Annotated in this window: 65 protein-coding genes, 3 pseudogenes and 1 other annotated feature; of the genes and pseudogenes, 9 read left to right on the top strand and 59 right to left on the bottom strand. The window is 34.8% G+C overall.

Going from position 1 to position 57,671, the window contains the following annotated elements:
• Positions 1-277 precede the first annotated feature (277 nt).
• Positions 278-622 carry a hypothetical protein gene (locus ABH968_RS06535; RefSeq protein WP_370043208.1) on the bottom strand — a complete coding sequence of 115 codons (345 nt, stop codon included), beginning with the start codon at positions 620-622 and terminating at the stop codon, positions 278-280.
• Positions 623-633: 11 nt separating this feature from the next.
• Positions 634-1,803: a c-type cytochrome biogenesis protein CcsB gene (ccsB, locus tag ABH968_RS06530; RefSeq protein ID WP_370043207.1), complete on the bottom strand. Its 1,170-nt coding sequence runs from the start codon at positions 1,801-1,803 to the stop codon at positions 634-636.
• A 350-nt stretch (positions 1,804-2,153) separates the two neighbouring features.
• Here ccsB and ABH968_RS06525 point away from each other — a divergent pair, with 350 nt between their 5' ends.
• Positions 2,154-2,891 (top strand): class I SAM-dependent methyltransferase, encoded by a 738-nt coding sequence (locus ABH968_RS06525; RefSeq protein WP_370043206.1) that lies wholly within the window; start codon positions 2,154-2,156, stop codon positions 2,889-2,891.
• Between the two features lie 55 nt (positions 2,892-2,946).
• Here ABH968_RS06525 and ABH968_RS06520 read toward each other — a convergent pair whose 3' ends face one another.
• Positions 2,947-3,366 carry a GNAT family N-acetyltransferase gene (locus ABH968_RS06520; protein WP_370043205.1) on the bottom strand — a complete coding sequence of 140 codons (420 nt, stop codon included), beginning with the start codon at positions 3,364-3,366 and terminating at the stop codon, positions 2,947-2,949.
• 96 nt (positions 3,367-3,462) lie between these two features.
• The gene (locus ABH968_RS06515) at positions 3,463-3,957 is read right to left on the bottom strand and encodes a GNAT family N-acetyltransferase (protein WP_370043204.1); all 495 of its coding nucleotides are present in this window, start codon (positions 3,955-3,957) and stop codon (positions 3,463-3,465) included.
• 420 nt (positions 3,958-4,377) lie between these two features.
• Here ABH968_RS06515 and ABH968_RS06510 point away from each other — a divergent pair, with 420 nt between their 5' ends.
• A complete protein-coding gene (locus tag ABH968_RS06510; protein ID WP_370043203.1) occupies positions 4,378-4,932 on the top strand; it encodes a GNAT family N-acetyltransferase in 555 nt (184 codons plus the stop codon).
• Positions 4,933-5,096: 164 nt separating this feature from the next.
• On the opposite strand, the pseudogene ABH968_RS06505 reads toward ABH968_RS06510, so the two are convergent.
• Both ABH968_RS06505 and ABH968_RS06500 read right to left on the bottom strand, forming a co-directional pair.
• Positions 5,097-5,651, bottom strand: a pseudogene (locus ABH968_RS06505) (histidine phosphatase family protein).
• Between the two features lie 11 nt (positions 5,652-5,662).
• Positions 5,663-6,292 (bottom strand): hypothetical protein, encoded by a 630-nt coding sequence (locus ABH968_RS06500; protein WP_370043202.1) that lies wholly within the window; start codon positions 6,290-6,292, stop codon positions 5,663-5,665.
• A gap of 612 nt (positions 6,293-6,904) precedes the next feature.
• Between ABH968_RS06500 and ABH968_RS06495 the strand changes: the two genes are divergently transcribed.
• Positions 6,905-7,045, top strand: coding sequence for an aspartyl-phosphate phosphatase Spo0E family protein (locus tag ABH968_RS06495; protein WP_370043419.1), 141 nt, complete (start codon positions 6,905-6,907; stop codon positions 7,043-7,045).
• A gap of 148 nt (positions 7,046-7,193) precedes the next feature.
• A complete protein-coding gene (locus ABH968_RS06490; RefSeq protein WP_370043201.1) occupies positions 7,194-7,655 on the top strand; it encodes a hypothetical protein in 462 nt (153 codons plus the stop codon).
• A gap of 406 nt (positions 7,656-8,061) precedes the next feature.
• Here the strand turns inward: ABH968_RS06490 and thrS are convergent, their stop codons facing one another.
• The 4 genes from thrS to ABH968_RS06470 form a co-directional block, all read right to left on the bottom strand.
• Positions 8,062-9,978: a threonine--tRNA ligase gene (gene thrS, locus ABH968_RS06485; RefSeq protein ID WP_370043200.1), complete on the bottom strand. Its 1,917-nt coding sequence runs from the start codon at positions 9,976-9,978 to the stop codon at positions 8,062-8,064.
• 65 nt (positions 9,979-10,043) lie between these two features.
• Positions 10,044-10,264 (bottom strand) — a binding site (T-box leader).
• 229 nt (positions 10,265-10,493) lie between these two features.
• Entirely contained in the window at positions 10,494-10,853 is a 360-nt protein-coding gene (locus ABH968_RS06480) for a hypothetical protein (protein WP_370043199.1), read from the bottom strand.
• Between the two features lie 121 nt (positions 10,854-10,974).
• On the bottom strand, positions 10,975-11,763 hold the full coding sequence (locus ABH968_RS06475) for a lipid II flippase Amj family protein (RefSeq protein ID WP_370043418.1): 789 nt from the start codon (positions 11,761-11,763) through the stop codon (positions 10,975-10,977).
• Between the two features lie 396 nt (positions 11,764-12,159).
• Positions 12,160-12,669: a hypothetical protein gene (locus ABH968_RS06470; RefSeq protein WP_370043198.1), complete on the bottom strand. Its 510-nt coding sequence runs from the start codon at positions 12,667-12,669 to the stop codon at positions 12,160-12,162.
• A gap of 393 nt (positions 12,670-13,062) precedes the next feature.
• On the opposite strand from ABH968_RS06470, the gene ABH968_RS06465 reads away from it, so the two are divergent.
• Entirely contained in the window at positions 13,063-13,410 is a 348-nt protein-coding gene (locus ABH968_RS06465; protein ID WP_370043197.1) for a hypothetical protein, read from the top strand.
• A 128-nt stretch (positions 13,411-13,538) separates the two neighbouring features.
• On the opposite strand, the gene ABH968_RS06460 is transcribed toward ABH968_RS06465, so the two are convergent.
• The 7 genes and pseudogenes from ABH968_RS06460 to ABH968_RS06430 all read right to left on the bottom strand — a co-directional run bounded on the left by ABH968_RS06460 (position 13,539) and on the right by ABH968_RS06430 (position 19,141).
• On the bottom strand, positions 13,539-14,003 hold the full coding sequence (locus tag ABH968_RS06460; protein WP_370043196.1) for a hypothetical protein: 465 nt from the start codon (positions 14,001-14,003) through the stop codon (positions 13,539-13,541).
• Between the two features lie 143 nt (positions 14,004-14,146).
• Positions 14,147-14,628, bottom strand: a pseudogene (locus ABH968_RS06455) (GNAT family N-acetyltransferase).
• Between the two features lie 11 nt (positions 14,629-14,639).
• Positions 14,640-14,987: a DUF3147 family protein gene (locus ABH968_RS06450; protein WP_370043195.1), complete on the bottom strand. Its 348-nt coding sequence runs from the start codon at positions 14,985-14,987 to the stop codon at positions 14,640-14,642.
• Entirely contained in the window at positions 14,987-15,385 is a 399-nt protein-coding gene (locus ABH968_RS06445; protein ID WP_370043194.1) for a MarR family winged helix-turn-helix transcriptional regulator, read from the bottom strand. Before ABH968_RS06445 ends, ABH968_RS06450 begins: the two co-directional genes overlap by 1 nt.
• 246 nt (positions 15,386-15,631) lie before the next feature.
• The gene (locus ABH968_RS06440) at positions 15,632-16,597 is read right to left on the bottom strand and encodes an HD domain-containing protein (RefSeq protein WP_370043193.1); all 966 of its coding nucleotides are present in this window, start codon (positions 16,595-16,597) and stop codon (positions 15,632-15,634) included.
• Positions 16,598-16,609: 12 nt separating this feature from the next.
• Complete coding sequence (locus ABH968_RS06435; protein ID WP_370043192.1) at positions 16,610-17,245, bottom strand: class I SAM-dependent methyltransferase; 636 nt, start codon at positions 17,243-17,245, stop codon at positions 16,610-16,612.
• A gap of 102 nt (positions 17,246-17,347) precedes the next feature.
• Positions 17,348-19,141 carry a S9 family peptidase gene (locus tag ABH968_RS06430; RefSeq protein ID WP_370043191.1) on the bottom strand — a complete coding sequence of 598 codons (1,794 nt, stop codon included), beginning with the start codon at positions 19,139-19,141 and terminating at the stop codon, positions 17,348-17,350.
• 893 nt (positions 19,142-20,034) lie between these two features.
• Here ABH968_RS06430 and ABH968_RS06425 point away from each other — a divergent pair.
• Entirely contained in the window at positions 20,035-20,685 is a 651-nt protein-coding gene (locus ABH968_RS06425) for a FusB/FusC family EF-G-binding protein (protein ID WP_370043190.1), read from the top strand.
• Positions 20,686-20,951: 266 nt separating this feature from the next.
• Here the strand turns inward: ABH968_RS06425 and ABH968_RS06420 are convergent, their stop codons facing one another.
• The 19 genes from ABH968_RS06420 to ABH968_RS06330 form a co-directional block, all read right to left on the bottom strand.
• Positions 20,952-22,223 (bottom strand): oligosaccharide repeat unit polymerase, encoded by a 1,272-nt coding sequence (locus ABH968_RS06420; RefSeq protein WP_370043189.1) that lies wholly within the window; start codon positions 22,221-22,223, stop codon positions 20,952-20,954.
• Between the two features lie 261 nt (positions 22,224-22,484).
• On the bottom strand, positions 22,485-22,979 hold the full coding sequence (locus ABH968_RS06415; RefSeq protein ID WP_370043188.1) for a hypothetical protein: 495 nt from the start codon (positions 22,977-22,979) through the stop codon (positions 22,485-22,487).
• Positions 22,980-23,218: 239 nt separating this feature from the next.
• The gene (locus ABH968_RS06410) at positions 23,219-23,959 is read right to left on the bottom strand and encodes a hypothetical protein (protein WP_370043187.1); all 741 of its coding nucleotides are present in this window, start codon (positions 23,957-23,959) and stop codon (positions 23,219-23,221) included.
• 441 nt (positions 23,960-24,400) lie between these two features.
• Positions 24,401-24,901 carry a hypothetical protein gene (locus ABH968_RS06405; RefSeq protein WP_370043186.1) on the bottom strand — a complete coding sequence of 167 codons (501 nt, stop codon included), beginning with the start codon at positions 24,899-24,901 and terminating at the stop codon, positions 24,401-24,403.
• Between the two features lie 571 nt (positions 24,902-25,472).
• Positions 25,473-26,264, bottom strand: a complete 792-nt coding sequence (locus tag ABH968_RS06400) for a helix-turn-helix domain-containing protein (protein ID WP_370043185.1) — start codon at positions 26,262-26,264, stop codon at positions 25,473-25,475.
• 406 nt (positions 26,265-26,670) lie between these two features.
• Positions 26,671-26,931, bottom strand: coding sequence for a YfzA family protein (locus ABH968_RS06395; protein WP_370043184.1), 261 nt, complete (start codon positions 26,929-26,931; stop codon positions 26,671-26,673).
• A 72-nt stretch (positions 26,932-27,003) separates the two neighbouring features.
• Positions 27,004-27,498: a small multi-drug export protein gene (locus ABH968_RS06390; protein ID WP_370043183.1), complete on the bottom strand. Its 495-nt coding sequence runs from the start codon at positions 27,496-27,498 to the stop codon at positions 27,004-27,006.
• Between the two features lie 1,159 nt (positions 27,499-28,657).
• Positions 28,658-29,254, bottom strand: a complete 597-nt coding sequence (locus tag ABH968_RS06385; RefSeq protein WP_370043182.1) for a YpjP family protein — start codon at positions 29,252-29,254, stop codon at positions 28,658-28,660.
• Positions 29,255-29,878: 624 nt separating this feature from the next.
• On the bottom strand, positions 29,879-30,217 hold the full coding sequence (locus tag ABH968_RS06380; protein ID WP_370043181.1) for a hypothetical protein: 339 nt from the start codon (positions 30,215-30,217) through the stop codon (positions 29,879-29,881).
• Positions 30,218-30,422: 205 nt separating this feature from the next.
• Positions 30,423-31,160 carry a hypothetical protein gene (locus ABH968_RS06375; protein WP_370043180.1) on the bottom strand — a complete coding sequence of 246 codons (738 nt, stop codon included), beginning with the start codon at positions 31,158-31,160 and terminating at the stop codon, positions 30,423-30,425.
• Positions 31,161-31,635: 475 nt separating this feature from the next.
• Entirely contained in the window at positions 31,636-32,130 is a 495-nt protein-coding gene (locus tag ABH968_RS06370) for a DUF3267 domain-containing protein (protein ID WP_370043417.1), read from the bottom strand.
• 397 nt (positions 32,131-32,527) lie between these two features.
• Entirely contained in the window at positions 32,528-33,187 is a 660-nt protein-coding gene (locus ABH968_RS06365; RefSeq protein WP_370043179.1) for an AroM family protein, read from the bottom strand.
• Positions 33,180-33,482, bottom strand: coding sequence for a DUF1177 family protein (locus tag ABH968_RS06360; protein WP_370043178.1), 303 nt, complete (start codon positions 33,480-33,482; stop codon positions 33,180-33,182). Before ABH968_RS06360 ends, ABH968_RS06365 begins: the two co-directional genes overlap by 8 nt.
• A 921-nt stretch (positions 33,483-34,403) precedes the next feature.
• Positions 34,404-35,165: an ANT(4')-I family aminoglycoside nucleotidyltransferase gene (locus ABH968_RS06355; protein ID WP_370043177.1), complete on the bottom strand. Its 762-nt coding sequence runs from the start codon at positions 35,163-35,165 to the stop codon at positions 34,404-34,406.
• 244 nt (positions 35,166-35,409) lie between these two features.
• Positions 35,410-35,931: a hypothetical protein gene (locus ABH968_RS06350; RefSeq protein WP_370043176.1), complete on the bottom strand. Its 522-nt coding sequence runs from the start codon at positions 35,929-35,931 to the stop codon at positions 35,410-35,412.
• 17 nt (positions 35,932-35,948) lie between these two features.
• Complete coding sequence (locus tag ABH968_RS06345) at positions 35,949-36,080, bottom strand: ATP-grasp domain-containing protein (RefSeq protein ID WP_370043416.1); 132 nt, start codon at positions 36,078-36,080, stop codon at positions 35,949-35,951.
• 295 nt (positions 36,081-36,375) lie between these two features.
• Entirely contained in the window at positions 36,376-37,200 is an 825-nt protein-coding gene (locus ABH968_RS06340; RefSeq protein ID WP_370043175.1) for a TIGR02452 family protein, read from the bottom strand.
• A gap of 192 nt (positions 37,201-37,392) precedes the next feature.
• Positions 37,393-38,184, bottom strand: a complete 792-nt coding sequence (locus tag ABH968_RS06335; protein ID WP_370043174.1) for a class I SAM-dependent methyltransferase — start codon at positions 38,182-38,184, stop codon at positions 37,393-37,395.
• Positions 38,172-38,603 carry a BrxA/BrxB family bacilliredoxin gene (locus tag ABH968_RS06330; protein ID WP_370043173.1) on the bottom strand — a complete coding sequence of 144 codons (432 nt, stop codon included), beginning with the start codon at positions 38,601-38,603 and terminating at the stop codon, positions 38,172-38,174. Before ABH968_RS06330 ends, ABH968_RS06335 begins: the two co-directional genes overlap by 13 nt.
• Before the next feature lie 390 nt (positions 38,604-38,993).
• Here ABH968_RS06330 and ABH968_RS06325 point away from each other — a divergent pair, with 390 nt between their 5' ends.
• Entirely contained in the window at positions 38,994-39,398 is a 405-nt protein-coding gene (locus ABH968_RS06325) for a hypothetical protein (RefSeq protein WP_370043172.1), read from the top strand.
• 20 nt (positions 39,399-39,418) lie between these two features.
• Here the strand turns inward: ABH968_RS06325 and ABH968_RS06320 are convergent, their stop codons facing one another.
• The 12 genes and pseudogenes from ABH968_RS06320 to ABH968_RS06265 form a co-directional block, all read right to left on the bottom strand.
• On the bottom strand, positions 39,419-40,159 hold the full coding sequence (locus tag ABH968_RS06320; RefSeq protein WP_370043171.1) for a peptidoglycan recognition protein family protein: 741 nt from the start codon (positions 40,157-40,159) through the stop codon (positions 39,419-39,421).
• Entirely contained in the window at positions 40,159-40,650 is a 492-nt protein-coding gene (locus ABH968_RS06315) for a phage holin family protein (protein ID WP_370043170.1), read from the bottom strand. The genes ABH968_RS06320 and ABH968_RS06315 overlap by 1 nt, the downstream gene beginning before the upstream one ends.
• A gap of 202 nt (positions 40,651-40,852) precedes the next feature.
• Complete coding sequence (locus ABH968_RS06310; RefSeq protein WP_370043169.1) at positions 40,853-41,488, bottom strand: CatB-related O-acetyltransferase; 636 nt, start codon at positions 41,486-41,488, stop codon at positions 40,853-40,855.
• Positions 41,489-41,675: 187 nt separating this feature from the next.
• On the bottom strand, positions 41,676-41,825 hold the full coding sequence (locus tag ABH968_RS06305) for a hypothetical protein (protein ID WP_370043168.1): 150 nt from the start codon (positions 41,823-41,825) through the stop codon (positions 41,676-41,678).
• 25 nt (positions 41,826-41,850) lie between these two features.
• Positions 41,851-42,369 (bottom strand): annotated as a pseudogene (locus tag ABH968_RS06300) (terminase large subunit domain-containing protein); the annotation flags it as partial.
• A gap of 71 nt (positions 42,370-42,440) precedes the next feature.
• Positions 42,441-42,989, bottom strand: coding sequence for a P27 family phage terminase small subunit (locus tag ABH968_RS06295; protein WP_483308117.1), 549 nt, complete (start codon positions 42,987-42,989; stop codon positions 42,441-42,443).
• A 149-nt stretch (positions 42,990-43,138) separates the two neighbouring features.
• Positions 43,139-43,447: a hypothetical protein gene (locus tag ABH968_RS06290; RefSeq protein WP_370043167.1), complete on the bottom strand. Its 309-nt coding sequence runs from the start codon at positions 43,445-43,447 to the stop codon at positions 43,139-43,141.
• Between the two features lies 1 nt (position 43,448).
• The gene (locus tag ABH968_RS06285; RefSeq protein ID WP_370043166.1) at positions 43,449-43,769 is read right to left on the bottom strand and encodes an HNH endonuclease; all 321 of its coding nucleotides are present in this window, start codon (positions 43,767-43,769) and stop codon (positions 43,449-43,451) included.
• A 61-nt stretch (positions 43,770-43,830) separates the two neighbouring features.
• Complete coding sequence (locus ABH968_RS06280) at positions 43,831-44,202, bottom strand: hypothetical protein (RefSeq protein ID WP_370043165.1); 372 nt, start codon at positions 44,200-44,202, stop codon at positions 43,831-43,833.
• 157 nt (positions 44,203-44,359) lie between these two features.
• Entirely contained in the window at positions 44,360-44,536 is a 177-nt protein-coding gene (locus tag ABH968_RS06275) for a sigma factor-like helix-turn-helix DNA-binding protein (RefSeq protein WP_370043164.1), read from the bottom strand.
• A gap of 14 nt (positions 44,537-44,550) precedes the next feature.
• The gene (locus ABH968_RS06270; protein WP_370043163.1) at positions 44,551-45,201 is read right to left on the bottom strand and encodes an AAA family ATPase; all 651 of its coding nucleotides are present in this window, start codon (positions 45,199-45,201) and stop codon (positions 44,551-44,553) included.
• Positions 45,202-45,472: 271 nt separating this feature from the next.
• Positions 45,473-46,084 (bottom strand): Type 1 glutamine amidotransferase-like domain-containing protein, encoded by a 612-nt coding sequence (locus ABH968_RS06265; RefSeq protein WP_370043162.1) that lies wholly within the window; start codon positions 46,082-46,084, stop codon positions 45,473-45,475.
• A 232-nt stretch (positions 46,085-46,316) separates the two neighbouring features.
• Here ABH968_RS06265 and ABH968_RS06260 point away from each other — a divergent pair, with 232 nt between their 5' ends.
• Positions 46,317-46,871 carry a hypothetical protein gene (locus ABH968_RS06260; protein WP_370043161.1) on the top strand — a complete coding sequence of 185 codons (555 nt, stop codon included), beginning with the start codon at positions 46,317-46,319 and terminating at the stop codon, positions 46,869-46,871.
• Between the two features lie 644 nt (positions 46,872-47,515).
• On the opposite strand, the gene ABH968_RS06255 is transcribed toward ABH968_RS06260, so the two are convergent.
• The 5 genes from ABH968_RS06255 to ABH968_RS06235 all read right to left on the bottom strand — a co-directional run bounded on the left by ABH968_RS06255 (position 47,516) and on the right by ABH968_RS06235 (position 50,963).
• On the bottom strand, positions 47,516-47,749 hold the full coding sequence (locus ABH968_RS06255; RefSeq protein ID WP_370043160.1) for a helix-turn-helix domain-containing protein: 234 nt from the start codon (positions 47,747-47,749) through the stop codon (positions 47,516-47,518).
• A 213-nt stretch (positions 47,750-47,962) separates the two neighbouring features.
• On the bottom strand, positions 47,963-48,502 hold the full coding sequence (locus tag ABH968_RS06250) for a hypothetical protein (protein ID WP_370043159.1): 540 nt from the start codon (positions 48,500-48,502) through the stop codon (positions 47,963-47,965).
• Between the two features lie 987 nt (positions 48,503-49,489).
• Entirely contained in the window at positions 49,490-49,852 is a 363-nt protein-coding gene (locus tag ABH968_RS06245) for a hypothetical protein (protein ID WP_370043158.1), read from the bottom strand.
• A 92-nt stretch (positions 49,853-49,944) separates the two neighbouring features.
• Positions 49,945-50,859: a helix-turn-helix transcriptional regulator gene (locus ABH968_RS06240; RefSeq protein WP_370043157.1), complete on the bottom strand. Its 915-nt coding sequence runs from the start codon at positions 50,857-50,859 to the stop codon at positions 49,945-49,947.
• Positions 50,856-50,963, bottom strand: a complete 108-nt coding sequence (locus ABH968_RS06235; protein WP_370043156.1) for a helix-turn-helix domain-containing protein — start codon at positions 50,961-50,963, stop codon at positions 50,856-50,858. Before ABH968_RS06235 ends, ABH968_RS06240 begins: the two co-directional genes overlap by 4 nt.
• Positions 50,964-52,064: 1,101 nt before the next feature.
• On the opposite strand from ABH968_RS06235, the gene ABH968_RS06230 reads away from it, so the two are divergent.
• Positions 52,065-52,274: an excalibur calcium-binding domain-containing protein gene (locus tag ABH968_RS06230; RefSeq protein ID WP_370043414.1), complete on the top strand. Its 210-nt coding sequence runs from the start codon at positions 52,065-52,067 to the stop codon at positions 52,272-52,274.
• Between the two features lie 264 nt (positions 52,275-52,538).
• Here the strand turns inward: ABH968_RS06230 and ABH968_RS06225 are convergent, their stop codons facing one another.
• The 6 genes from ABH968_RS06225 to ABH968_RS06200 form a co-directional block, all read right to left on the bottom strand.
• On the bottom strand, positions 52,539-53,090 hold the full coding sequence (locus ABH968_RS06225) for a hypothetical protein (protein WP_370043155.1): 552 nt from the start codon (positions 53,088-53,090) through the stop codon (positions 52,539-52,541).
• A 20-nt stretch (positions 53,091-53,110) separates the two neighbouring features.
• Positions 53,111-53,356, bottom strand: coding sequence for a tyrosine-type recombinase/integrase (locus ABH968_RS06220; RefSeq protein WP_483308120.1), 246 nt, complete (start codon positions 53,354-53,356; stop codon positions 53,111-53,113).
• Positions 53,357-53,750: 394 nt separating this feature from the next.
• Positions 53,751-54,428: a class I SAM-dependent methyltransferase gene (locus ABH968_RS06215; RefSeq protein ID WP_370043154.1), complete on the bottom strand. Its 678-nt coding sequence runs from the start codon at positions 54,426-54,428 to the stop codon at positions 53,751-53,753.
• Positions 54,429-54,850: 422 nt separating this feature from the next.
• A complete protein-coding gene (locus ABH968_RS06210) occupies positions 54,851-55,573 on the bottom strand; it encodes a DUF2278 family protein (RefSeq protein WP_370043153.1) in 723 nt (240 codons plus the stop codon).
• Positions 55,574-55,662: 89 nt separating this feature from the next.
• Complete coding sequence (locus ABH968_RS06205; RefSeq protein WP_370043413.1) at positions 55,663-56,805, bottom strand: retropepsin-like aspartic protease; 1,143 nt, start codon at positions 56,803-56,805, stop codon at positions 55,663-55,665.
• Between the two features lie 376 nt (positions 56,806-57,181).
• Positions 57,182-57,307 carry a hypothetical protein gene (locus tag ABH968_RS06200; RefSeq protein WP_370043152.1) on the bottom strand — a complete coding sequence of 42 codons (126 nt, stop codon included), beginning with the start codon at positions 57,305-57,307 and terminating at the stop codon, positions 57,182-57,184.
• Positions 57,308-57,671: the final 364 nt, after the last annotated feature.

The following is a 57,671-nucleotide window of genomic DNA, read 5'->3' as shown; positions in this document are numbered from 1 at the left end:
AATATAAAACGGATAAAACAAGAGCATTGCAAAAAGAACTAACCCTTGTACGGGCGCCGGCATATCTCCCTGATAAGTGATTGGATACACACTTACGAATATAAAAATAAATAACGCTGTATAGGGCAACCAAAAAATCGTTGTCCAATAAACCAATCGACGATGCGCTATCCATTTCAATTATGCCTCGGCATAATTGCGTCCGGAATCGGCTTTGTGCTTGCACAAAGCCGATTCCGTGACATCCGCCGGAGGCTTTAGGCCAACACGAAGTTGGTCACTCAGTCGTTGCCACAGGACGTGGCGCTCTTAGACTGAGTTCCTCTATTTCAGCGGATGTTTGGACACCCGCTGAAAAGTGGCTTAAAACCGCATTCATCTCACCAACTATAGAGGTGGGAGACTTCTGTAGCTGAAAGAAGTTAAATGTTAGCTTATATAGCACAATAGTTGCTACAACAAAACCAACTCCATGCACAAGTAATGCTATAATATCGAAATATTGACCTTCCCACCCCGTGAGTCTCACGATGCGATAATAATTTACTTGCATTTCAAGAGAAATAAAGAACATTAACCCATATAACATACTCACTACATTCAGCTTAAGAAAATAATTCATTCACAACAACCTTATGCGTAAGAATGTAAACCTGCAATGACAAGATTCACAAATACTTGATTAAACACGATAATGCCAAAGCCAATAATCGCTAACCAAGCTGTCTTTTCCCCTTCCCAACCTTTAGAAAGACGGAAATGAAGGAACGCGGCATAAAATAAAAATGTGATAAGTGCCCACACTTCCTTAGGATCCCAGCCCCAATACCTGCTCCAAGCAATCTGTGCCCAAATCATGGCAAACAACAGACCTCCTAAAGCGAACAACGGGAAACCTATAACAACTGCTCGATATGTAATTTCATCCATTAATGCTGGTTGTACACGGTTTGTTAATGGTTTTAATAAAACAATTAATCGTCTTCTCGTAATGAGTACAATCACCCCATATAAAATTGTTCCAACGATAAATGACCATACAATAGAATTCAATTTCTTCGCATCTAACTTATTAGTTATCTGCAAAACGCCCACCTGATCCCCACTAGTTGTGACTGCATCTTTATTGACAATCAGCGGCGTCATCGTATAAACGGCTGTTTCTTTCTTCTCTAGCTTATTTTCAAATCGAACCTCGATTTTATCTCCTGCTAAATTAAAATAAGTGCCCACCCCGATAAAGCCAATCACGACAATTAAACAATACATAACAAATTCCAAGGCAACTGTACTCATCGAAAATTTAGAAACATCTAATGTTCTTAACAAATAAATAATACCTGTTGCAAATGAGATCGATAAAACAGCACTTGAAAATGCAACTGTCATCACATGAATCGTTAACCAATTGCTTTGCAGTGATGGAACAAGTGGTGAAACCGTTTTTGTAAAAACGCTTCCATAACCGAGAATAATTAATGACACAGGGATCGCAAACAAGCCTACAACAATTTGCTTATATAAAAAATTAATGATCAAATAGCTACCAGTAAGCATGATGCCAAAGAACGTCATAAACTCATACATATTACTTACAGGTGCATGATCAACAGCAATCCATCTTAAAATGAAATAAACTAGCTGTAAAGCAAATGCAATATATGTAAGTAGAAGACCGACTTTTCCAAACATCTTCCCTTTTGATTTCACGGCAAGCCCAATCGGTATAATGGCGATTAGTAGTAAAATAAATGCCACGAACAATGAATTACTACTTAAACTTAATAATGTTTCTTTACTCAATGTAACATCCTCCAATGTATTTTTTGGGAAACCGCATAATTACTCCCAATAAAAATAACGTCATTCATTAAAATAAGTGCCATCATTTACCTCTAAATAATTTTATCTTTTTGAATTGTTACAAATTTATGGCGTAAAAAACGTACAGTAAAGAAGAAAACTCTAAAAGACGTCCTCATGTCAAAAAACCATCTATACAATTAAATAGATGGGAATTACAAAAGTCGGCATGACTCTACCTACATTTTACTAAAGATTGAAATAAAAGTCTATTTCTTTTGAGGTGGCTATGTGACAATAAGTATGCGCAAATGTTACATAACGTTATGTTAGACAAGTGGAGGTTTACTATGAAACAAAATATTTATGATCATCCGGAATTTTTCCGTCAATATCAAAAGTTACGTCAAGGACCATACAATTTCAATAATTTGCTTGAACAACCTGCGTTAAAATCCTTACTTCCTAAATTATCTAATTTACAAATACTTGATATCGGCTGTGGAATGGGAGAATTTGCGTACTATTGTATAGAAAATAACGCACAGCACGTAACCGCTATTGATGTTTCAGAAAATATGCTGGCAATTGCTCAACGTGAACATGCCCATCCGCATATAGACTACTATTTGCAAGCAATAGAAGATTATCATGCAGCTCCTAACAGCTTTGACTGTATAACAAGCTCGCTGTCCTTGCATTATATAAAGGATTTTAGTGCAGTGATTTGTAGAATTGCGAAAATACTTCGTCCGGGTAGCGTTTTTGTTTTTTCTGTAGAGCATCCGATCGTTACAGCTCGTAAAACAATGGAGGATAATTGGATGTATGATGACAACGGCAATAGGAGCCATTACGCGATTGACAATTACCAAGATGAGGGATTACGTGAGCGAACTTGGTTTGTGGATGGTGTTGTTAAATACCATCGTAGCATTTCTACAATCATCAATACATTAATCGCACATGGCTTAACGATAGAAAAAATGCTCGAGCCGCTTCCTGATTCAGAAGCCATTCAAAAACTGCATTCCCTAGAAAACGAGCACCGTCGCCCCTCCTTTTTATTAATACGAGCAAAGAAATAACTTTTAATAGTGGCAGTCTTGCAGCAGTAACTCTACTGCGAGACTTGCCTTGCTACTACTTAAATTTCACATATATAATTTCTGGATCTCCTTCGTCTAAGTTTTCAATAAATCCACTTTTTATAAATCCCGCCGTTTCAAATACTTTATGCATACTAGTATTTGATTGGTTAGTAGAAGAAAAGATTTTTGGAGTGGTCGCCATTTCTACATAAAATTCCAATAATGCTGTGGCGACTCCCTTTCTTCTCTCGGATGGCTTAACAATAACTAATGAGATGAAGCTATTTTCAAAAAAGTCATTCGTAAAAATAAGGAAACCAGCAATCCCTTTTTTAGTTTGTTGAATGATACATCGTTTTTCGTTAATTGCTGTTCGCAAATGTTTGCTTCTCGAAAAATCTCCAATTACTTCTTGATCAATCGCACATATTTCATCGAAATGCTCCATACGTGCTTCCAGCAAATCTATCAATTTTGTTCACCTCTTTAAATCAATATTCATAGGTTGTGCGGCGAAAATATTTTTCTGCAAAGTGACGTAGCTCCCTTCAGTAATAGACAAGTATTTCTAATCAAGTATTTCTCTGTCTATTCTACTTATATAATAACTCATCACCTTAATCTCACCTCTGAACCCTGTTGCCAGCCTTCTTTCATCGACAAAGCCACATTTTTTATAAAGTGACTGTGCGGCAGTATTCGGTGGATTAACCCCTAAAACAAGCTCATCGATATTTGGAAAATGTTCCAAAACAAAGTCCGACAAAAGCTGTAATGCCGCTTTCACATAGCCTTTACCTTGTTCATAAAAGTCTGTCGAAAAGGCACGGATTAAAATCGCGTTTTCATTTGAGGAATATGACTGAACACCCTCTTTTTCATGTAACACAAAGAAGGTCACGAGCTTGTCTTCATCTAATACAAGAATGGCATGACGATTTTTATCCTGTTTTACTAGTTCAATACTCGCTTTCGGAGACATCGTATAGCGAAGCTGCTCCTCTGTGATCGTATATCGTTCAATTAATTGATCATCATTTTCTTCATAAAATTTTAATCTCATCGAAGCTCTCCCTTCAGCTTTAGTCCTCGTAATCTTCTCCAAATCAATAAGCTGCTGTAGATATGCTTCACAGGATAGTGCCATCACTTTATAGATTTCTGGGTCATGAACATTGCGAAACATTTGTCCTACTCGCCCAGCTTATTTAAATTATCCTCCGCTACAATTAGCAAAAAAGGGCATACATTAGCAAAATATAAAAAATTTCTTTCAATCAATAATAACCCAATATTTCCCTATTCGACAGGACTAATTAAAATATTTGTTTCTACTAATTACCAAAAATGCTACTATAAAGATATCTAAACTAAAGGAGTTGTGCATATGAGCGCAGAAATTGCAGTAGATATTTTGTTTATACAACAAATATTCCAAGGGATGTAAACTCTAACTGCAGCCCTTGAACAAGGGAGAAAACAAATGGAAAATTATTTTAAAGAATTTCTTACAGGTCAATCTATTACCTTACAGCAAATGACTTCCTCCGACTTAGAAGCATTTGTAAAAATCGAAAGTGAAAAGAATACATTGCTACTTGCCAATGACGATATTCCCTTTCCAAACACCTTTGAGGATCATGCTTCATTCTTTCAAAGTATTAGTGGAAAAAAAGAGGAGTTTATCTTCGGTATATTCGAAAAGTCGTCAAATGAGCTTATCGGCTCCTGTGGTGTCTATGGAATCAACTGGAAAAACAGTACTTGCTTTGTAGGCATCTCAATTGGCGAACAATGGCACGGCAAAGGGCTTGGAACAGATGCCATGAAAACTCTTATTCATTTTATTTTTAATTATATTTCCATTAATAAAATTAAGCTTCAGGTTTTCAGCTTTAATAAAGGAGCTATTCGTTCCTATGAAAAATGTGGCTTTACAAAAGAAGGTACTCTACGAAATGAAATTTTCCGCTTCGGCCAATTTCATGATGTAGTTTTATTTGGTCTATTACGAGAAGATTGGACTCAAATAGGATAAGCAATTTTCCGCAGGTAGTGGAAATACTTCGTCTTTCTCGATAAATCATATAAAGTTCTCGATAAATCCACAATTTTCGTCGATAAATCTTTGATTCTTCTCGACAAAACAAAGATTTCCTCGATAAAATGAACCAAGGGGCTGTCAGTAGACAGCCCCTTCTTCTATTCTTCCCAAATTCTTCGAACATCACTTAACACGAAATGCTGAAATGTTAGTTGGTACACATCTGGCATTGAAAGTTTCTTCCAAAATGAGTATTCATAGTGCGCATCAAAATATTGCATCATCAAGACCATTATATTGCCATGTGTACCAATTACTATATTGTCATTTGGATGTGTAAGTATAAGTTTTTGCAAGGTGGTAATAGCTTGTTCCTTTGCGGTTTCATTAGATTCTCCACCCTCAAATGCGAAATTCGGGTGACTCCATACTTGATGTATGGCAGCGTCAAAATCAGGTAGATTTCCATTAGATAGTATTCTTTCTTTTAAAGAATCAATCGTATTTATCTGTAATTTATGTTCTTGTGCTATGCCCTCCACCGTCTAAATGGCTCTTTTATATGGACTTGAATATATCGTATGGATATTTTTATTTTCAAATAATCTAGTAACATGATCCCTATCCTCAAACCCTTTACTAGAAAGAGGGCGATTGTACTCATCAGCGTTATAGTGAGAATGCGCGTGTCTTACAAAATATATTACAGTCATTATATTTCCCTTTATTTTTCTTCAGATTTTGCTTTCTTTTCTTTCATATAATTATATAAGTCAACTTTCCACATACCATCCTCTTTCAGTAAAGCAAATACCTTAAGGTAGTGGGAGCTTCCAAAAATTATCTCTATATGAACAATTGCAATACTTCCGGTGCTAGTTTCTTTATTCAATGAAATATTATCGTAGTATCTGTACATTAAATAATCCTGTATTTGCTCATCAAATAAATAATTTATATACTCATGAATAAAGGTTTCTTTATCTGGAAGCTCATGATTATTGTAGGTAATTGCATATAGTTTATCGAAATTATTTTCAAAGATTAAATTCATCATAATTAGCACCATTTCCTCTGGTGTAAACGTCTTTAAACTATTAATATCCCCTTTTCTTAAGAATTCTTCATATAAAGCTCTTTTTTCCTCTGTCAATTCCTCTAAATATGTAAAATCATAATCCTTATCAAATGCTGGGGGTGTTTGTTTAGATTCTTCCAAGTGTTGAACGGAATGGCTAGTAACCGCTGATGATTTTTGAGATTCTTCTGTTTTTGTTTTCACTTCTGAACATGCAATTAACATTAAACTAGAGACGATAATAACACTTAAAAATGGCAACCTTAACTTCAACATCTCAACCTCCCCCTATCATATCAATTATGCCTCGGCATAATTGCGTCCGGAGGCTTTAACTTCTTTCAGCAGAAGTTAATAGATTAGCAACTCTATTTATCCATCATTCCATTTATTTCGAAAATTCTCAACATTATCAACCAAAATAAAATCTCCTCAATAACAAACAACAAAGAAGTTTATTTGATAAATTGTGACAAGTTACGAATTTCATTAAAATTTCCGTCAATATCGACATAAAATTTTATAGTAAAAAAGATGCTAATTTATTAAATATCACCCTTCACCTTTTCTAAAATCTAGCCAAAAAAAAACCCTAACATTCTTATATTCAGGGTAATAAAACATACGAATAATACAATAAAAGGTATTTAGAATAGGTCAAAATATTCAATATTACTTTTTTTTATTTTTCCCACTATATTAGAATTAATATATTTTCCTATGACTAATTTACGAATTTATCAACCTATACACAATATGACATATTTTTCATTTTAGGTGAGATACAATGAAAAAGTTGAATCGAGGTCAATGTATTTCAAGAATATGAAGAAAAAATTTTAGGGGGAAAAGATTTTGGTTAATATATCGTTTAAACAATTCTTGAAGATGGAGATTGAAAACAAAAGGAAAGATATGTATAAAAAGGCTATGGATTTAGGTTTCACCCATCCTAGCGTGGTAGATTGTAGTCAAGAATTAGATGACTTACTAAATAAATATTCAAAAGCGATCCATAAAGCCAGCTGAAACGATTTCCGATGATGCGACTAGTTTTATCCTGTATTAGGTTCCGGTTATAAAATAGACAGCAAATTCCTATTGTTGTTGTAAAGATACGTATAAATAACATAAAAATGGGATATCTTCTTTATGACAGGAAAAAGGAGGCCTATAAATGCAGGTATTTTTATCATTGGTCGTTTCAAGCTTTTTACTACAGCAGCCTCAAGATTCAGTAGAAAATACAGCACCAATTCTTTGCATACCTTCTGGAACTACATCTTATAAAAATCCTAATAATCAATATCAGACATTTCGTACTGAGAATGATTTTTATCATCAATTAGACAAGACAATCTATGAGGAGTATAACGATGCTACCTTAAACATTCGTCAAAAAATAGCCTTTAAGGACGTACCTAAGGCTGAAGAAACATTTCATCTAAAAACTAATTTTATACGTGAAAAAATAGACCTCTCTCAACATACTTTTATTCATCCCAATCGACAAGTATATTTTTTAGCATCCTTTAAGCAAAATAATCAGGAGACTTATCATAAATACCTGGTCATTGACGCTGAGACCCAAACTATCCTGTTAGGAAATAGTAATTATCAAAGTAATTCCATCAATTAAATTTATTTTGTTTGTTGTTTAGTTTATTGTATGCTTGAAAATTTGATTATAGTAGCAAAATTGATGAAAAAATCAACATTTTTCAGTAAATTTAGAAAAACTTATATTACAACATACATTTCATGGCTGTTTATAGCTCGACTCGAGGGAGTAGTGACTTACCCCTTGAGTCGAGCTATATTGTTATATAGGAATGGTTTAACTTCTTTCAGTGGATGTCCAAACACCCGCTGAAAGAAGTTAAAGCCTCCGGCGGATGTCACGAAATCGGAAAGGAGTTAATAAAGGATGTTAGCCTAAAATCATCGCATCCATGCGATAACGGCTAACTGACCTGCTTCGTGCAGGCCTAAGCACAAAGCCGATTCCGGACGCAATTATGCCGAGGCATAATTGATTCCCCTTTTTAAGATAAGGCTTTTTGCTGTATTTCTTGCTTTATTTCCTCTATAAACTGTTGCAATGGTTTTTCAATTAATGCTTGCTGACCATATTTACGAACAGTGACATGTTGATGATCCATTTCTTTATCACCAAGCACTAAAATATAAGGTATTTTTTTCATTTGAGCTTCACGAATTTTTTTACCTAGCTTTTCTTGTCGATCGTCAATACTTACACGGATTTGTTCCTTTTGTAAAGCATCAATTACTTGCTGTACATATTCTCGATGTGTATCTGCAACCCCAATTACTTTTACTTGTTGAGGTGCAAGCCACGCTGGAAACGCCCCTCCAAAATGCTCAATCAATATGCCTAAGAAGCGATCAATTGAACCGAATACCGCTCGATGAATAACGACAGGTCTTACTTTTTCATTTTGTTCATTGATATACGTTAAATCGAATTTCTCAGGTAGTTGGAAATCGAGCTGCACCGTTGCACATTGATGACTGCGATGGATGGCATCTTTAATATGAATATCAATTTTTGGTCCATAAAACGCTCCGTCACCTTCATTAATTGTATAAGGAAAGCCTAGATTCGTTAGTACGTTTTCTAACGCCGCTTCGGCTTGATTCCAAAGTTCAAGTTCACCCATATAATCAGCAGGACGTGTTGATAACTCAATATCGTATTGAAAGCCAAAAACCTGGTATACCTCATCAATAATCTTCAGTGCAAGCGCAATTTCATCTTCAATTTGCTGTGGAGTAACAAAAATATGTGCATCATCCTGACAAAACGTACGAACTCGTAAAAGTCCATTTAATGCGCCACTAAATTCATGTCGATGAACTTGACCAAATTCAGCCATACGAATCGGTAAATCTCTATATGAATGGTAATCATTTTTATAAATCAACATATGTCCAGGGCAATTCATCGGCTTTAATGCGAAGCTTTGGTCATCTACATGTGTAAAGTACATATTTTCTTTATAGTGATCCCAATGTCCTGACTGCTCCCATAGACGCTGGTTCATCATCAATGGTGTCCGTACTTCTTGATAATCAAATTTTGCTTGTAAATGACGTAAATAAGACTCCAATTCGTTGCGAATAATTTGACCATTTGCTAAATAAAATGGCATCCCTGGTGCTTCTTCCGAAAACATAAATAACGCTAGTTCTTTTCCTAACTTCCGGTGATTCCGCTTCTCTGCTTCTTCTAAGAAAACAAAGTACTCCTCAAGCTCTTTTTTTGAGGCAAACGCTACACCGTATATACGCTGAAGCATTTGATTATTACTATCTCCACGCCAGTAAGCGCCTGACACATTCATTAATTTAAAGTGTTGTAATTTACCTGTAGAAGGTACATGAGGTCCACGACATAGATCATAAAAATCTCCTTGTTCATAAACCGTTACAACTTCATGTTCAGGAATATCTTCTAATAACTCAAGCTTTAGCGCATCATGAGCAAATAGCTGCTGTGCCTCTGCTCTTGTTACTTCTTTACGCTGTATTTGTATATTTTCTTGGACAATTTGCTTCATCATTTTTTCAATTTGTTGCAAATCACTAGGCGCAAAGGAATGTGCAATGTCGATATCATAATAAAACCCGTTTTCGATAACTGGACCAATCCCAAATTGAACATCTGGGTATAAACGCTTAATTGCTTGGGCTAACAAATGGGCTGTTGAATGACGAATCACCTGAATTCCTTCTTTTGAGCTAGCATCATACAGGGTAATTTGTGTATCTTCCAAAATCGGACGCGTCAAATCAATGATGGTTCCGTTCACACTCCCTACAATTGCTTTTTTACGTAAAGCGGGACTAATCGCTTGTGCAATGTCGGTTAGTGTAACACCTTTTGAAAATGTTTGTTGTCTACCATCTGGAAATTGAATGTTAATAACTTGATTTGACATGTTCTCTACTCCTTTTTTTAAAAAACTAGGTAAATGAAGATAAAAAAAACACATATTCGCCCCCATAAAGGGACGAGTATGTGTTGATTACCCGTGGTTCCACCCAAATTCCCACTAGATGCACTAGTGGCTCATTGCTATGCAGTAACGTTGCAAAAAACGGTGCAAGTTTCCTAGCACTGCTCAAAGGTAGTAAGTTTTGATAGCTGCATTAGGAAGCTTTCAGCCTAGGCCTCCCTCTCTGTGAATCGTTCATCAAAACTCGTGTCCTTCTCATCGCCAATTTCATTGCTTTATGAAATTGTTATCTACTATAACGAATGCTCCAATTCTTGTCAATGTTCGAAAATTATTTTTTATGTAATAATTTCGACTCTTCGCCCAATTATGTACTTGATTGCACATTCTACTTATAGCAGGAAAGTTACAATGTGTAGCACTGTACTTGTTCGTGCAAAGGTATGTATCAAAGAACTAGACTTCATTTCTCTCAACGCGTTCCATATGCTCAGTTTTCATGCACTTCGTACTTCTAAAGTCTCATTATGAGACTGCCACTTAACGTGAATGGTTGGTGCAGCATCCTTTTTAAATATTTTTGCACTTTCTTTTTTCTTTAAGATAAACTGTTTATCCGTATTCACTCGAACGTCATGGAAAGAATTTGATTCTTTAGACCCTTCTATCGTTATTTGTAAATCACCTATGTCTTTCTCTTCCCCAAGGTAGAAAAGTTGTAAGCCCTCCTCGGTATTACTATGATATACAGCCTTCCAGTGCTCACTTTTCGCTATGTAATGGACCTCCTCTTGTTGATTCGTACTACAAGCAACTAACACAAACATCATTAAAATTATGAAGCATACTTTTTTCATTAGATATCGATTTTCCTTTCTTTGAAAGTTATCATAATAATATCAACTTCGATCTATCCTTCTTAATTCCTAGAGAAAGCTGTTATTCGGCTTGAATAGTTATCATCAATGTATATCCCCCTTACGTCATGAATTGAGTAAACCAAGCAATATATTTTGCGCCAGGTATAAATAAAAGCTGTGCCAAAAATGTGCCTAGCAACCTTGATCCCATCATCATCACAGAAGCTTGTTTAAGACTTAAGTAGCTGCCTCTTTGATTGATAACATCATCTGCCAGAATGGAAATTTTAGGGTCAATAAATATAATTAGTAGCATCGTTGCTACACCATTAATAAGTCCTGACGACATTACAGCAGTATTCGATCTTTCAGGAACTAATAAAGCGGCGTAAAGTGCAGATAGAACTCCAATTGTATAGATGGCCGTAATAACGATATTAATAATAAATAATTTAAGAGGGATATCACGCCAACTAATCCCTTTTAAGTATGAAAAGCTTGGCATATGAATATGTTTTATTCCCCGTTTGACATAGTCGATACTAAAGCTTTTTTTGAATAATGCTGGAATGGAGCCTCTTTCCTCAGATAGATGAATAATGGCTCTTGAAAATATCGCTACAAATGTCGGCAATAATAGAATGCCTACTAATGTACCTAGTGAAGCGGCGCCAATAATTATGCGGAATTGCTGCTCCACAAATGTAAGCGTGTTTTCCTTTGGCGCTGTGTCAGTCAAACTACCTGTAAAAGGCTGCTGCATCATATTTGCCAGCCTTGAAACCATGACCATCACATTGAACAAAGATAGTGCAGAGGCTAATAATTTTACACGTGCACCTGATAATCGAACTGCATACGCAAGTGTCTCGATCGAATGAATGATAAGAATAAATAAAGCAATCATGATCAATTTATCTGTTAAAATATCCAAAGTCTTATACCTTCTTTTCAATTGTTGATTCGTAATCGTTTGATCCAAGCTTGTACATATACTGCCCATTCTTCGCGAGGAAATGTCACCATATTGGTAGCCTATGCCATGAGGATTTTCCCCTTATGGATCATATTTAATATAGGTCGTAATAAGTTTGATGTATTTTTGACCTTCTGGGCATCTTGACGGGATTCCCCATCATTTTCAATTTCCCAAGATTGTCTCCTTATAATAAGGAATACAGCTGAGACACTCCCTCCTTTTAATATTCTACGAAATTAACTTTAATAAGTTCCGTTATTTTCCTACTAATTAGAAAAGCTATTCATTAGGTTTTTCCTCCTAATGAATAGCTTTTCTCAGTATTTAATGATTAACTGCAAAGTCATTATTCCAGCTAGTTGAATCAGATAGCTGATAGGTCACCATATTGGCGGTTACCGCAAGAATCACACCTGCTCTAGATTGAACTGTAGAAATAGGGTCCTCTAGCACTAATACAACATACCCCTCACCCCGTCCCAGATCATCTATTGCATTTGTAGTGTTTATTTCGAAGGTAGTATACGTTTTCTCATTTGTAGCAGGAAGTAATCGATCCTCTTGATAGGCTCCGTTTTCCTTTAAATTATAGCAAACAGGCATCCATCCTTTTGACCAATCAATACTGCCTAATATGTCTTTTTTACGATGCGCTAGTTTGCCAATTGAAAACGTAAAATATATCTTCATAATAGCTTGATCTAATTCATTTTTCCCTTCACAAACAGCTGTTACTTCCAACTTAATATCCCCGTTCGAATGCTTCCTAATAACCACTAAAGTCACAGTGAAAATACAGATAACAAGCACTACGCCGATGACGACAAACCCCATTTAGTCCCTCCTAACATTGCAATGACTGTTACTATTAGATTACCATGTTTTAGGAGAAATAGTATTTTTTCATCAAACAATCTTATGAAATGACACGGGAATAAATGATAAGACATAAAACGAGTACGTTGCGTATTAACGAGCAGTAATTTATCTATACCGAAAGTGAAATGTCAGGTACTAGACTCCCAACTCAAAATTTAGTGAATACAAAGAAGTTAGCTGGGAGGTTAACTGCCCGTAAAAGCCCGAGCCTTTTCTGGAATAATTTAAACCTTTTCTTATTTACACTTTTTCTCTGAATCGCCAACTTCTTAACACCAATATTTACTACTTACTTTAGAAGTAATTCTCAACTATACTAAAGTGAATTTATTCTTAAGGAGATTTATTATGAGAACGTCTGTACCTTGCCCAAATTGTCAAGAAGCAATAACGCTTGATGACTTTGAGGATTTTTCATCACCATTTACTATGAAATGTCCATACTGCGACGCCAAATTAAAAGAAACAAAAGTAACCCCATTTCTTTTAATTGGTTTGATTGCTATAATCCCTTTATTAATTTTCATAACAAAAACATTAGTACCTATACTATCTAGCATAATCCCTGTTATTGAAAAAATAGCTCCCCCTATCGTATATACGGCAGTATTATATCCGTTTTATGCTCTTTACGAGCGATTCAATGGACTTATTATGTTTAATAAAGGCAATATACAATTGAAAAAACGACAGTGATAAGCGTGATAGTCTCACGCATTTTTTGTTTTTAGTAGCTTTCAAACCTAACATATGAATCTATTTCAGCTTAATAAAAATGGTTTGAACAGCAAAACAGTGGGGAAAGAAGACCCCACTGATTAATTTTATTTAGTAGTCTGTAACTCAGCTGTTAAAGTAAATGGCATTTTTAAATAATCGTACTTAATCGTTATTGTTTTAATATTAGGAGCTTCAACCTTTACTGCATAATGCTGAGGTTGCTTTCCAATGGCCTTGCGATCTATGTATTGACTAGGAAAAATGTTTACTTGCCTTAACTTATGATACGTAATATTCGGATTGCCTACCAGCTTCGTTTCTGCTTCAAATGGTTCAGACTTACTCACGACGAGCTCGACATTTTCAGGCACTTTATCATTGACCAGTATTTGCTGAAGTTTTATGTCACGTAGTCCTTTATTCTCAATTTCTACGATTCTTATAGTTGAATCATCTGTAGGATTCGTATAGCTGTTCATGACAAGTGGTGGATTGCTTTTTAAATAAATGATGAAGGCTCCTCCCACCACTAGAACACTAAATAATAAAACAAATAGTAATTTTTTCATTTCTTTCCTCACTTTCTTGCACCCTATCAAGTATAGCGAGAAATCGTAGGTGATGAAACCTTGAAAATAATAAGTGAGGATTTTTCTTCACCAATCAACTTCTTTACGCTACCCTTAAATACACAGAAAAACAACCTGACTCATTATAAGTCAGATTGCTTTGTTAATCGTATTTCATCACGTATTGGAATCCCATCATAACCGATTAAAGGAATTTCAGGTTTATATGCTCTTGCTTGCTCGACCGCATTTTGTATGATTTCGACTAAGTAATACCCTCTTTTTTGATAAAATTTTAACGCGTGTAAATTATCATTTGTCGTAATAAGGGTAATCATTGTACAGCCTTGTTCGAATGCATGTTGTTCAACAGCTTGAACAAGCAATGACCCAATCCCCTTTCCTTCTACAATACTATCAAGGGAAATAATTTCACATTCATTAGCACGAATGATATACGTCACGAGACCTAATATCATGTTTTGTTCATCTACATAAGCGAAGCCATCTAATTTACTACAGTCATAAATTCCACTGGAAATGACCATTTCTGTACTTCCCAAAGCTCCTGAAAAAATTGCAACACATCATTTTGCGGTAATTGTTGAATTGGAATTACTGTCATCTATTATTCTCCTAAATTGAAATATTAAACACACTTGCAATGGCTTTTTGAACACCTAGAAATACTGCCCATGAAGCAATGCCTAGTCCAATGGCAAACACGATATGGATCGATGATTTCATCGCCATATAAATAACAAACAGCATAAACATTGTTGCTGGTAATCCAACAATCACACCAACCGTAAAGCGCTGAATATGCTCACTCGACTCACTTTGCACAGTAAGCCAAATGATACTTAAAATACTGACAAGTGGTAGTGCTGCAATAATGCCGCCATATGAAGGAAATCTTCTAGCAACCTCAGTAACAATACCAATAACGGCTGCCGAGCAAAGAATTTTTACTAATGTGTACATTATTTAGACACCTCACTTAATAAACGAAATGCCTGTAGAATCGTTTGTTGCTCTTCGCCTGATAGCCGGTTTAGTGCATGTTGTAGTTTCTCATCATCTAATTCTGTGTTTTTCTTTAAGATGTGAAACCCTTCAGCTGTTAAATGAAGATGAACTTTGCGTTGATCATCGATAGCCCGCTCCTTTTTTACCCAGCCATTACGCTCCAGCTTTTTTATATGCTCAGACGCTGTATTTTGAGAAATATTCAGTAACTCTGCAATATTACGGACTGTTACTTCATCTTCCTTTTGAATCATCTGTAAAATACGCACGCTTTGATGCGAAATTATATCTTCATGCGTTGTATGTAGATGGTAAAAAATCGATGTAAAATAGTTATTGATATCTTTAATCATTGAATTAACTCCTTATATATATCGTTTGAAACGATTATATCGTAATTCACGATATAATAAAAGATAATTCTATTCATTTACTTTAAAGTTTATATATTCAGATATTTCATTAGAAAGCAGAAGGGGCCGACAGTAGTCAGCCCCTTTACCCTTTTTATCTAGAAGAATCACAATTTTCGACGAATATTGTGAATATATCAAGATTTTTATATGATTTACCGAAACTTTTTAGCAATATCAAGACATTCAAAGTATTTTCACAAACACACCCTGTTGAAATTTTTCCTTAGCAGCTACATTCATTTCTCTAACATCTTCAGATAATTCGCTTACCCTTATTAATTGATTCTCAAAGTACAGCAAAGGATCGATTAGTCGAGTTTTATTCTTTTGATGAATATCAAATTCTGACTTACTTACCCTCACTTTTACGTGAGGATGAAGCTGTTTTAAAAGACTCTGCACTTCCCTATCATTTGAAGATTTCATCAGCTCAATAAGTTCATTATCTTCCATAAGAAAATCAGCGAGCGTAATGATCTTTTTTTCTAATGCTAACTTTAGCGTTTGTGCCAACTTATCATAGGCATAAATATTTAACGGATCCATAAAGAAATCAAGTACTTCTTGATAATATGTTTTCACAAACCATTCTGCACTTTCGATACTTTTAAGACACATCTTCCCTTGATAAATAATAATATCATTTAAAAATTTTTGTATTTCTTCTAACGAGGCTTGTCCATATGTGTACATATCTCTTAAAGTATAATCTACCCGATCTGCACATAAATCAGGAGCTGGTTGTTCAAGTAAATTCCATGTATTATACAGCAGATGTTCATAATCATAGTTATACTTTTTAAGGATAAGAGGAATCTCTGAGTTCATAATCACATTCATAAATATTTCTTCATGATAATCTTCAGCTTTATTATCAAGGACGAAATCAATAACATGCGAAAAAGCTGTATGTGAAATATCGTGCAATAATCCTGCAATCTGCTCCTCTAAAGAACCACCAAGCAGTTTAATTAACAGCATGACACCAACCGAATGCTCATAACGTGTTACATTCCATCGGCTATTTACAAGATAACTTGCCCCACCTTGATGAATCCCCTTTAACCTTTGCATCGGTTTACTCGAAATAAGTTCCAATAACACATCATCTATCTCGAATTCACCATATAAATAATCAGAAATAATCATTTAAGCATCTTCCTATGAAATATTCGAAAGTACAAAAACCCCACCACAATGCGAGATTGGGTAAAATTCTAATTGGCATACTCCTTTTAACAAGGAGCTAATTTCCTCATGGACAAAGTAATATTCATCATCATCCCAATAATCTAGACTATCTTGACGACATTTTTCAAGCTCCGCTTTTGTTTCAAACGCGATATCGCCGATAAAAATTTTGCCTGCAGGTGTTAGTTGCTGCAATAATGCTGTAATGTATTGCACTTTCATTTCATCAGAAAAATGATGCAGCGCGTAAGTACTAATAATGGCGTCATATTTTTGATGAAGGAGCGCTGTTGGCAGCCCTTTTGACAAATCCCACTCCATTAAGTTTGCATCAGGCATTTTTTCTTTGGCGATTTCGATCATTTTCGAGGAAAAATCGAATCCATTGATAACATGGCCATTGTCATAAAGCTTCGCCGTTAACACCCCTGTGCCAAATCCAATGTCTAATACAGTTGATTTTGGAATGGACATGACCTCGTTAAAAATCGTATTTAATACTGCTTTATATCCTGCAAATGGATATTGATTGCTTTCTTCACTTAGCTGAACCGTTTTATCATAACCATCAGCCCATAAATTAAATCCTTGTTGATTTAGTAGCATTAAAGTCCTCCTATGTTTTCCATCGATTACGAGTTTGAAAGTTTATTTGTATAAAGATAATAACGTTGTTTAATTCGAGAAATAAATAATTAAAGCCGCCGTTTATAAAATGATATGTGTATTAAAGAATTCGAGTATTTTCTCATACACGTGGATTTCATTCGCTTTTTTAGAGAACCCATGTCCCTCATCCTCTAGCACAATATATCCCACTTCTCGTCCCTTGTCCTTCAAAGCAGCAACGATTTGGTCAGATTCCTTTTGCACAACACGTGGATCGTTCGCCCCTTGAATGACTAACATAGGTTTCGTCATACCATCTAAATACGTAATTGGTGAATCGGCTGTTAATCTTTCCTTATCCTTCTCTGGATCTCCTATCCATTGCTTCATAAATGGCGCCCAAAAATCCGGAACAGACTCAATAAATGAAAACAAATTACTTGGACCAAAAATATCGACAACTGCTTTAAAATGATCTGCATGGCGCCCATGTAATAGCAGTGCCATATAGCCTCCATAGCTACCACCTAAAAGCAGCATTTTATCACGATCCGCATAGCCCTTCTCAATAAGCCAATCAATCCCAGTAATATTATCAAGACGTGGGCCATGTCCCCAATCGCCCTCAACCTTTTTCTTAAAGTCTAGCCCATAGTTCGATGAGCCTCTAAAGTTAGGTGCAAAAATTGAGTATCCCTGGTTAACAAGGAATTGGAACATCGGTCGAAATGATTTACGTTCAAGTGATTGTGGACCACCATGTGGCCATAAAATAACATAGCCATTCGAATTTTCTTCCTTCGCCTTGAACAAGAGTGCTTCAATTTCTAAACCATCAAACGATGGATAATGTAGCACATCGGGCTCCACCAGATCCTCGTCTCGAACACCCGGAACTCTATAGTGAGTTAACTCTAACCAGGAACTTCCCATTTCCTTCGAAACAAAAATATTATTTGGCTTCGTTGGCGTTTTTCCAAGCAAATATAAATGTCCGCTTGGCATAATGACCATTTTCTCAATAATATCAACAGGTATTTCGATTTTTTCATTTTTTCCATCTGCAACTGTATAACGATAAAGCCGATCCTCTACACCATAGGAACCAACAATATATAGTGCACGCTCTTCTTTCGAATAATGAATACTTGTAAAGGTTTCTTTTTCTAATTGAAGCAACTTTGTAAATTGTTTCGACTGAATATCAAATTTTGCTAAGTAGCTAAAATCTTCATCGTAGTCTGTTAAAAAATAAATTTCCAATTCAGAAGTATACACAACATCGGAAACTGTATGCTGCTTATCCGTTAACGGCGTGAGCAATACTTCCTCACTATCAATTTGTACATAAGCTAAGGAATGCGTATTACCAAACTGTTTAATATAAACAAATGATTTTTCCTCTGGGCTAACAGTAGCGATAAAAGTAGGTGCACTACTACCCTCTATTAGTATCTTTTCTTCTCCACTCTCAATGTCATAAACTAAACTATTTAAATACGTCGAATTTCCAGCTGTAGTTGAGTAATAAAGATGTCTACCATCCTCAGTCAAGTGCGCGTAGAAATGACGCTCTCCCTCTGTATAGCGAACCGGTACTAGGCTTCCTCCCTCAGGTGGAATTGCGTAAATTTGGCTATTTTCATCGCCATCTTTATCAAATCCAGCTAAAAGGAATTCACCTGTTTTCGAATATTTAATAAAATCCGAAGTTTGATTATTAAAAGTCATTTGATATGGAAATTTTTTCTCTAAATCCATTCCCCATAGATTAAAATATCCATTAAAATTCGTACTTAATACCATCTGCTTCTCATCAGGACTAATCGCAAAATCACTTACTGTTAAATTTTGCAAAAAATGCTTTGTGTTCATCTTTTCAAACTGAATCATAGACTATCCTCTTTTCTTAAAAATTTTAAAGGTTTCAGTCCCTTATGATAAAAAATTTGAGCCATACCACTTAAGATGTGCCATCGTAAAAAAATGCTCGAATATAAATAAATGAGATATCTAAATATTCTTATTTTTCACCATACAAGTAACTCGTAAAAAATAGGTGATTCCGAATAACACCATATTTTTTAAATAATTTTATTTGTTTTCAAATGACTTTATTGTCACAAAACACTATTAGCACTAAACACCCCTTGTTAGTAGTTTTAGTTACTAACAATCCCTTTCCTAACATTTAAATTTTCATGACGGATAACCTGTTTCATAAAAATTCCCCCTTTCAAATATACAATAATAAATGATGCTTCACCGAAAGTTGCGGATGACATTTTGTTTAAACGCATGTCTTGTATATAGGATGATTGGAAATGGAGACTAGGCAACTCCTCAGGGTTCAGCGTCATAGATGAGACCCCGTAGTGAGCAAGTAGAGGAACGAAGGCTAAAACTATCACGTCCTGTGATAACGCCTTCTTGACCAACATCCTTTTGGCCCTCGGCTCATCGGACGCCCCAGGAAAGCGCCCAGTCGGAACGGAAATCAACCCCACGCTAAGGCGAAGATCCTAATAAATACTATTATACCATTTATTTAAATATAAATATCTGAATATTTCAAACTTTATCCATTACCTAAAAAATGCTATGATAGATATAGTTTTCTTTTCAAGGAGGAATCGAAATGGACGCATTCTTTTGTAATGCTTGCTCTAGACCAAACACTTTACAGGTCAAAGAGGTCTAGAAAAGTTAACGCAAATAACATAATTGAATGATCTCTTTAGGCCATAAACCTTTATTAAAAGCCTACAATACAGGAGTGAATTCAAATGGAAAAACCAACAATTCAGCCGTTTTTAACGGTCGCAAACTATCATTTACTTGAGCAGCAAATGAATAAAATCATAAAAACACTTGCAACGACGAAAGATAAGGACGTCATCCTTGCCGTACACGGTATCGTTGAAAGCGAGATCACAGCAAAATTAGCGCTATCCACAGAGGAAGCTGAGCTAATTGAACAGCTTTTTGAAGTGACAAATCGTACACAGGGTGATGCGTATTTAGAGCAATTAAAACCATACGTCATCCCATTCAAAGCAGTCACTGCAAGCACGCTGAAGAGCTTATTTAAAAAGGAAAAAAAGCTAAAACTACCGAAGCTTGATGAAATGGATTTTCAGGAGATTTGTTATTTAGCTTGGGATGATCCTGGAACACATCGAAAATATGTCTTGCTGGAACAAGATGAAAAGCTAAAATCGATTAAAGGCACATTCTCCAATGATACAATTCGTGGAATATGTGCAATATGTAACCGCCATTCCGATGTAGGCCTATTTACTACGTCTGTAAAAGGGCAAATCGTTGGAACGTTCACGAATTATAGTAATTACATTTGCGCAGATAGCCAAACATGCAATCGACATGTAACAGATATAGAAAAAACAAAAGCGTTTTTCGAGCGCATCACTCAATAAAGTGAAGCATTAATCAGTGGGGTATTCTTCATCCCACTGATTTTTAATTTTCACCAACGTGCTTTATGTGCAGTTTTGAGGGATAAAAATAAGCCTTCTCCATTACGGGGAAGGCTTATTATCATTTTTTTATTTCATTTACAATTTCCTTCAAAATTTCATTTCGCTCTCGTTGTAGCTTCACCATTGATATCGTAAACCAAATGACAAAGGCTATTGGTAAAATAGCAATACCATACATAACCGAATCCCGAATCCTCTTTTCATTAAACTGAAGGTTGTCCCTGATCCACTTTCATAATCGACGATGCAATGATGACAAAGCCGAGCATTAAAACAAAGATTAAATCGAGTAAACCTGTATGCATAGACACCGTAAATACCGTAATAGTAAATGCATAAGCGACAGAATGGAAACTACGAATGCCCTCCTGCTTCACTTTATTATAAAGAAGCGAAATTAAAGCACCGTATAAAAAGAAGCCAATTGCTACTAATAAATAGCCTCCATCTAAAAATAATTGACCGATAAAAGTTGGTGTAGTTGTACGATTCCCACGTGTAATAACCTTACCCTTCTCCACACTCACGGAATTGACAACCTCCGTTACTACCATACGAGGTGAAATTTGCTTACCAGGTAAAACCGTACTAAAGATACCTTTATGGACTTCACCGTTTAAATACCCATTCTCCTGCGTATACTCAATAATTGTACTTAACACAATATGCCCTGTTACACTTTCTTCATTTAAAGCACGCACCCATAACGGCGTTTGGTTGACCTTTTGTTCAGCCGTTAACAGCTGGTCTCTTGCCTCTTCCGTTAGCTCCACATCAGGCTGGTCTCGGTTATTAAATTCTAATGACTGATCCTCTGTTAACACACGAATAAAACTAAACAGCGAGAAAGCTACACCAATAACTAACAGCGTTGTTAAAAACCATGTTAATTTCACTCGTTTTACTACGTAGTGGATAATAATGATCCCTGTAAATAGGATAATAATTAATGGTGTTCGATAGGCAACTAACACAAATAAAAATATGATAAAAACATAGATAGAACCATAGATAATTGCTTTCTTCCATGTCATACGCTTTTCCAAAATCATTTTATAGGATAGCAGTAATAAAACTCCAAACCATAGTAATTGACTAAAGAAGTTCAGCTTTGGATTTAGATTTCGGCGATTTGACTCATCCGAAATACCAAGGCCGCTTCCAAAAACCATCAATATGTACGAACATAAACCAAGTAACGTAAGAAACACGATAAAATGAACCACATATTTGCCTAAAAACGACAGACCAAATGAAGGGATTGTCCATTTCATCTTGTCTATAACGTAAACACCTATGTAATAACAAATAACTGCTAAAATGACTGCCGGCCAAATGGAAGCATGTATATTGAACATTTCAAACCTATGCCAATCAAACATGCTCGTAAAGAAATATAGCAGTAAAATAAATGGTAAAAAGAAATACGGCGAAAACGTATCAATTTTATTTAATTTTCTAAAAAAATGTTTCATGTCCTTTCCCACCCTAAGATGATCCCTCTTCCTAATTTTAAATTAATTTCCAAATATGTAAAACAAGAATAGTATACCATACCAACTTATCATTTTATATATTTACTTACTATTTTTGTTAGTAATTTGAAATGAAATGATATAAACGATTGTTCTTGGATAGTATGAATAATAAATGAAGTAGCCATCTCCCCTAAGAATAGATGGCTACTTTATTCTTTTTAATTTCACGCTGCTGTTAGTATGAAACCAAAATTTATCTTAATGTTTAAAATTCACTTTTATTTCTGCATAGTTTGAATGAAAATTTACTCCTTCACCCTCAACCCATTCGGCATTATTTATTCCTAATACTTCTAAGTCGTCAGGTACCTTTCCATTTTCATGAGTTATAATCCTCACCATATCATCGTTTAACTTTTTTATAACCCCTGGAAAAGCAGTGTTGCGATAAAAGTTATACAGGTGCGCAGTTTCGCCTAATGTAGCTTTTCTATGTTCAATTAGCAACTTTTCTTTTCCTGTCGGTGATTCAACAGTGTCAAAAGAAGAATCTGCTATAAGATGAGCAAACAAAGACATTACTAAGATTGGCAATGCTATAACAGTTACTGCAACTACCCAATATCTTTTTATTCTAATAGACCAGGCTAACAAATAAAAAGAAATCACCGTAAGGATCACAATAGATATAATGCCTGTCTTTAAAAAAAACGGAAAATAGTAACCAGTAATACTTACCAGAAAAATAAGCAAATCAAATACTACGACGAAAAATAAAGAATAGCATTGCAGGATTTTTTAATTGTTTAAAAAACATATCAAATCACTTATCCTCTCTGACCAATTAGTAGGTGATAGTATGTACTAAACTCCTGAATTCCTTTTTTAATTGAATAACTCTACTCACACCTCCAACTGCTAAAAGATCTGATTATGGAATATAGAGGGCCTATGAGCAATACAAAAATATACAAACTCTATTGATATCCTTATTAATTAACTAAGTCATTTGCTCTTTCCAATCTATATTGCTTTCTCCATAGAATACAGGCAATTATACATAGTAGAATACCAATTACCACTGTTACGAAAGGAAACATTAACGGGAAAAAAAACGTTGGGTAAGCAGTCAATATATTTGAGTAATACCCCATCATCATTAATTCTGTACCTGAGTAACCAATTAATCGAACAGCAAGTGGATTTTCTGATCTTAATTGATACGAAATGGTTTCTTCTTTCACGCTACCTTTTTCGTCAATCCAAATAATTTTCCACTTACGGTCTTCCATTTTAGTATCGTCATCTGTCAGTCGTTGGACGATAGCAATCTTTTCATTAACAGTCAATATATCGAGCCACGAAAAATATCGACTGCCTTGATCACGATTTGACAACCAAACTTCATCCGCAGTTGTCACTTCTTTGTTATCTACAAATAGATGAAGCTGAACAATATCACCGGCTTCTACACCTTCTTCTTCATCCCAAAATGTTAAACTCGCCTTTTTACCAGTCGGTTCCTCTTTAATTTCTATATATCGTCCATTTACTTCGATATTCTGAAGATCAATCGTCGTTGGAAACCCCTGTTCTTCATAAACTTGTTTAATCGAATACTGGCTATCAATCTTCCATTCCGTGTATACCTCACGCGCCATAAAAAATAATGGTATTGATGAAATAACTAATAAGAAAAGACCAATCATCAATATATTTCCTTGTTGTTTCACTTCATGTCCTCCTACTAATACACCACATTATCGTAATTATTTATCGAAACACCTATAACATCCTTACATATTATTTTATTTTGTACAATTAACACCAATACCACTTGTATAGAATCAATGCTTGTTTATTAAGAGAAGTTGACTACTCCTCATTCAATGGTTCAAGACTGTTATCGTACAACTTAGAGTCCTTCTGCATCTCTTCTAACTTCAGGCACAACTTTCTTAGTTTAAATAAACGATTAAAGGAGAAAAAGTAATACCCTTCCACAGCAATCCTTGAACTGAAAAAATGAAATTTTCACCTGGTACTTACTTTTTTTGTAAGCGGTCGATTTGCTAGTTCATCTTTTACTATTTTCACAAGCTAACTATCTAAAAATGAAAACGAGTACGGTGCTTTTTTGCAACTTGTACTCGTTTAAGGTTTTATCATTTAATCTAACTTCCAAAAAGGATAACCTTCATATCACCATAATGGAATACCATGGAGGGATCTGCAACAGAAAGGCCAGGATTTGTGGGATGGGAAAGGCCAGCTCCCCCAACCACTTCGATTTCAAGTTTTCCACGTAATGGGCGTTCTCCTACTAAATAATCGCCTGTAGATTTAACATGAAGGATTCCATTTACAAGAGAACTTATATCAAATTCCAATCGAGTACAACTCCTTGGAGGTATAACAGTTGACGGAAGACCTTCTAGAAAAGGTTTTTCTTTCTCATTCGTTATAAATGGAAGTGATATTCCTTCCATTGAAAGCTGTAAAGAAGGGCAATATTCAATCACAACATCAGCCTCTAGTGGTTTGCTTGTAGGGTTTTTAATAAGAATCACAAGTCGATTATTAGGCTGTCCAACTGTAGCTTCAAATGGAACTAGAAATGGTCCTGTGGTAATCGTATACTTTCTATTTTGACATGTTGTTGTTTGGTTTGACAAAGATTCACCCCCTAATAAAAAGATATTACTTTCTGTATATCTTATTAAAATAAAAAAACAATTGTATAGACGGTTGTAGAAAGAAATCCACTTTATTTTTGATTGTATATGTAGTGGCTGGGAGATAACTTCTCAAATTTAATTACTACTGAAAACAATACAAATCATAGAAACATAACTATTGAAAAAGTACACGCATCATATTTAGTGGACGAAATAGAAAAATGATGAATTTTTGGGTACATGGTTTTTCTCTTCCCTCTCCCATTAGAATGGAATCCAATACAGCAACATAACAATCTACTATCAATATTTTCAAACAAAAAAACACTCGCATTTTAAACGAGTGTTTCGTGACTATTAGGATAGTTATTTCGGAGGTGTGTTTTTCTCCCAGTGAATTTGGTGTGATGCATACTCTATCTAATCATGCCTATAAACATTGATATATCAATGCACAAATAATCGTCATAATTTCAAACTATGCAAAGCAAGGCATAAAACAACTTTAATTTTTGGCTAACTGGGGCTTAAAAATGTATATGTTTTGGTTAATTTCATCTGTATTAGTTTAAAAATCATCAAATTTTTTTCTTACTTTCTTTCGAAACTTAAAGCCAAATCGATTAGTATGTACCTCATTCCTGGCAAGAAGTTTATACGCATCTAGGATATTGGACATATGAGTAAAAATATAGATACCGACTGCAATCAACCCTATACAAATCGGATAATAAGGTGTTAAAAAACCAGCGGAAATAATTTTTTTCCTTTCTAATCCAATTGGTAAGAACCCTATTGCAAATAATCCGAATCCTACTATCATAAAAATTGCGTATTTTTTCTTCATACGTTCATATCTAATATTAAGCTCTTGGAGATATTTTTCATCAAACAATAAAGGTTCTTGTTTAAGCACTTTATATTTATCTTCTTCAAAAAAAGATGTTGACGCAAGTAAGCCTATTCCTATGGTTGCAAAAATAATCGTTGGTACTAAATAAGTTGATGGGTCTTGTTTAAAAATAAAATAAGGGATAAAGGCTAAAGCAACAAAAAATAAACCCATTGAGAAATATTTAGCAGATTTACGAACAGAGAGTAAAAAACCTTCTGCCATTTCTTTGCTAACATAATATCCTGACTCTTTATCATTGCTAGGTTCGACAGAGTCCTTTAACAGATAATCCATCGAAACACCAAAAATATTTCCAATCATAAGAAGTCTTTCAGTTTCAGGATACCCTTGACCATTTTCCCACTTGCTAACGGCTTGTCTCGTCGTGTTTAATCTTTCGGCTAAAGCTTCTTGAGAAAGCCCATTTTCCTTTCTCAATTTAAAGAGTTTTTCACCAAATTCCACTTGCTTTGAACTCCTTCCATTTGTTATTTTTTTATTAGTAATGTTAGAATTTGATTTTTTATTTCCTATTTTGTATTACGTATAAGTAACAAATGATAAAAAAACCACTACCTTCATTCAGCTGAATATTTAGTTAGAAGTAGTAAAAATACTTCAACGACTGTTACAAAGGGAACTTTATGCTTTTTATCACTGAATATAGATTGTTAAGTTGCATCCCTTCATTATTTTTCCTTACATCAAATGGAATATGATCACATCTAGTGGGTTATCTTTTAAAAAAAGCAGCAAGTAATGTATATTTATCCAATACACGAATTTTCTGTATTCCATTTTATTCCTATATAAACGATAACATGGGTATCTATTTGTTTCAATTCATTAGATTAGATTTGAAAAAAGCATATCATTTACCAGTGATAACTTTATATGTATCATATAAAGCGATAATTATTATTTGGAGTGCAGCGAAGATTGCAACTATATTGAAAAAGGGATTTTCATAAAAACTTAACCGATCGGTAAAAAGTTCTGTCTGTAATATCCTATTTCCAAAATCACCAAAATTAAAATTAGTAACTACAAATGTACCATCCAAAATTGAAAAGATGAGATTAAGAATTAAGAAGCCACCAAGATTAATTATCCATTTCTTTAATAATCTCATCTTGTTATCCTCTCTTAATAATCTTGATTTATTTCAAAAATAAAAACAAATGTAGTAAACACATTCAAAATATTATTGCATTATATCATAGTTTAAATAGCCTCCTAATACGCCACCAAGGATTCCCCAAATACCTATGCTAACGGAATGCCAGAAGATAACTCTTCTTTTATTTGCGCCAGCGGCTAATGAGGTGAAGGCAGCAATATGGGTGGAAGCGACTAATGGAGCAATAAGTGCAAGTCCTGGAACTCCATATTTATCGTACCTTTCCCTCGCTTTCGTTGCACGATTATGAATAAATCCTTCTTTTGTTGAATTACGATCACGAATTTTTGTCAACAAAGCATTAAAAGGTAAAATAACGAACATGATTGAAATCCAGTTTCCTATCATACTAATAATTACTGCTAAAATAATCGGGATCCCGATGAGAGAACCGACTACAGCCGCACCAGGAGATTCTACAAACGGAATGAAAGATATAACGAATACACCCAAATACTGTAAAAGCAAATCTAATTCAGATAATTGACTGACAAACTCTTGTACCATTTGACGAAACATGTAGTAACTCTCCTTTTTTAAAGAACGTTCCTTTTACTTTTCCAAGGTGTGTTCACTATTTTTTTCTAATTCGAGACATGCCATATATAATAGCAATAAATACGAGGCCTACAAATACGAATATATTTGTTATTGGCTCATTAACTCTTGGGATTGAGTCCTGAAAAATCTTTAAAAAAATTAATACCACTATGGTAAAAATAATTCCGATAATAGATACTTGTTTCATTGTTTCTCCTCTCTGATTGCATTCTGATCATTTATTTAATTATTCACTTTTTAAAATTTCTTTTTAATATGATCTCCTTTCTTAATTACTATCTAAATTTTAGAAAAACATTGCTCTTACTTCTACAATGCTGCAGTTGCACTTTGTCAACTTATGGTTGCAATCATGTTAAACAGTGTATTTTGTATAGAAATTCCCCACCAACCTTGAACATATAAAAAACTTAACTCAACGAAAAATTATATCCGTTTAAACCGTTATTAGGTTTCTACAAACTACAAGAATTGGATAAAACTACTTATCAACGAATTTATTAACGTAACAAGCACATGCTATTTTTTCAATCGCCATTAATGCAGTTATTGAAGAAGAAATACTTCATCGGAATAAATTTAGAGGTATAAGCTTGCCTTCTGCTTGGAACAAAGAAGCTGAGTTATCAGTACTCACATCAAACCAACAAAGCACAATTTTACATTACGCGAAAGAGTATGAGGATGAAACGTATTATTCAATTTTACTTTTGCTTTCTTATGCAGGAATGTGAAAAGGTGGAGCGCTAGGTCTTCAGTGGGGAGATATTGACTTTGAAGAAAAGTTACTAGCATTCGGGAAAAATTAGAAGATGAGGATTATGTGTTTTTCTCGTGGAAAGTATGATACCTATGCCGTTAACAACGCTATACGAAGGATTTAATAGGATTTTCAACGTGCCGAGCTAAAAGAGTGTACAATTCATTCTATTGGGCACTCACATGAAACTATATAAATGAATGACGGTGTACCAGTAAAAGCAATTACTGAACGATTAAGCAACACCGGAAATGATTCATACAACATACGGACATTTATTGAGAGAAATGGCAGATAAAATTATCAACATTGAAAATGGGGCTAATCTTTAACAGATAGCCCCTAAACCCTTATATATCAGGATAACCATTTCGGAGGTGTGTTTTTCTCCCAATAAATATCCCCTAAATTGTTATGTGCCATAAAGTCGTCCTCGGCACTATGGTAGTGGAAGTTGTAATAATAGCCATCCTGTGGTCTTTTTTCTGTGCGGACATGGAAGCGAATTAAATCCATGCCGGATTCATTGTTAGTAATATTGAAAATTTTTTCGCCGTAGTTGCCACTTGGCTTTTCTGAAATTGTTAACGATGCTAATGATGTATCGTCTAAGCTTGCTACTGTCATCGCAATGGCTTCCTCCATTTTCGGGAAGATAATGGAGTCAAATTCATTGCTAATTTTCGGGCCGATTTTTGTGCCGAATTTTATATAGGATTGCTCTTTCGCAGCGTCAACGAGCAATGTACTATAGTCGACCGGGTCTTCTTGTATTTCTGTCTCTATCGGAAGAGCAGCCGCTTCTGCAGTGCTTGTCCCAGGCGATGGTCCGATAGAAGCACGATTTGATGGATTTTGATCAAATGCTTCCCATATCTCATGTGTTGGCGTAATTAATCCAAAAGTTAAAAACGCAACCATAATGACGATACTTTTTTGAACCCATTTCTTCATTAATTAACACCTTCTCTTTATGTACAAATTGGTAATTCTATTACTTATATATACGCATAAGCCTATAAAAGGTTTCATATTTCTATAATTCATTGTACAATATTTATGTATAAAGTAAAAACTTCACATCTTGTGAAAACGTTTGTATGACCATCATCCTGTTGCCCCAAACTAATCGGGCATTTACTGACAGTATGCGGGTTAAATGTGTCGTTTTTTTAAAAGGAGGTACAAAACATGGAAATAACAATGGGTATTGGTCTTTTATTAATGTTAGGCTACTTATCATCTTTATGCTTCACGGACTAATAAAATTATTTTGTAAAGAGCACTATATAATTCCCACAAAGCCTACTACATCAATTTCTGTAGGCTTTTTACTTTTTATCAACAATGCATATAAACACTTTAAATAACATTATTGGGGCTGATTTTGGGCTAATTTGGGCTAAATTCAGGACTAATTATTAACGCTTTGGTGGGCATGTTTGTATGAATGACTATATACCTAGATTGGGGCTACTGCTTCAATCTTTTTTGGTTGGTCCATTATAAGAAAAGTTTACTTACAAAAAAAATAGCACTGTTTGGCACAGTGCATTTCTAGGTACATTAGATAACCCTTCACAGATAATTGTGGGAGGTAACTTTATTTTCAAAATAACTACAGTTAGCACAAAGATAATCTTTATTTATAAATATAGCACTGTTCATATTTGACCAAGGAATATGTTCAGAACATCTTTCGCATTTATCTACATATTTATCACGTAAAATACCATTCTCTAAAAAGACATACCATTGTTTATCCGATAAACTTTCAGGTCCATTTTTTATGACAAGCAACGATATTTCTAACGCTTCACCATCGTCAAATCTATTCTCGATAATTAGTTCTTTCAAATATGAAATAAATTTAGATGATTCTCTTAATATTCTCTGTTTAAGCTGGTCTCTTTGCATAAAACCTCTCCTTTTTCCATCTACTTCAATTCGACAAAAGGAAAGGATTCCCTTCCAATTTTAATAATAAAAATAAAGCTGCTAAGCCCAAGACATCGATAAACATCCTATCCGCATGTCAACAAACCATAAAAAATAGCCCCCTTATCAAATAAATAAGAGAACTATATATAATTCATAATTTATCACTTATCTTCAACTGACTTTAATAGATTGGCTTTAAAATACCTACGGGAAGCCAAATACATTGTTCGTCATTTGCTTCCAAGTTATCCTTTACACATAGATAAGCATTAATTGAATCACTCACTGAATAAACAATGCTTCCTTTTTGCATGACTTTTTCAGTTTTAGAATCTATTAATGGATAGGATTTCGCTTCGGTATCTTCTGTTACCTCATAACGTACACCTGTTTTTCTAAATTTTGTATCAGCTACTTTCATATCTGAACCAGGATAATACTTTTCACACTTTAGCCCTTCCCCATCGCTCTTGCAATATTTCAACATTTGATCACCATTCATATCCATTATTGAAGAATCGCGCCATTCAGTGAATATTTTCCCGTATCCTCCGCTATCACGATTAATATTAATATAAGTTGGATATGGATAGAAGGATGAACGAATTTTCATCGGAACTTCTTTAAAAACTACCAGATTGGTTGCTTGTACCCGATATTGCCCCATTTGATAAAATGTTTTGCCATCATATTTTTCAATATCATACGTTCTAAAGTAATTATTTCGCTTCACCACTAGCGAATCAAATGAACCATCTTCATTTTTCTTGTATACCTTGATGTCTTTTGTAAAGGTCATTTTTCCTGTTTGGTCTTTATATACATCTGCTCCATCATACCTTACGATAGCCTCTGATTTTGTTGGATTTACTACTGCAAATACAAATGCTGCTAGTAACACAATAAATAATTTTTTCATTATTCTCCTCCTACACAGTTTTTTAGAAAACATAATATCTTAGTATTATATACTAATAACCTAATATTCTACCAACGGATGTTAAAAACCCAACAAAAGTAGAGTGTTTTTCCATTACATAATTTCACCCATCTACCATCCTACCCAATTCGCTAAATTATATGGTCTATTACTTATTGATTGTGGAAGACCATCACGTTGTTCTAACCAATTATAGAAAGGTACAGGACGCTCTCTATGCACTTCGTCCTCCACAGATGATGTTTTTTTCGGCTGACTATTCTGCTAATTGCCAAGTAAGCAGAATACTGTAACGGCGTAATGGGAACTACTGCTCAACTTTCAGAAATAGATATCATCTATATGATGTAGGAAAGAGAAAAGACCGATTGCTTAATCGGTCCTTTCACTTCCGAATATTGTAAGTTTAAACTAACGCCTTTAGTTTAAACGTATTTGAGTAACCCTTTTAATACTATTTCACTCGATAATAACCTCTGCAAAAAACTGAGTTCTTCGGTTTAATTGCAATTAAAAATATATTAATGATATCTGCGGAGGAGATCAATGAGTTTATCCAACTTACAAATAATATAATTGATTTGATATTTCCTGATACATAGAACGACATAATGCCAGGAACTACCGATAATACAATAAAAGGCAAGCTCATAAAGATCAAAAATCTCGTTTTCGATTGGATTGCATTTGTATTTAGCCAAAAAAATATTCCGCTAAATGTTAAGCTAATATCACCTTTTTTATTTATGACAAAAATGTGTAGACATTCGTGAACGATGAAGACAAAGATACCTATTATAACGAGAGGAAATATATTAATATGAGTGAACCCTGTTCCAAAGAAATAGGGTATTAGAAAAATAATAATCTGAAGTAGATATACAAACTTCATATAATGTTTTCGATACCAATTATTCTGTATGAAAGGAGTCCATTTTGACAAATCCATACTTTTCTGTGGTAAGTGTCGAAACCAAATTATCATAATTGTTCCCTTCCCTCATCATTAAATCCACAAACATTGATGTAAAACTTCACAAATTTACTATGTTTATTTTAACATAAAATACCATAAAATATCCGAAAGATTCAATTAAATATTTCTTGACTCAAAATTGCGCAGACCTGCTCAAATTTGCTCTCAGCTAGAACTTTGAATTTCTGACTCACTTTTTTACAAAGAAAGTCCGCGAGCTTCCGTGCTTTTCTACTTTATAATGGCTAAGTCCCTATCTTTATGACGAACCGGATAGGAAAAAGCGAATGATTTCGACAAAATGATAAAGACTGTAGACTAAATTTATCTAAAGCATCTACAGTCTGGAACACTTCGACCTAATCTTGCTTTATAAGTATTCAAGTACAATCCTTGCTACTAAAGTACGCGGCAAAATTGTTAAAATACCACTCTCTTTTCGAACCAGCTGCCTATGTTCTTCATCGTATCCCATACAATCCAAAATAATTAAATCCACTCGGTAATCTTTAAGATAACGAGCTGCTTCTTCAAAGTTGCCATAATCATATGGTGAGGCAACAGCAACTGTAATATCATCCGAAACATTTTTCCACTTTTTTAGCATGCTTCTCCTTTGTTCTTCTAGCGGGATAATTAAACCTATCTTCGGTTGATCGGCCATTGCACTAATAGCTTGTGTTAAGATTCGAGAAGAATAAAAAATGGGCTTTCCACATGTTAAAGTCGGCAAATCATCTGTGCATAATACGACGACCATATCAACCTCTTGTTCTAACTTTGATAATTCATCTTGTAATAATGGTAGTAGTTTTCTTCTGTCCATTATGATCGATCTGCCATCACGTAATCGCGAAATACATGTGTTCTTTTCTTTTCTCGCTATAACTGTTAGTAATTGCGCTTCTTTTAAGGAGTCCAATGCTCCTCTTTCCACAATTTCAATATCTTTATTAAATATTTCTTTAAATGTGGGTGTAATGTCTGAACGAGGCGATTGTCCATTAGTCAAAAAACCGACTTTATTCATTCGTAGTCACCCCTAAAGTTTGTAGGTGTGTCATTGAACCGTATAATTTATTCAAAAGCATAAATTCATCTTCATCATAAAACTTAGCAGTGCCTCTTCCGAATTCCTTCGCCACTTCAACACTTGAACCCGGAATGATAATTTTCACAAAGTCTGTTGTACCTCGCTCACCTTGTACAGTTTGATAGGAGGCTTCTACACCTTCATATTCCACAAATAGTTGTACCACTTTTTCACCATTCACTTTTGGATGATCTAATACATCTAACATCAATAATGTCTGCTTTAGCGCCATATCCATTCCTCCACAATTTTTCTCTATTATTTTGGGTTGACGGCTTTTATGTAGTATCTTCTCTATTGCAAAAAGTACAATTGTTCAGAAATTAAAGAATTCAGCAATGTTATTTTTACCACTTTGATCAATCGATACCTTCCAATTCAATACATGTCACATTACTAATATCTATAACATCACATATCAGCAGAAGGCACTGCTTTTGAATATGATATTAGGTGTTATTAACAATATTAAAGATTACGAGCCATGGCAGCGAATTCGTTTTCGATATTTGCAATATGACAATATTGCAAATAGTCTGCAAATCGATTGTTAAAATATTAATAAACATTGTTACATAAGTTCAAATACATTGGAACATTTATCTGAAAAATAATCAAAAAGAACTAGATCAGATACGATGACTGAGAATTCATTACATAAAAAAAAGAGTAAACAAAGTCTGTCTACAGTCTGATGGCTCTTCTATAAGTCTGTTCTATGGTTCTTTTCGTCGTTTTGAGGGTTCTTTCCGTCACATTGGCTTATCTTTCCGTCGCTTCTGAAACATCCTATCTTCATTTCCCAGTAAATTAGACAAGGGGCAGCCTCGCTTTTGCGAAGCCACCCCTTTAGTATTTAATAGGTAACATTTTTCGTAAATTGTAAAGTCTCAACCCAATCATCTGGGGAATAATATTATATTGAAACGTATATGTTTCATCACCGCGGTAAAATTCCACTGTGTGCCTTCTAACTTAAGCAACGCAAACCCAACCTTCTTTTGCGTCCTTGCAGCCCCAAAGCATGCGCCAGTGTGAATAAGTATCTACAAAAACAAAAAGCAGAATTCCAGATTACGTAAATATGCCACCTATAATAGCACGATTTATATTATACTATAAAGTTTTTAAAAAGTAAACATTTTATTTTAAGTTACCACGGTATAACAGTTGAACATTCAATATTATATCCATGTTGAGCAGACCATTTTAGTAAAGAATCCCAATAGTTCTCGCAGATCTCAAAAATTTGTTGTGGGTCAGAGAGATTTCCGGACATCACCAACTCGCATAGAACCTCATATCCCTCGGGCTTATTTGTAAACGACAATGCTTCCGGTAATACTTGAGCAGAAGTTGTGAAGAATTGTTTATTGTGTAGTCCTAAAATCATCGCACCTGCTGTAGCAATTTCCATCGCCAAAATCGGTAAAAATGTTTGAGGACCTTGTACTTCAATATTTCTCATTTTGCCAATATACTCGTACATTTCTTCTACTAAAGTTCGACAGATCGCTTCTTTAAATATCGAGCTATCTACTGAGTTAGCTTTTGCTTTTAATTCAGAGAAAAAATCCTTCGGGTCATAAATAGGTAAAATGTTGAAAAATTGCCCATGCGTCAGTGGCCATCTTTCGTCAACTGTAGTCGCTTCTTCGATAATATCTTCTGCGCTGTCAAAATTCACTTCTGCCTTCCAATCTCCGGCTGTCCATTCATAGCAAAAGTCTTCATCTAAAGCGTTTAAAATACATTTTATTTCTATATCTGAAAATGGTCCATCTGTTTTTCGGGCTAATGAACCGTAAATCCCAATTGCTTGTACCTTCGAACCATATCTCTCCAAAACTTGGTTTGCAATGGAATGAGCAATTTCCATTCTTTCTTCTCTCGTTACTTTTTTCGGACCAATCATATTTATCTCTCCTTGTGAATGAATTATATCAATTATGCCTCGGCATAATTGCGTCCGGAATCGGCTTTGTGCTTGCACAAAGAACTCCTTTTTGATTCCGTGACATCCGCCGTAGGCTTTAACTTTTTTCAGCGGGTGTATGGACACTCGCTGAAAAAAGTTAATTGAGGTATATAATTGGCCGTGGAGGACCACGAGCTTAACGAGGAATTTTGTCTGCTGTCATGTGCAAAATCACCTTTCCTTAATTAACATTCTGCTTTCTTTTTTCCAACAAATCAGAAATTTCGCCTATATCCATTTCAAACATAACCGAGTCATGTAATAGAGGCGCAAAATAATAGGTAACTTTTTCTTTCCCGTATTCTTTCTCTAACCGCAACCACTTTTCAGTTGGTAGCAAACAAAAAGCCAACGTATCTCCGCCAAGTGAATCCATGTACCAACGAATTTGATATTTCGGAGCAATAAAGTCCTGTACAGCTTTCAAAGTTGTATCCCTATCCGTTCTTTCTTCATCATACGGGATTGCTTTCTTCACTTCATCTTTTATCAAGAAAATATCAACACACCTTGGCTTATCATTTTCAACTAGTTCAACATTTATTTTATCTTCTTCAAGTAAGTATTCGTTAAAATATTCCGAGATCGATTCGTCAAAATCTTTCCAATCCACCCAAACTAATGCTTCGCTATCCCAAAAGCTTTCTTCTTCCGCTGATGGATTTTTCAAAAACAGCTCGATTTTCCCCTCTATTTGATTCATACACATCCCCTGAAATTTCATTGTTCAAAGATTTTCAATTTTAATGATTTGTAAATTTTTTCTATCTCAACTGCATTTTCTGGCAATCCTGACACTTGCCCATCCCCAACCTCAATAATAAGCCATCTATCATCAACGGTTTTCCCTATATCGATGGAGAAAAAGTTACTGTTTAACTGATGGTCAGCTACCTCATAATCTCTATGTATGCGAGAACCAGTAATTGGCTCTGTTATGCTGTATCCTGAACCGCTAATCAGAACAACGTTTTCATCTTGATCCCATCCACACGCAATTACACCAGATGCAGGGATTACTGTTTCATGACCCCACGGACTAGGGGTTTCATAAGTTCCATTGACTGTGCCTTTTTTAATAAATCAAGTTCAAATGATGTTCTTATTTCTTTTTTCAGATCGCCATATCCTTCTTTTGCTTATTAAATTATTCTAATATATTAGTAAATGCACTAATGCAGCTGTGATTTTTAGAAGTGTCTAATACGGCAAACCTAATCTCTGTGAACAATTGTCCAAAGCCTTCATCCTCTAAAAGCTCACGCCACCATGCAGCAATTTTTTGTGGATCATTTCGAAAGACACCACAGCCATATGCTCCTAAAATTAGATGCTTGTCTCCTTTATATGCGAATAGCGCTAATGCTAATCGCATTCGATCTTTCATTACACGTTCTGCTTCCTGACTATCTTCTCCCTTCTCCAAAGCCTGACCGTAGTTCACAGCAGGTAAGGTTAGCACCGAGGCAGTCACTGGCTGTTTCATCAGAGCAAAGCGCTCATCACGGAAAAAGACTACATCTGGAGAGTAGATTGCATAATTCGTATACATCATCGATCGATTCGAACGATTTGCCTTATAATAGCCCTCGTTACAAAGCTGCGTTTTATATAACCCGCTGGAAGCTGCCAAGCTTTCCTCCTGAGCCATAGCCCCCTTTAAAAATCCACCACCAGGATTTTTTGCACTCGCAAAGTTTAACACCCCAATTTTCTCTTTTCCTGTTGCAGCAAAGTCAATAATTGCTTTTACCGTTGCTTCATTTCCCAAGGAATATACAGGTTGTTGTTGCAGTTTAGGAAGATTAAGATATTCTTTGACAATATCTTTCCCCTGTTTCGGGTCAATCAACTCACTATTCTTCTCCGAAAATTTCTGTGCTTCCGCAAAATCTATTTGCTCATTGCCATATATATAATAGCCTTGCTCCTGAATTCGCAATGTCTCCTGGGCAATTTCTTTTCGATTCATTGTTAGTGCTCCTTTTTATAGAAATTTCGTTTGTCTTGGAATCAATTCTATTCTTCTCTTTAAAAAGGAATAGATATCGCTCAATTAATTAACTATCCAATACTGTTTCATATTACCATATTTTGAATTTTAGATAAAAAAAATAGAGGCCCGTTCACAATGAACAAACCTCTTGAAAACACAATATTTACTTCATTTAACATCCAGAACACCATAATGAAACTTCGCAGTTGTTCTTGTTAATTGCTGAAAATGATAGTTGGCAAACCATTCTGAGCGAAAATGAGCCTTTAACACTACCCGTTTGCTTGCCACTCGTTTTGCCTCATTTACCCATTCTTCCGATAATGTCACATGTTCTCCAGCTAAGCGTAATGCTTCAAAATTATTAGCTTCTTCAATAACTTCTTCAAACATCGGATCCATATATACGACATCAAACGAATTGTCAGGCAAAGTCCTTAAATAACTAGTCGCCTCAGCCTGCACCACTTCAATTTGGCGCATACATGCAGTTAACGGTAGCTCTGTCGTTTCGTAGGATTGCATCCCCTGCTTAACAATAAATGCCACATTCGGATTCGCTTCTAGCCCAACAACTCGCCCCGCTTCGCCAACTGTATAAGCCGCCAACATAGCATCCGCTGCAAGTCCCAATGTACAATCAAGCACCGAATTTCCTTTTTCAAGCTGTGCCGCTTCTAAAAACGGCTCCGTTTCCCCACGAGCAACACGCTTTAAGCGAAACGCTGCTGAATTCGGATGGAAGAAAAACGGCTCATTCGCACCAAAAGCATAATACTCAAATCGATTCTTCCCAGCAACGATCACATGCGCATTCAATTCCTGTGAAATCTTCCGAACAGAACGCTTTTTTCGTGGCTCAAACGAAGCATCTAATTGTTCACACGCAAAAGCAGCGAGCGCCAACGATAAATCGTCTGGTCTGCCCGCTGTCGTAACAATGGTCTTTACTTCTCGCATGTTTGCTCTAAAACACCTGTTAAATGTGTAACGATTTGCTCCACAGGGAAGCCTTCAATCTGTTCACGTGGAATAAAGTATGCCAATTCCCCATCCTTTAAAATCGCCATTGATGGTGAACTTGGTGGCACATCCTCAAAAAAGCCACGCATCGCAACAGTCGCTTCAGGATCCTGACCCGCAAAAACAGTCACAAGATGATCCGGCTTCACCGCCTCCACTGCCTCACGAGCAGCCGGACGCGCCAACCCAGCCGCACAACCACAAACCGAGTTAATCACAACCAACGAAGTCCCCTTCGCCTCCGCCATAAACTCATTCACCGCATCAGCCGTCGTAAGCTCCTTAAATCCAGCCTCCACTAACTCCTCGCGCATCGGCTTCACTACCTGTCTCATATATTCATCGTAAGCGTTCATGCTTTTACCCTCTTTCATATGTATTCGCAAATGTTATTATAGCAAGGTTTCTCACGAATGTACAAAGACTTGCCTTTTGCCTGATTTCATGCGTTTTCGGGGGAAATGTGACTTTTTCGTGATTTTGGTGACTTTTTTGTGTAACGGATGGTGGATTTATTTAGGGTCGTTACACACCTAAAAAATGGGTTTTATTTAGCGCATAGACTCAAAACGTTTGTTCGCGATAAAATCGAACTAGTTTTATTACTTTATCAAAAGGTATTTTTTGCCGATTATAATTTCTAAATAAACAGGTACTTAGTTTTATTTTAATTATGTACTTTTTCCACAAATACACTTAAAATGGAAAATGATTAATAATTTTAGCTATTTAGGAGAAAGATTTAAATGAAAAAAATCGTAGCAATAATTGCAATTGTTTTAGTAGCAATTGTAGCAATTCCTTATTTAATATTAGTTTCACGATATGAACATTCAGAAACCTTTGATGATTTTCCCATACCTAGAGGAGTAGAGTCATTTGGAGAAGAAAGAAACTCCGATGGTGAAAATACTTTAAATATAATGGGTTTCAACTGGTCAGATCATAGTAATGTTCCAAAAGATTATAAATTATTTATAAAATTAAATGGTTGGAAAGAAGAAGAGATTGAGGAAGAATACGATGGCACGCTTAGGTATTCCTATACAAAGGGTAATTCATTAGTTGAACTTGCTTGTATTGAAGAACAATATGTTATTACTTTATCAATAGGAGAATTAAATAGATTTAAGGACCAAGATGGCAATTAAGCTATCTTGGTCTCTTTCATTTATGCAGCTACAACATTTGCAACTTGTGCAAGTTTAGCCGTTTTAATTTTATTTGCTCCAGCTTGTGCTGCAGCCATTCCAGTAAACGTTCCTGTTTTAACACGCCATTCAGATCCGTCTTGCTCAATATATGCTACCCAACTAAAGCGATATTTTAACACATCAAGTACATTTTCAGCTGCTTGTATTGTGCTATATGTGCCTGTTAAAACACGACATTTTTTGTTGTCTGTATTTGGTTTCGGTGTTTGTGTAGTACCAGCATTCTGAATCATCTTCAAGAAATCGCTCCATGGGACGTTACCTGAACGGATCTCTCGAGGACAGTTCTTGCCACTATAATGATTGTGCTGTACTACATCATCTATAGTAAGCTTCTCATCCTTCAATATTTTAGCAATTAATGCGGCAGTATTCTCGAGGGTTTTCTTGTAATTACCATCGGCATTTACACAAGTCTCCACGTGTATACCTTCCAGATTCCCTTTATCGTTACCCGCAGCCCAGCAAGACCATTCATGCAAGAACGACTGAACTGCTTCCTTTTCATCTACTGACCAGTGCCAAGAAGCTGAACGACTATTACCGTTATACTGTAGACGAGCATGAGCATCAGCATCTGCACCAGTTCGGTAGTTATCTGTTCCATGAACTACTACCTTTTTCTTCTTATTGATTCCACCATAAGTAACCTTCTTAGCTTGAGCTTCAGGAACTAATTTTTGGCGTATTACTACCATTAAACATCACTCTCTTTCTTCATTTTTCGTTCTTCAGCACGTGCAAGCTTCGCTTCAATTTCACTACGTACCCAATCTGTTAACTTTGTTAAAATCCAATCTGGCACCCATTGTCCCCAACCTGCACGAATAGCGTTAGCAGTCATCGATTGAATAATGTGATACAACAAACCAGCTGCTAATAGACCAAATACCACTCCTGGAGCACCGAAAATCATATCTAACAAATGTCCACCTGCAGGTAAAAGTAATAAAAAGAAGCTACGGAATAAACCATCGATACCATACGATGAACCGTAACTTTTATCTTTCTTACTTGCACGAACTCCACTAATCCAATCCATTATTAAAAAGAAAAAGAGTGCGGTCATCGTATACATTACGACTTCGCCCTCTCCATACAAAAATTCAAATATTGGTAAAAAAATAGCACCTACAAAACTAGCTATTAATCTTTGCATATTTTCCATTACAACACTTCCTTTTCTCATAATAAAAGCCCTCCACAAATTGTGTGGAAGGCTAATTCCCAAGCTTTTGGGAAAATAAAAAACACCTTCAATTTGAAAGTGTTTAATAAATCAAAATATTTTTCTTTCTAATGATAATATAGCTTTTTAATTTCTATGTTATAAAAGCAGTAATAACAGAAATAGAATTCAATTTTCTTACTGCCTGGTTAACAGTTTTTTATTATGACTTTATCAGTTCCTTTAAAGCACTCATATTATTGCCTGTCAAAACGGGAATGAATTCTGTTATTTTTTCTATATCCCAGTTCCACCACTTAATGATATTGAGAATATCAATTATTTCCTCCTCAAATCTATAGCGTATTAATTTAGCTGGATTGCCTCCAACAATTGAATAAGACGGAACATCTTTCGTTACAACAGAATTTGTGGCTATTATAGCTCCATCACCTATCTTAACACCAGGCATTATGGTAGCATTATAACCTATCCAAACATCATTCCCTATAACTGTATCACCTTTGAATCCACCACTTAAATTCTCTAAACCAACTTCCCAATCTCCACCAAATGCTCCAAAAGGAAACGTTGTAAAAGAATTTGTATTATGATTTGCACCATTCATAATAAATTTGACATTGGATGCAATAGCGCAAAATTTTCCAATTTTCAGTTTATCTCCTATAAAGTCAAAATGATAAAGGACATTTTTTTCAAAACCCAAAGGATTATTATGATCGTCATAATACGTGTAATCCCCAATTTCAATATTTGGATTAACCACTACATTCTTTAAAAAACATAGGCTTCTGATATTTTCCATGGGGAAAACACTTTTTATATCGGGACCACTCATTTTGCGACACTCCTAAAAATATATTTATTAGCTATTGAATAGGTGTTTATTTAGCATTAAGGGTATTAAAATGGTGTGTTGTTTTCATTTAATAAATCCCTCCCTTTCATCTACATAATTAATTCGACAAAAGGAAAGGATTTCCTCTTGACAATAAAAATAACGTTAAGCTCCGCTTGCGTTTCTCTTAAACCATATTTGCATACTCACTCCAGGACAGTACGTTTAGTTCTTCTTGCTTTGAATATAGATAATCAAGCATCTTTTTAAACTTTTCTGTTGGATATTTCATTTCATCTGCATTTACATCTTCTACTTTATGAAGTAGGAAAATCACCGTTGCCCCTGTTTCTATTACATAATCAATTCTTGCAGATGGATGATTGATTCTGCATGCGATCATATTCTAATTCAAGCATCAAATCAGGTAAATGCATAATCAATGGATTTGCTTTTTCCCACATGCGCTTTTCATGTACTTCTTCTGGATCGTCTAGTCTGCACATAAACGGAAATAAACGAGAATTTGGTATCTCACCACGAAGTACTTGTTCTGCCTCTTCTTTCATCTGATCTAGAAATCCATCTCGAACATTTCCGTCAGTTGTTAAATAAATCCGACGAGCTCTTGGTACTTTCCCTAAACCAGATGTAAATACTTTAATATTATCTTCCGTTTCATAGGCGTGGATTTCATCGAACACAACAATTCCTGGTCGGAATCCATCTTTTGTTTTTGCATTATTTGTATAATAGCTAACTTCAGATTTCGTTTTGATGTGACGAATCACTTGCCTTGTTTTTTTGAAATGTTTTTTGAATATCTTCCAGTGATCTTCTAATACATCAAATAAATCGTTAAACGATGTCTTAGCTTGTTTTTCGGATGTGCAGTGGTGAAATTTTAGTCAGTAAAGATGTAGCTGCATTAATCGAATTAGTAGAGCAGAAATTAACACAAGAAAATGTGTGGATTGATGAAGGTGCTATTAACCAAGCGATTGTCATCATCCTCACCTTCTATTTTAATCTCACTTGTTTTAAGTCCCAGTTCACTTAATATTTTAAGCATTTGTGCATTCGTTTTATTGAGCTCGCCAATGCTATCATTTTTCTTTTCACCGCGAGCACCTGGAACTGTGACACCTCGCTCTTGAATATCCTCAATGAGCATGTTTTTCACATCCCACATAGCTAGGTAATCATCAAATAAATCCATAAAGTGTGCCTGGGTTGCTCCCATTTCAAAAAGTTGCTCTCGAAGATCCTTTTCAATCCTTCTACGCAACTTTTTATTACCTGGTACTAACTCAACGATTTCGGGTGCAATTGTTACCGCTTCTTGCCCACTTTCTTGTGTGCACTGCTCCTTCTTCTCTTTCCACTTGTATCGCTTGTACCAGGATTTTACCGTATTTTCCTTGACGTTGTATTTTCCTGCAATGTCCTTATATTTCATACCTTCAAGCCAATCTTCAAATGCTAATTCATGACTTTGCACCCTTACCGCCCACCTTTCCTATTGCATATTTATACATCAACAATTTAGTGTGCATGTTGTCGCGCGGAAATCTGAAAAATATATTCATTCCTGAACCCTACTCGTTGAACATTTCCCTTAATAAATTGCGAATTTTTTTACCCGGGGTGTTATTTTACATACTTCAAATGTTGATCAGCGAATTCCACAATGTAATTCACTTCATCAGCTATAATTCGTAACAGTTCACACGTGAATTGAAGTTTATCAGCTGATTTTAATTGCTCACGCACTTTATCTACTGTCATGTGCTTACACTTACGAGCGTTAACACAATCTCTTATTTGCTTGTATCGATAGTAAGCATAGCGAGTGAAAGCATTCAGCATGTCTCGCTCATACCAATCACGTTGTGAGTTCGTAATGACTGCATCTATAATCTCTGTGTCATATGTCCATGTCCCATCAGTTAGATTCATGCTACCACCTCTCTTCATTGGTAAACTTAGGCGCCCTCGTTGACTCTAGACGATCATGTACATCGTTATGGCACTTAATCCATAAGCACTGTAGGTTACTTAAAGTTAAGGATAGATGTGGATGAGTCTTCACTTCTTTCAAATGATGAACGTTCTCTGCTTTGTGATAACCACCAGCTGCCTTGCATAGTTGACATTCGTAATTGTCTCGCTTCAATGCTTGTTGTCTTAATGTCATCCACTCTTTTGATTTATAAAATTTCATTAACTCACAGTTATAGATGAATGAGATTAGCTTCTGTTTACGTTCCTCTTTAATCATTGTTCATCCCTCACAATTAAATACATAATAAAAAGCTATCTCGAAATGAGATAGCTTATAGCTACAACATTGGTTTGAATAAAAGAAAACCATAGGCTAACCCTTTTACTCCATAGAACAGACTTGGAGCGAGTATGAACCATGCCAATTTTTCATCCAATTCTTCAACCTTTTCTTTACTAGTCTTTTTCTCTATAACTTTTTCTATTAACAAAGCAATGATAATAATCATACCTGCCAGTAGTAATGAAGAAATCATTTTCCACATTAATGAAGAAGCTAAGAAAAGATAGACTTCTGGGAACAGTATGAAATCGAAAATAGGTATGAGCCAATCTATTATTGTTCCATCTAAAATGTTCTCAATTGATGGTTGTTCGTTTGTTAGTTGCCTTTTAACTTCTTTAATAATTTCCTTTAAAAAATCTCTCATTATCTATTCACCCACAACTCATATTTTGTTTCCAATTATTTCTACGGAATTGGAGGTGAAAAGTTTCGTTGTAGATTTCAATACCACCTATCAAGGTATAATAAAAAGCCACACCTTGTTAGATGTGACCTTGTAGTGTTGACGTCTCCGCAAACGTCTATTCATTTGTGATTGCCTGTTTCTTCATCTGTAAATATATCACGACTTGGCAAGCATGGTTGTTACCTTGTGATACCACCTTACGAATATAGCCATAAGAATACCCCAATTTATCTGCAATCTCTTGATATGTCATTCCATCGATAAAGCGAAGCTTCGCGATTCTATATTCCAATCCTTCTAGCTTTTCTACGTTCTCACGAATTTCTTTTTCAATTGATTGATATGTTCAAGTTTAGTTTCTAATGAAGCAATGCGTCTTAAAATATATATTAATTTTCTTTGTAAATCAGGATGTAAATAAATTTCCGGTTCATCTATAACTAATAAATCAGCATTTTTATTTTTTATAATATGCGTCAGTAATTGTAGCCAAATTTGGAACCCGTTACCTGCAAAATTAATTTCTCTATCTATCCTATCTTCCGAATAGAACATATGAATAGTGTTAGATAAATAACTTTCCTTTTCAGGTGCTTGTAAAACTACTCCATTCCAAGTATCTTTTACTGTGTTTTTAAATAGCTCAAATTCATCTTTATCATAATACAAAATATTTCTAAATAACCTAGATGCTCTCTTACTATTAGACCAATATTTAATGTGATTTATATCATGAATCTCTTCTTCTAATGGACCTAACATAGGGACTATTTGAATATTTATCGGAAATTCCTCTTTAAATTTTTTCGCAGTTTTTATATTTCGTTCAAAATTAATATAAAGAATTGGCTCTCTGTCCCTAGAAAACTCTATTATTAAAGATTTATTTTCTTCAAATATGTACTCCAATAATGTAACTTTATCATTATAATCACTATGAACATATTCAATTTTCACAGGTAAGCTATTTATCGGAATATAATAGCCTTCAACTATTTTACCTTGTGAATTTGTTAATACTTTAGGTTTATATCTCAGAGGATGAAAATTACACAAAAGAACAAATTAGAGAACACATAAATTTCATGGAACAATGGTTTGATTCAAAAATCGAGCTTTTAAATTAATATAGTGGAGAGGAAAAACTCCTCTCCGAAATAAGTCTAACTTTTCAGGTTCAGTACACGGAAAGTGTGACTTCTTTATATCCGACATTTCTTTTAGATACTTAAACAATTTCAATATCATTATCTCGAACTAAAATTACTTGAGAATTAGATATCGGAGTCAGTGGAATTTTATTGTTATAATTAGTAATTACCTCGTCAATCATACTACTAAAGTATTCATGTCCAAAATGAGGAACAGGATATGATGAAATCAGATTTAAACCCATAGTTGTTTCTAAATGCGGCGCTTTACTCATTTCATCCATATATTTTACATATTCAATATCAGGTGCCATTATAATTGAACCAGCGGACTCACCTATATATAGCTTACCAGAACCAACTTGTTCAATAATTAATTGATCTATCCCTGACCTTTTTAACTCTTGAAGTAAGAAAAATGTATTTCCTCCAGATACATATATAAAATCATTTTTCCTCAATATTTCTTCTGCTTCATATTTATCAACTTTTGATATTTCGAATATTTCTACAATCATTCCCAACTCTTCAAAGGCTGTTTTTGCAGAATCTACATAATGTACTTCCTCTTCAACTAAACTTGCAGTTGGAATAAAAGTAACTCTTTTTCCTTCAATGTTGTCTCCGACGAAATCTTTCAAAAAATGACTAGTATCATAAAACGAAGAAGATAAAAACATTTTTTTCATAAAGCGCCTCCTAAAATAAGAACTAATGTTTCTGTTTTTATAGTAGCAGACTTTTTAAAAAAATCAAACATTAATCTACTTTCCATCCCCCTCTACTTATATATAATAGTGCAAATGGAAGGTTGTGGCCGGCTCTTCTTTGAGAATAAGATAACTAATTACAGTTGTCTGTTTTTCACATGTGCTTTTCACGCTATATTTCCTATAATGGAAATATAGAGGGGGTTACACAATGAAAAAATTAATCTACATAGGAACCATGTCTGCACTATTACTTTCAGCTTGTGGTGAAGAAAAAGCTGAAGAAACAGATAAGGCTCAGGAAGAATTAGATAAAGCGAAAGAAAAGGAGGCTGAACAAGCTAATAAAGAGGAAGAACGAAAAGCTAAAGAAGCTGAGGAAAAGGCTCTTTCTGAACAGAAAACAAAAGAGGAAACTAGAGACATAACAGAGAAAAAAATTTCCGCAGATGAAGCAAAAGGAATACTTGAGTATTCAGGTATGGGTGAGAACGATAAATTAATTAGTTTAACCGTCGAAAATGGCGAGATTAAAGCAGTAATAGACTTAGCGCCAAACAAATTCAATTTACCACCAGAAGATATTGCTGTGTCTATGTACAGTCAAGCATCCGATGCGTTACTAGAAGAAGAAGGTTGGAAAACATTAACGATAGAATATGTTGATATTGGGACAGTATCTATGAATATATCTGAAAAACAATCAAATGAACTCGGCATGTATAATTTCCCGGTATCCATCATAACAGGAAGGTTGAAGCAATAATTTAGTCCACTTAAATGAGTGGCTTTTTTCGGAAAGTGGTTACTCAGGTTAGGAAATAAGAAATAATTTCCCGGGTAAGCGCAAGAAATGACAAGCCTAGTCTTATATTCCAGCACTAAGCGACTGATTTTATCATTATTCTTCGCCTGTCTGAAAGTCCAAGTAGGCAATAAAACGAACGTTTGTAGGTACATTGTTCATCCAATTCCACCGCCTAATCTAGTAAATCCTCAATTTCGAATGTAATTTCTAACTTCTTTGCTGCCCGACAGTATTCAGACTTATCACATCAATGTTTTTTACGTCCTAACTTCACTGCTTGGTAACGTCGTTCGAACGTATTACTCTATTTTCGGTGCACCATAACGGCCGTCACTTTCCTTATGAATGACGCGAATGCGTGCGAGTAGCTTTTCATTGGCGACATGATAGCTGTTCGGCTTTTTGTGAAATGATTGATAATACGTACTTTTAGGCATTTTTAAAATGCGACACATCAATTGGACGGGTTGATGCTCGCTTTCTTTCGTAATATGGTCGATCAGTTCTTGGTCTTCTATTTTTGCGCGAATATGGTCATAGCCTTTTTTAGGATATCTACCTCTTGTTTTAAGCGAAGGTTTTCCTTCTGGATAACAGCTACTTCAGCTGCAGTTAACTCCCCCAGTTCCTTCAATTGGAGAATGGATTTTAATCCATTTATAAATTGTGACTTCTGACACACCATATTCGCTAGCTAATTGATTGACCGGCGTACCCGAACGATAAAGTTCGACTACTGTTTGTTTGAATTCTTTATTGTACTTTTTTGACTCATGGTCGGACACGTCCTCTCTTATGCTCAATTCTATTGATTTAACCGAGGTATGTCCACTCATCTATAATACATCCAACTAGTCCATTACTGGCTCTGCTTTATTTAATTCCATTAATCCTGTGCCTCCTGCTCACTCGCGGTAAACCCATTAATTTATAAAGATGTAATTTACATCTAATCAAATTTTAACAACCACGGCCGATTTTTTAAAACTATTTGGTCAGACATGGAAAAAAGGTCAGTTTCTTATGAAGATAATCGACCTTTCTTATAATTAGCTTACTTTAATCAGGTTAATTGAAGCAGCTAGAGCGGGACCATCGCAAGTACTGAAGGGGGTTACCTGTACATTTCTTAATTGGACAGTTCCACCGGCAGGGATAAATATAATTGTTCCTCCAGAAACTGGTGTGCATAAAGCCCTATCGGCTTCGAGGTCTTGAACACCATATCTAGTTTGAATAGGATTGACCTCACTTCCATTCACAAATACTCCCATAAGTGCATCAAGGGCAGTACTTGAATCAAGTTCCACAAGTGCATAGTAATCAATATAATAATCACCAGCCTGGGCGACTTCAATCGTAACTGTATCAGGATTCAAAGTTATTCCAGCCGTTCGTCCAGTACCGTTCCATCGCATTGGTTGATTAGCGTTAAGCGTTACGGGATTTACCCGAAAGAAATTTCCATATGCCGGTGTTGCCTGTGGGGGGATTTTCCCTATATCTATTGCTTTAAATACTTCTGATACCGGAACAACATCACTACATGGTTCACAATGGCTGAATGAACGTTTTTTACGTGAACTCAAAAAAACGCCTCCTTTTTTATGTGTTCTAGTAATTTATTCAAACTATTTTTTTTAGTGTGTACATTTGATTTTCGTACGCATTTACTCAACAATTTCTTTGGAATTTTGACGAATATCAATTGTTCTTTTTTGAATTGCGCTATTCTGTTATTTGCATCAGATATTTCATTGGAAGTAAGTTTTATATAGCTTGTATTACTCAAACCAATTGGTTTTGAATAACCGAACAATGCAAACCATTCTCCATCACCGTGAAAATTAGCTTCTGTTGTTAATATATCTTTTACTTCATTTGCTTTAGGTAAATAAATGTTCCAATTACTTTCGAGTACTTCATATTCATTTGGGAGTAGACTATTAATTAGTAAAGTACATCCTGAAAACAATAATATAATTGCTACAAATAACGCAATTAACCATTTTTTAACAAAATCACTTAGATTTAAAGACGACTGTCTTTTATTATGATTGCATAGTGTCTATTTTTTTACTGACTGAAAATTTATATGTATAGAAATCATAGTATGGCAAAGCATGAGTTGGTAGGGAAATGGAAAATGTGCAACAAATTAGATTGACCGTTATAAGAGCTGAATAGCAACCTCTTAGAAGCGTTTAACGAGCCTGTGAGCGTTGATAGTGAAGTAGAGAAATCATTTACATAGGTTTCTAATCGTTGCTACAAAGCCATTTGTGAAGCTACAGGAGTGTTTGAGGAAGCATAACAAAAAGACTTGCATACATGAAATTCAATCATAAACGCAAGTCCTTTCTTATTAAACTAAAGCACTTTGCTAGTCCAAGAAGGTTTGTTCTTTGTTCGGTTTGATGTATAAATCAATTCTTTCTTTAGCACTTTCACTCTTACCCCACAATTAGTTACCGCACCAGTATGCACTACTAGGGGTCAGTGTATCATCTGTACAGAGAATCCAATAGAAACCCGAACAACATTTAAATAATACTCAAAGTTGTTCGGGTTCAGTTTTAACTATTCTTTTTTTCTATTGTGATGATCATTTTTCCTTGTTCTAAAAAATAATTTCCATTGGCCATCTTACTTTTCAACTCTCCAGAAGTGACGCCTTCAGCAAAGATTCCTTTTTCTTCAAAGAACATACTATCAACTATTTTATTATCTGAACTTTCAAAAAAGCTGTATCCAATAAAAGTTGATGTTGATTTATGGATATCTTCTTTATTATATTCCGAATAAAAAATCGTATAGTTTGAATGCAAGATCCCATTAAATTCTCCTTCGATTGAATATTCAGCTGTTGCTTGAGCAATGGAATGAACGGGTTCTGTTTCTGTCCAATTTAAAAGATTTAAGTCGCTTTTCAGTACCATAGTTATTTCATCTTCTTTCGTTAGAATTTGCGGAGTTAGTAACAACTCTTAAAAATAATATACCATCACTAACCTGACAACTAATTGTCAAGTTAGGTAAAATAAATTCGAGTCATTTTTTCTATATGAGCCATTATTTTATTTTTAAAACTTTTGGGCGAAAGGACTTCGACCTGGGATCCAAAACTAAGAATTAACTTTACAACCCACTCTTCATCAGGATAAGAAATTCTAACTAGTAAATGGTCAACGCCACTTTTATCAATGTTTGTTTCGGGAAACGAATCAAACACCTCTTGAGAACTGGTTAGAGGGAATCGTAAAACTATATCGATTTTAACTATTTCTGATTCTAATGATTTCATCCAATTTGAAAATCCCTGATAACCGTCTAAGTATTCAAAGGATTCGGTAAATACTGAATTTCCAACTTTCAGTTCATGTATTCGAGATAAACGATAAAATTTTGGTTTCGTCTCATTTTCTGGCCAACCGAACAGGTACCAACTCAAATGATAGAAGAATACTTGAATTGGTTTTACTTTTTTAGTTTCAAGCTGTTCTTTTTTTGCATAAGAAAAAGTAAGACACTTTTTATCTTTAATCGCTTGTCGAATATCGGTTACCTTAACTCCGTCCTTGTTATTTAAGAAAGAAAAATCAATTGAATTTTCTGGTTTGGACTCATTAAGTAAGGTTATTTTTGCAAGGATATTCTGTAATGCCTTGTCAGTATGTAAAGTCATCGTACTCGTTAGTGCTTCCTTGATTAGACGTAAATCCTCTTCTGTAAAGTAACTATGAGGAAAATAATAACCTTCGATTAGGCGATATCCCCCGAGATTTCCTTGTTCAGCATAGATTGGAAATCCAGCAAGTGATAGAGTATCCATATCTCGATAAACTGTTCGGGTTGAGACAGCCAAATGTTTGGCAACTTCCTCAGCAGTTACTTTTTGCTTGTTCAATAAAATAAATATAATTTTTAATAAGCGCTCTATTTTCATAAGTATCCCCTATTTTTTCTTTTATCAAGTGCTCGATACAAGGTTGATTTCGATAATTTTGTTATGGCACAAATTTTCTTTATTGTCATATCGCCCTCAAGCAACAATTAACATATATTAACTTATTCAATGCCATTCCCTAAAACCCTTCTTCTTCAACTAAACTACACCGTTAGCCTTCCATGTAGCTAAAAAATCAACGCTACACCACAGAAAATGAAAGATTATTACGTTCTTTCATGGGAGTTCAAGTACATTTCTTCACAATCTTTACATCAAATTATAGGTTTCATTATTATATATACTACTGTTTTTAATTGCCTTTCACCCACACTTTTATAAAGATTTTTCATTTACTTTATCATTCGTCTCCAATAAAATGTAAATAAATACATATAAAAGAGGTAACAAAATGAATCCATGGATAAAGACCATTCTGGGTGTAGTTATAATATTCGGCTTCAGTATAACATTAAATCAATTGATGGAACCTGGTATTCTAAGCACTATGCTAAAAAGCTTAGTTATTTTAATTGTAATACTTGTAAATAATTTCACTAACAATAAAAATACAGAACACAAAATAAACCAAGATAGCCATTAAGCTATCTTGGTCTTAGTTTTTCATTTAGCAACATACTTAACCTGCAACTTTCCTAACTCTGTTTGTAACGTTCTCACACCCTCACACCTCAAATAAAATTCAAAGCGCCACCGACTAAAAGGTAATTCAGCTGTTTGTCAGTGCCCCCGGTATTTTCCGTAAAAGCTTTATTTAATCAATTAAGTTAGATGCTGTAATATTCACCGTTGAAATCGTCTATACTTTTATGTCAAAAAATTTATCATCTTTAAAACCCTCGAATCTATCATTTAAAGTTATAGTATTCCTAATAATTCACATTTACATTATTAATTTTAAAGATTGCTTTAAAAGGAACATCATTATATCCTTCTTAACAGCCATCATTGTAAATATAAAACAATAATGGATATTGTTTTTTCACAAACATAATAGTAATATTTACTCAAGGTCATTAAACCTATTGTTTTACATCAATTAACAATAATAAAGAAAAATCAACTTAAATTACTATTGTTATTATGTATTTCATTATAAAACGATAAAAATAATTCTAGGAGGAACATTTATGAAAAAATTAGCTACTTCAATTATCGCAGGTGCATTATTAATCGGTGGAACAATGAGCATCCCGACACCAATAGAGGCAGCAGCGAAAACATACAAAAATTGCGCAGAGTTAAATAAAGACTACAAAGGTGGCGTTGCTAAGGATGCCAATGTGAAAAACAAAGGTGGAAAGACAAAATACAAACCTTTTGTATCAGCTGAACTATATAAAGCAAATGCTTCGAAAGATCGTGACAAAGATGGTATTGCTTGCGAGAGATAAAGTTTGTAATACCGTTAAGGTGAATAATATGACTATATTTTAAGTTCCCGATTAACTTACCTTGGCTGAAACTGAGGTGGACCTTCATTACATTGATGCTTGCAAAATTCACTGCCCGCTTGATGATTAATCCTCAAAACGTTAATCAATTCCTTATTGCATCAACGTTTACAAAGTTTTTTTGGTTCAAGTTGGTTCAAATCAGCTTAAACCGCATAAAGAACTTAACAGATTTAAAGCATCAGCATCTTGCTGGTGCTTTTTTTATACACACGGAATCCAATATTCAGACTGATAATTCTTCCTTAAATAATCCCGTCCATTGGATTCATCAATAAACTCGATTAATAGTCTTAGAATAATAAATTGAGCTGCAACTGAGTTCACCGCGTTTAATAAGTTTCCTTTTGTGACATTTTTAATTCTATCGTGTTTAATTGATTGATAATCTTTCCACCAATTCAAATTAGCATATAGTTTTGAAGCTTCAATATTTTCAAATGGAAAAATTACTATATTGTCATCGTTTATCGTTCGTGTACCAGTTGCTAGACCAAAATCATTGCGTTTTTCAATAACTTGGACATAATCTTTCATTTTAAAATACTTACCGTTACTCTCGATGCCGTTATTAATGCAGAGCTGTTTAAATAATGAATCTAGTTCCGAACAAGGTAACAATATAATAGATGCAAACTCATCGGAATACACATTTTTGTTTTTGTCAGAATGTGTTACGTATTGATTTGTTTTTACTAACATATTTTCAATGGACAAATAATATTGCCAATGCATTTCGAATACTGATCTGTTCAAAGATATTATCCTTTCTATACTTAGTTTTCGCTAAAAAAACTTAATAAATTTAAAGCATGTGCATCTTGCTGGTGCTTTTTTTCTGGCATTAATTCCAGATAATAATTTTGTGTGGTTTGAATATTAATGTGACCTAATCGCTTTGAGACATATGCAATATCTATATCTTGAGCAAACAAAAATGATGCGTGAGTATCTCTCAGACCGTGAAAAGTAGTTCTTTTGATGTTAAACTTCTTCAATAACTCAGCTAATGATTGAGGAATATGATGAAGTTGCTGGAAGTCGTTCTCCAGAAGGTCTTCATTATTATGAGATTGAAGGTTAAAAAAGCACAGAGAGTTCTGTGCTTTTCATGTTATAAGCTGTTTTCTTTATTCCCTAATCTGGTCGTTAGCTGAATAAATTGGTTATATAATTTCCGTTAAAAAATAAGATTAAGTCTCCAAATGCCCCAATACAAAAAAATATAAAATAATAACTTGCTATTGTCGCCGTTTTGTTAAATAGTTCCTTGAGTGCTTGAATAAACAACTCGTCAAACTTAAACCAACTTAATATCCAACTAATTAAAAGAAAACTTACAATCATCATTTCCTTTTTCTGCCCCCTTGTTATATGAACTTTTTAGTAAATACATCTTTTCTGTTTATTGATTTCTTAAATCTTTTGCACAATAACAGCTTTTGAAAACGGAAATGTATAAAAAAATTGCTTTATTTCAACGCGATTGGAAACTGAATTCAATATTTGAATGTATTCAGCAGTTTTACTGAAATCAGAAATGACTAATCGACCATTTGGGCTTAAAACTCGCCACATTTCAAGAATCGCCTTCCTTCTTTCTTCAACACTTTTAATGTTATGGACCACGAAGTTTGAGACAACAACATCGAAACTTCCGTCCGAAAATGGAAGTTCTCGAGCGTCGGCCTCCATGATGTCGATTTCTTCCACACTTTCAGCAACCATATTAGCTTGTAGTTTAGCTTTTCCATTCCCTCCTAAATCCCATTTTGACCAAACATCAGTGGCTGTCACCTTACAACCCCTTTGAGATGCGGAAATAGCTAAAAGTCCACGACCTGTTCCCACATCAAGAAGTTCATCACCTGATTTAGCTTGTGCAAGGCTCAAAATCACCTCTCTGTGTGCGATTTTGATTGTTGTTGAGTATGTAAACATCCATAGGCCAGTCACAAGACAAATCAAACCATAGCTCAATACAAATCCATTGACTGAACCAAACACACCCAATAACGTAAATACCAGACCGATAATAATTAAAAAGGCAACCCAAAATGGAGCGTCAACTCCATATCGCATGGTAATTTTCATTTATCTTGACCTCCTTTTCTACCCCTCATACGAAAAGCACTTCATAGTGTTTTCAATAAAATGACATTTATTGCATACTATTTTCCTAATTTCCATATTATAACATTAATACCTTTTTATTTGAAATTAAATTCTTGTATGATCCTTTATTGATTGTATGTAATCTCCATATTAGTTCAGTGACGATTTCATGATTCTATAAGTAGTTTATGTTCATTAGATTTAATTCAATATACTTAAAATTTATCTGTATACTTCTCAAAAAACTAATTTGGGAACAAAAATAGGATAAATGTTGCTGTTTGCTTGCTCTATTGCAAAATCAGCTTCATTTATCCTCTACAAACATTGATATATCAATGTTTTTTTACTCTATTAACTGTGAAGACAACCTAAGATGATCTAATACCGTTTATGCTCAATTAGATTTTTAAAATTTCTATTTCTGATTTTCTATTTATATGGTTACATTCACTAACTGGCTTAGTTGCATGTCCATTGTCATCTGTACACCAAGACTGCGATTGGAATGCAAGAAATATACCAACCCATCTATTTTCTTCCTCAAAATGAATGAGTACACCACCATCTTGCCATATCCCGTCGTCTGTTCTAAAATCCCTACTATTTCCTTGATTCATATGAATATCATGAATGCCTCTACCTGGAGAAAACCCAAAATATTTATCTCTTTCATTTTCAGTTTTAAATTTTTCTCCGTAAGCATAAATTGTAGCTCTTTTAGTCATTGCCTCTTGCATATATTTATTAACATTCTCATTTAAGTCATTGTCTGGTCCATTTTTTGTTGCAGGTAGAGGAATCATTTTTGAGGGATCAAATAAGCCACCACGAATATAATCTAAAGCAATTTCGCGATTTTCACTAGTAACTTCTGTAAATCCTTCTTCGTAATTTGGAATAATTGTTATTTGATTAGAGTTGAAATCTTCACTAACAAAATATAGGACTTCTGAAGGCTTTACCTTAGAGGCAACATTGATCGCAATCCTATAATCTTCCTCACTTTTATCCTTCTTTGTTGCTCGAATATGCACTTCGTAATGAGGCGTCTTATCATATGAATCCACAGTTCTAACGTCAACAACTTTACCTTTTAGCACTCCGTATTTGAATAAGGGCATGAACTATTACCTCCTATAAAGTTATGATAATAAAACCTTATACCAAGATTAAATACAAAGTAATAATTGTTTGACTCTTGGAAGCATCATTAGTTAAATACAAGCTCAAACTTTCTATTCGTATAATCAATCACCATACGCCCATCATTAGCAATATCACTACCAAAAACACCATCTAGCTTGAAAAAAGTAGCAAGATCTGTCAACATCTCTCTCACGTTGTGTAAATTGATTGATTGATTCTCATTCAGATTAACAATTAAACTTTCTATACTGTCTAATTCTCTTTCCTTAACATCACCGAAGCCTCCAGAATGTATCATTCTTTTCGCTATTTTAAGATCATCGATTTTCGACAGGAGCGGTTGTCCAAAATGGGTTTTATTTGCACCTGTGTCTAAACCGAAATACAACGGAACTTGATTCTGACCTTTCACTTTCAAAATCGGATACCCACAGAAGAAAAGATTGTTCTCCACACCTTCTTTTCGTTGCGGTTTCTGAATTATGACCTGTTTTCGTCCATAGTCGATTTCCAGAAAAATATGTTGTATGATATCCCATCCAATGATGCCGTCTACCTGCATTATTTCTTCCGTTTTTGGATTTTGAATCATTAATAAATCATTCGCTAACACCAATGTAGGTTGATTATGAATCGTCAGATCCTGTATGACAAATGAATCGATGATGGCCAAATCGGTACTGAAATTTTGGTTTGTTGAATTTCCAACCTCCAATTCTTCATCTTTCACAATGTTAATATTACAGTCACTTACTAAAGCATTTGAGATGACCGTCATCCCTGCTCCAGTATCTAACCAGAAGCATTTCTTATTTCCATTAATCATTACATCAACCGTTGGAGAGCCAGAGATGCTTAGTTTCATAGGAATACATATTTCATCGTTTAAGAAGGAGAATGTTGTTTGTTCCGACTTACTACAAGCTCTCGCAATTAAACGATTGCTTTTATCTATGCTTTGATCATCAAGAAGGCCGAGTATCTCTAATCGTTTCCATTCGGATTTAGTAAAATAAAGCTCAAATAAAATCTTGGCACAGTCACTTCGCAATGAAAGATCATGAGACTCACAATACAGATTCTTTAAAATTTCTGCAGCCAAATATTCTTTTCCTTCAGTAATTAATGTTAAAGCAGAGGCAAATTCTTTTTGTTCATCATTCATTTCTAAAGTTGCAAAATCAAACTTCTCCATTTTGTCTATCACTTTCAAATTATCCCCTCCCACAAAGAATTTATTTTTCTTTATTACTTCTTCACACTTCCAACAAATTCCTTCTACTTCAACAAAACTTCATCTTTAGTTGAATTATCAAATCTTTTTGAAAAACAAAAAAGCAGCCTTTCGACTACTTCACCATCAAATTTTGTTTCTGACTCTAAATATCGTTGTACTGGAAAACTTCATATGCTTACCAATTGCTCGCATGCTATTCCCATTAAGCAGCCTGTGAAGCGCCTCAATTTTCTCTACCCAATGCACTAATGGGATTCGTTTTTGCGCCTCAGCAACCTTAATGTCATATTGCCAAATGCGATTGTTATTGGAATACTCACGTCACTGCACTTTAATAAATACCGGATCACTGTCCACCACGCGCATTTGGAAGTGTTGGCTCAATGCCATACTTAGCCGCTTTAGCCCCAATGTAGCAGTTATTATCCACTATCGCTACCGGTTGCCTTGCTTCCTCAATAGACTCAATCATCCAGCTATAATCCTCAATCCATTTCAGTAAAATTTTTTACCTTGTTTTGTTCTTTTAACATAGTTTTGCATTCCTATGTATTATCATGCTCATACGTACAAACCTTATAATAAGGTCTTAAACCAATTCTGAGCTGTAGTGTTTGACGACGCTTCGGCTTTTTTATTTTTAATCTATTTCTCAGGCAATGAACTATACAAACAAAGCTATCACGACATATTAATAGTAATGTAAAGCTAATTTAGCCTTACACCTCCGAAGTCTTGTTACTAAGGGTCACTCCTATCCCAAGTGACCCTTTTTTATTGTCTTATCCCACAAAAATATATTTTTTAATGCCTATAGCTGAATAGTTTAACACCCC

It is taken from the genome of Lysinibacillus sp. RC79 (assembly GCF_041262405.1).
GTDB lineage: Bacteria > Bacillota > Bacilli > Bacillales_A > Planococcaceae > Lysinibacillus.
This window is presented reverse-complemented; position numbering and strand designations above follow the sequence as displayed.

Excerpts from the sequence above, each read along its gene's own strand:
- ABH968_RS06395 (WP_370043184.1), bottom strand. The coding sequence starts at position 26,931 with ATGAGATTATTAAAGAAATGGATAATTAATCTTGGTGGCTTCTTAATT.
- ABH968_RS06315 (WP_370043170.1), bottom strand. The coding sequence starts at position 40,650 with ATGAGAAAAGGAAGTGTTGTAATGGAAAATATGCAAAGATTAATAGCT.
- ABH968_RS06440 (WP_370043193.1), bottom strand. The coding sequence starts at position 16,597 with ATGATTATTTCTGATTATTTATATGGTGAATTCGAGATAGATGATGTG.
- ABH968_RS06490 (WP_370043201.1), top strand. The coding sequence starts at position 7,194 with ATGCAGGTATTTTTATCATTGGTCGTTTCAAGCTTTTTACTACAGCAG.
- ABH968_RS06495 (WP_370043419.1), top strand. The coding sequence starts at position 6,905 with ATGGAGATTGAAAACAAAAGGAAAGATATGTATAAAAAGGCTATGGAT.
- ABH968_RS06350 (WP_370043176.1), bottom strand. The coding sequence starts at position 35,931 with ATGAATCAAATAGAGGGGAAAATCGAGCTGTTTTTGAAAAATCCATCA.
- ABH968_RS06425 (WP_370043190.1), top strand. The coding sequence starts at position 20,035 with ATGGAAAAACCAACAATTCAGCCGTTTTTAACGGTCGCAAACTATCAT.
- ABH968_RS06245 (WP_370043158.1), bottom strand. The coding sequence starts at position 49,852 with ATGGTACTGAAAAGCGACTTAAATCTTTTAAATTGGACAGAAACAGAA.
- ABH968_RS06200 (WP_370043152.1), bottom strand. The coding sequence starts at position 57,307 with ATGATTGAGTCTATTGAGGAAGCAAGGCAACCGGTAGCGATAGTGGAT.
- ABH968_RS06515 (WP_370043204.1), bottom strand. The coding sequence starts at position 3,957 with ATGAGATTAAAATTTTATGAAGAAAATGATGATCAATTAATTGAACGA.
- ABH968_RS06355 (WP_370043177.1), bottom strand. The coding sequence starts at position 35,165 with ATGATTGGTCCGAAAAAAGTAACGAGAGAAGAAAGAATGGAAATTGCT.
- ABH968_RS06320 (WP_370043171.1), bottom strand. The coding sequence starts at position 40,159 with ATGGTAGTAATACGCCAAAAATTAGTTCCTGAAGCTCAAGCTAAGAAG.
- ABH968_RS06430 (WP_370043191.1), bottom strand. The coding sequence starts at position 19,141 with ATGATTCAGTTTGAAAAGATGAACACAAAGCATTTTTTGCAAAATTTA.
- ABH968_RS06265 (WP_370043162.1), bottom strand. The coding sequence starts at position 46,084 with ATGAAAAAAATGTTTTTATCTTCTTCGTTTTATGATACTAGTCATTTT.
- ABH968_RS06240 (WP_370043157.1), bottom strand. The coding sequence starts at position 50,859 with ATGAAAATAGAGCGCTTATTAAAAATTATATTTATTTTATTGAACAAG.
- ABH968_RS06365 (WP_370043179.1), bottom strand. The coding sequence starts at position 33,187 with ATGAATAAAGTCGGTTTTTTGACTAATGGACAATCGCCTCGTTCAGAC.
- ABH968_RS06280 (WP_370043165.1), bottom strand. The coding sequence starts at position 44,202 with ATGAGAGATTTTTTAAAGGAAATTATTAAAGAAGTTAAAAGGCAACTA.
- ABH968_RS06230 (WP_370043414.1), top strand. The coding sequence starts at position 52,065 with ATGAGCATCCCGACACCAATAGAGGCAGCAGCGAAAACATACAAAAAT.
- ABH968_RS06335 (WP_370043174.1), bottom strand. The coding sequence starts at position 38,184 with ATGCGAGAAGTAAAGACCATTGTTACGACAGCGGGCAGACCAGACGAT.
- ABH968_RS06420 (WP_370043189.1), bottom strand. The coding sequence starts at position 22,223 with ATGAAACATTTTTTTAGAAAATTAAATAAAATTGATACGTTTTCGCCG.
- ABH968_RS06480 (WP_370043199.1), bottom strand. The coding sequence starts at position 10,853 with ATGAAAAAAGTATGCTTCATAATTTTAATGATGTTTGTGTTAGTTGCT.
- ABH968_RS06525 (WP_370043206.1), top strand. The coding sequence starts at position 2,154 with ATGAAACAAAATATTTATGATCATCCGGAATTTTTCCGTCAATATCAA.
- ABH968_RS06215 (WP_370043154.1), bottom strand. The coding sequence starts at position 54,428 with ATGAAAATTACCATGCGATATGGAGTTGACGCTCCATTTTGGGTTGCC.
- thrS (WP_370043200.1), bottom strand. The coding sequence starts at position 9,978 with ATGTCAAATCAAGTTATTAACATTCAATTTCCAGATGGTAGACAACAA.
- ABH968_RS06325 (WP_370043172.1), top strand. The coding sequence starts at position 38,994 with ATGAAAAAAATCGTAGCAATAATTGCAATTGTTTTAGTAGCAATTGTA.
- ABH968_RS06360 (WP_370043178.1), bottom strand. The coding sequence starts at position 33,482 with ATGGCGCTAAAGCAGACATTATTGATGTTAGATGTATTAGATCATCCA.
- ABH968_RS06310 (WP_370043169.1), bottom strand. The coding sequence starts at position 41,488 with ATGAGTGGTCCCGATATAAAAAGTGTTTTCCCCATGGAAAATATCAGA.
- ABH968_RS06435 (WP_370043192.1), bottom strand. The coding sequence starts at position 17,245 with ATGCTACTAAATCAACAAGGATTTAATTTATGGGCTGATGGTTATGAT.
- ABH968_RS06475 (WP_370043418.1), bottom strand. The coding sequence starts at position 11,763 with ATGATTGCTTTATTTATTCTTATCATTCATTCGATCGAGACACTTGCG.
- ABH968_RS06510 (WP_370043203.1), top strand. The coding sequence starts at position 4,378 with ATGGAAAATTATTTTAAAGAATTTCTTACAGGTCAATCTATTACCTTA.
- ABH968_RS06385 (WP_370043182.1), bottom strand. The coding sequence starts at position 29,254 with ATGAAGAAATGGGTTCAAAAAAGTATCGTCATTATGGTTGCGTTTTTA.
- ABH968_RS06330 (WP_370043173.1), bottom strand. The coding sequence starts at position 38,603 with ATGAACGCTTACGATGAATATATGAGACAGGTAGTGAAGCCGATGCGC.
- ABH968_RS06370 (WP_370043417.1), bottom strand. The coding sequence starts at position 32,130 with ATGGATTTGTCAAAATGGACTCCTTTCATACAGAATAATTGGTATCGA.
- ABH968_RS06470 (WP_370043198.1), bottom strand. The coding sequence starts at position 12,669 with ATGGGGTTTGTCGTCATCGGCGTAGTGCTTGTTATCTGTATTTTCACT.
- ABH968_RS06390 (WP_370043183.1), bottom strand. The coding sequence starts at position 27,498 with ATGTTTCGTCAAATGGTACAAGAGTTTGTCAGTCAATTATCTGAATTA.
- ABH968_RS06340 (WP_370043175.1), bottom strand. The coding sequence starts at position 37,200 with ATGAATCGAAAAGAAATTGCCCAGGAGACATTGCGAATTCAGGAGCAA.
- ABH968_RS06465 (WP_370043197.1), top strand. The coding sequence starts at position 13,063 with ATGAGAACGTCTGTACCTTGCCCAAATTGTCAAGAAGCAATAACGCTT.
- ABH968_RS06460 (WP_370043196.1), bottom strand. The coding sequence starts at position 14,003 with ATGAAAAAATTACTATTTGTTTTATTATTTAGTGTTCTAGTGGTGGGA.
- ABH968_RS06255 (WP_370043160.1), bottom strand. The coding sequence starts at position 47,749 with ATGAGTGGACATACCTCGGTTAAATCAATAGAATTGAGCATAAGAGAG.
- ABH968_RS06380 (WP_370043181.1), bottom strand. The coding sequence starts at position 30,217 with ATGCAAAGAGACCAGCTTAAACAGAGAATATTAAGAGAATCATCTAAA.
- ABH968_RS06445 (WP_370043194.1), bottom strand. The coding sequence starts at position 15,385 with ATGATTAAAGATATCAATAACTATTTTACATCGATTTTTTACCATCTA.
- ABH968_RS06285 (WP_370043166.1), bottom strand. The coding sequence starts at position 43,769 with ATGATTAAAGAGGAACGTAAACAGAAGCTAATCTCATTCATCTATAAC.
- ABH968_RS06260 (WP_370043161.1), top strand. The coding sequence starts at position 46,317 with ATGAAAAAATTAATCTACATAGGAACCATGTCTGCACTATTACTTTCA.
- ABH968_RS06290 (WP_370043167.1), bottom strand. The coding sequence starts at position 43,447 with ATGAATCTAACTGATGGGACATGGACATATGACACAGAGATTATAGAT.
- ABH968_RS06450 (WP_370043195.1), bottom strand. The coding sequence starts at position 14,987 with ATGTACACATTAGTAAAAATTCTTTGCTCGGCAGCCGTTATTGGTATT.
- ABH968_RS06535 (WP_370043208.1), bottom strand. The coding sequence starts at position 622 with ATGAATTATTTTCTTAAGCTGAATGTAGTGAGTATGTTATATGGGTTA.
- ABH968_RS06500 (WP_370043202.1), bottom strand. The coding sequence starts at position 6,292 with ATGTTGAAGTTAAGGTTGCCATTTTTAAGTGTTATTATCGTCTCTAGT.
- ABH968_RS06210 (WP_370043153.1), bottom strand. The coding sequence starts at position 55,573 with ATGCCCTTATTCAAATACGGAGTGCTAAAAGGTAAAGTTGTTGACGTT.
- ABH968_RS06375 (WP_370043180.1), bottom strand. The coding sequence starts at position 31,160 with ATGAAAAAATTATTTATTGTGTTACTAGCAGCATTTGTATTTGCAGTA.